The organism is Sporosarcina ureae DSM 2281 (assembly GCF_000425545.1).
In the GTDB taxonomy this organism is placed as follows: domain Bacteria; phylum Bacillota; class Bacilli; order Bacillales_A; family Planococcaceae; genus Sporosarcina; species Sporosarcina ureae.
Window position 1 is genome coordinate 1 of sequence record NZ_AUDQ01000018.1, and the last position, 57671, is coordinate 57671.

56 protein-coding genes (1 of these 56 running past the window's edge) are annotated in these 57671 nt (G+C 40.6%); 22 read left to right on the top strand and 34 right to left on the bottom strand.

The window, feature by feature from the left end; translation table 11 throughout:
• On the top strand, nucleotides 1-295 hold a 295-nt coding region (locus H605_RS0114585), incomplete at its 5' end, for an integrase core domain-containing protein (RefSeq protein ID WP_029053427.1).
• A gap of 338 nt (nucleotides 296-633) precedes the next feature.
• On the opposite strand, the gene wrbA is transcribed toward H605_RS0114585, so the two are convergent.
• The 6 genes from wrbA to efeO all read right to left on the bottom strand — a co-directional run bounded on the left by wrbA (nucleotide 634) and on the right by efeO (nucleotide 9281).
• Nucleotides 634-1245 (bottom strand): NAD(P)H:quinone oxidoreductase, encoded by a 612-nt coding sequence (wrbA, locus tag H605_RS0114590; protein WP_029054901.1) that lies wholly within the window; start codon nucleotides 1243-1245, stop codon nucleotides 634-636.
• A gap of 264 nt (nucleotides 1246-1509) precedes the next feature.
• Nucleotides 1510-3234 (bottom strand): assimilatory sulfite reductase (NADPH) hemoprotein subunit, encoded by a 1725-nt coding sequence (gene cysI, locus H605_RS0114595; protein WP_029054902.1) that lies wholly within the window; start codon nucleotides 3232-3234, stop codon nucleotides 1510-1512.
• A gap of 24 nt (nucleotides 3235-3258) precedes the next feature.
• Nucleotides 3259-5073 carry an assimilatory sulfite reductase (NADPH) flavoprotein subunit gene (locus tag H605_RS0114600; RefSeq protein ID WP_029054903.1) on the bottom strand — a complete coding sequence of 605 codons (1815 nt, stop codon included), beginning with the start codon at nucleotides 5071-5073 and terminating at the stop codon, nucleotides 3259-3261.
• Nucleotides 5074-5427: 354 nt separating this feature from the next.
• Nucleotides 5428-7176, bottom strand: coding sequence for an FTR1 family protein (locus tag H605_RS0114605; RefSeq protein ID WP_029054904.1), 1749 nt, complete (start codon nucleotides 7174-7176; stop codon nucleotides 5428-5430).
• The gene (gene efeB / locus H605_RS0114610) at nucleotides 7151-8428 is read right to left on the bottom strand and encodes an iron uptake transporter deferrochelatase/peroxidase subunit (protein WP_029054905.1); all 1278 of its coding nucleotides are present in this window, start codon (nucleotides 8426-8428) and stop codon (nucleotides 7151-7153) included. Before efeB ends, H605_RS0114605 begins: the two co-directional genes overlap by 26 nt.
• Before the next feature lie 4 nt (nucleotides 8429-8432).
• Nucleotides 8433-9281 (bottom strand): iron uptake system protein EfeO, encoded by an 849-nt coding sequence (efeO, locus tag H605_RS0114615; RefSeq protein ID WP_029054906.1) that lies wholly within the window; start codon nucleotides 9279-9281, stop codon nucleotides 8433-8435.
• A 244-nt stretch (nucleotides 9282-9525) separates the two neighbouring features.
• Here efeO and H605_RS0114620 point away from each other — a divergent pair, with 244 nt between their 5' ends.
• From H605_RS0114620 to H605_RS0114630, 4 genes are all read left to right on the top strand, one after another.
• On the top strand, nucleotides 9526-10608 hold the full coding sequence (locus H605_RS0114620) for a DUF2157 domain-containing protein (protein WP_029054907.1): 1083 nt from the start codon (nucleotides 9526-9528) through the stop codon (nucleotides 10606-10608).
• The gene (locus tag H605_RS0114625; RefSeq protein WP_029054908.1) at nucleotides 10598-11137 is read left to right on the top strand and encodes a GDYXXLXY domain-containing protein; all 540 of its coding nucleotides are present in this window, start codon (nucleotides 10598-10600) and stop codon (nucleotides 11135-11137) included. The genes H605_RS0114620 and H605_RS0114625 overlap by 11 nt, the downstream gene beginning before the upstream one ends.
• Before the next feature lie 512 nt (nucleotides 11138-11649).
• On the top strand, nucleotides 11650-11871 hold the full coding sequence (locus tag H605_RS19260) for a hypothetical protein (RefSeq protein WP_155979547.1): 222 nt from the start codon (nucleotides 11650-11652) through the stop codon (nucleotides 11869-11871).
• 822 nt (nucleotides 11872-12693) lie between these two features.
• Nucleotides 12694-14427, top strand: coding sequence for an AAA family ATPase (locus tag H605_RS0114630; RefSeq protein WP_037562186.1), 1734 nt, complete (start codon nucleotides 12694-12696; stop codon nucleotides 14425-14427).
• A 74-nt stretch (nucleotides 14428-14501) separates the two neighbouring features.
• Here H605_RS0114630 and H605_RS0114635 read toward each other — a convergent pair whose 3' ends face one another.
• A complete protein-coding gene (locus tag H605_RS0114635) occupies nucleotides 14502-15818 on the bottom strand; it encodes a cytochrome P450 (RefSeq protein WP_029054910.1) in 1317 nt (438 codons plus the stop codon).
• A 95-nt stretch (nucleotides 15819-15913) separates the two neighbouring features.
• On the opposite strand from H605_RS0114635, the gene H605_RS18740 reads away from it, so the two are divergent.
• Nucleotides 15914-16069, top strand: a complete 156-nt coding sequence (locus tag H605_RS18740) for a DUF1540 domain-containing protein (RefSeq protein WP_081657962.1) — start codon at nucleotides 15914-15916, stop codon at nucleotides 16067-16069.
• 86 nt (nucleotides 16070-16155) lie between these two features.
• Here the strand turns inward: H605_RS18740 and H605_RS0114645 are convergent, their stop codons facing one another.
• The gene (locus H605_RS0114645) at nucleotides 16156-16563 is read right to left on the bottom strand and encodes a PaaI family thioesterase (RefSeq protein ID WP_029054911.1); all 408 of its coding nucleotides are present in this window, start codon (nucleotides 16561-16563) and stop codon (nucleotides 16156-16158) included.
• Nucleotides 16564-16945: 382 nt separating this feature from the next.
• Between H605_RS0114645 and speD the strand changes: the two genes are divergently transcribed.
• From speD to nspC, 6 genes are read left to right on the top strand one after another with little or no spacing between them, the layout of a single operon-like run.
• A complete protein-coding gene (speD, locus tag H605_RS0114650; RefSeq protein WP_029054912.1) occupies nucleotides 16946-17770 on the top strand; it encodes an adenosylmethionine decarboxylase in 825 nt (274 codons plus the stop codon).
• Nucleotides 17751-19235: an aminotransferase class I/II-fold pyridoxal phosphate-dependent enzyme gene (locus H605_RS0114655; protein ID WP_418346949.1), complete on the top strand. Its 1485-nt coding sequence runs from the start codon at nucleotides 17751-17753 to the stop codon at nucleotides 19233-19235. Before speD ends, H605_RS0114655 begins: the two co-directional genes overlap by 20 nt.
• Nucleotides 19235-20086: a polyamine aminopropyltransferase gene (gene speE, locus H605_RS0114660; RefSeq protein ID WP_029054914.1), complete on the top strand. Its 852-nt coding sequence runs from the start codon at nucleotides 19235-19237 to the stop codon at nucleotides 20084-20086. The genes H605_RS0114655 and speE overlap by 1 nt, the downstream gene beginning before the upstream one ends.
• On the top strand, nucleotides 20076-20960 hold the full coding sequence (speB, locus tag H605_RS0114665; RefSeq protein WP_029054915.1) for an agmatinase: 885 nt from the start codon (nucleotides 20076-20078) through the stop codon (nucleotides 20958-20960). The genes speE and speB overlap by 11 nt, the downstream gene beginning before the upstream one ends.
• Nucleotides 20953-22152, top strand: coding sequence for a saccharopine dehydrogenase family protein (locus tag H605_RS0114670; protein WP_029054916.1), 1200 nt, complete (start codon nucleotides 20953-20955; stop codon nucleotides 22150-22152). Before speB ends, H605_RS0114670 begins: the two co-directional genes overlap by 8 nt.
• 10 nt (nucleotides 22153-22162) lie before the next feature.
• On the top strand, nucleotides 22163-23299 hold the full coding sequence (gene nspC, locus H605_RS0114675; RefSeq protein ID WP_029054917.1) for a carboxynorspermidine decarboxylase: 1137 nt from the start codon (nucleotides 22163-22165) through the stop codon (nucleotides 23297-23299).
• A 44-nt stretch (nucleotides 23300-23343) separates the two neighbouring features.
• Here the strand turns inward: nspC and cax are convergent, their stop codons facing one another.
• The 7 genes from cax to H605_RS0114710 form a co-directional block, all read right to left on the bottom strand.
• Complete coding sequence (gene cax, locus H605_RS0114680; protein WP_029054918.1) at nucleotides 23344-24390, bottom strand: calcium/proton exchanger; 1047 nt, start codon at nucleotides 24388-24390, stop codon at nucleotides 23344-23346.
• Between the two features lie 229 nt (nucleotides 24391-24619).
• Nucleotides 24620-25516 carry a nickel transporter permease gene (nikC, locus tag H605_RS0114685; protein WP_029054919.1) on the bottom strand — a complete coding sequence of 299 codons (897 nt, stop codon included), beginning with the start codon at nucleotides 25514-25516 and terminating at the stop codon, nucleotides 24620-24622.
• 17 nt (nucleotides 25517-25533) lie between these two features.
• Nucleotides 25534-26565, bottom strand: a complete 1032-nt coding sequence (locus H605_RS0114690) for an ABC transporter permease (RefSeq protein ID WP_369823713.1) — start codon at nucleotides 26563-26565, stop codon at nucleotides 25534-25536.
• A 67-nt stretch (nucleotides 26566-26632) separates the two neighbouring features.
• Nucleotides 26633-28261: an ABC transporter substrate-binding protein gene (locus H605_RS0114695; RefSeq protein WP_029054921.1), complete on the bottom strand. Its 1629-nt coding sequence runs from the start codon at nucleotides 28259-28261 to the stop codon at nucleotides 26633-26635.
• Nucleotides 28258-29277 carry an ABC transporter ATP-binding protein gene (locus H605_RS0114700; protein WP_029054922.1) on the bottom strand — a complete coding sequence of 340 codons (1020 nt, stop codon included), beginning with the start codon at nucleotides 29275-29277 and terminating at the stop codon, nucleotides 28258-28260. The genes H605_RS0114695 and H605_RS0114700 overlap by 4 nt, the downstream gene beginning before the upstream one ends.
• Nucleotides 29252-30277 (bottom strand): ABC transporter ATP-binding protein, encoded by a 1026-nt coding sequence (locus H605_RS0114705; RefSeq protein ID WP_029054923.1) that lies wholly within the window; start codon nucleotides 30275-30277, stop codon nucleotides 29252-29254. The genes H605_RS0114700 and H605_RS0114705 overlap by 26 nt, the downstream gene beginning before the upstream one ends.
• A gap of 207 nt (nucleotides 30278-30484) precedes the next feature.
• Complete coding sequence (locus tag H605_RS0114710) at nucleotides 30485-32410, bottom strand: alkaline phosphatase family protein (RefSeq protein ID WP_211225434.1); 1926 nt, start codon at nucleotides 32408-32410, stop codon at nucleotides 30485-30487.
• A 275-nt stretch (nucleotides 32411-32685) separates the two neighbouring features.
• Here H605_RS0114710 and H605_RS0114715 point away from each other — a divergent pair, with 275 nt between their 5' ends.
• Nucleotides 32686-33312: a superoxide dismutase gene (locus H605_RS0114715; protein WP_029054925.1), complete on the top strand. Its 627-nt coding sequence runs from the start codon at nucleotides 32686-32688 to the stop codon at nucleotides 33310-33312.
• Nucleotides 33313-33458: 146 nt separating this feature from the next.
• Here H605_RS0114715 and H605_RS18040 read toward each other — a convergent pair whose 3' ends face one another.
• The 3 genes from H605_RS18040 to H605_RS18045 all read right to left on the bottom strand — a co-directional run bounded on the left by H605_RS18040 (nucleotide 33459) and on the right by H605_RS18045 (nucleotide 36504).
• Nucleotides 33459-34262 carry an alpha/beta hydrolase family protein gene (locus H605_RS18040; protein ID WP_051210616.1) on the bottom strand — a complete coding sequence of 268 codons (804 nt, stop codon included), beginning with the start codon at nucleotides 34260-34262 and terminating at the stop codon, nucleotides 33459-33461.
• A gap of 432 nt (nucleotides 34263-34694) precedes the next feature.
• Nucleotides 34695-36041: a sodium-dependent transporter gene (locus H605_RS0114725; protein WP_029054926.1), complete on the bottom strand. Its 1347-nt coding sequence runs from the start codon at nucleotides 36039-36041 to the stop codon at nucleotides 34695-34697.
• Nucleotides 36042-36219: 178 nt separating this feature from the next.
• The gene (locus tag H605_RS18045) at nucleotides 36220-36504 is read right to left on the bottom strand and encodes a KGG domain-containing protein (RefSeq protein ID WP_037562187.1); all 285 of its coding nucleotides are present in this window, start codon (nucleotides 36502-36504) and stop codon (nucleotides 36220-36222) included.
• A gap of 233 nt (nucleotides 36505-36737) precedes the next feature.
• On the opposite strand from H605_RS18045, the gene H605_RS19150 reads away from it, so the two are divergent.
• On the top strand, nucleotides 36738-36896 hold the full coding sequence (locus tag H605_RS19150; RefSeq protein WP_169535196.1) for a hypothetical protein: 159 nt from the start codon (nucleotides 36738-36740) through the stop codon (nucleotides 36894-36896).
• A gap of 40 nt (nucleotides 36897-36936) precedes the next feature.
• On the opposite strand, the gene H605_RS0114740 is transcribed toward H605_RS19150, so the two are convergent.
• Together H605_RS0114740 and H605_RS0114745 are read right to left on the bottom strand one after the other, a co-directional pair.
• A complete protein-coding gene (locus H605_RS0114740) occupies nucleotides 36937-37671 on the bottom strand; it encodes a hypothetical protein (protein WP_029054927.1) in 735 nt (244 codons plus the stop codon).
• 4 nt (nucleotides 37672-37675) lie between these two features.
• Nucleotides 37676-41524 (bottom strand): AAA domain-containing protein, encoded by a 3849-nt coding sequence (locus H605_RS0114745; RefSeq protein ID WP_029054928.1) that lies wholly within the window; start codon nucleotides 41522-41524, stop codon nucleotides 37676-37678.
• A gap of 643 nt (nucleotides 41525-42167) precedes the next feature.
• Between H605_RS0114745 and H605_RS18050 the strand changes: the two genes are divergently transcribed.
• A complete protein-coding gene (locus H605_RS18050) occupies nucleotides 42168-42356 on the top strand; it encodes a hypothetical protein (RefSeq protein WP_037562188.1) in 189 nt (62 codons plus the stop codon).
• Between the two features lie 29 nt (nucleotides 42357-42385).
• Nucleotides 42386-42622, top strand: coding sequence for a hypothetical protein (locus tag H605_RS0114755; protein ID WP_029054929.1), 237 nt, complete (start codon nucleotides 42386-42388; stop codon nucleotides 42620-42622).
• A 72-nt stretch (nucleotides 42623-42694) separates the two neighbouring features.
• Here H605_RS0114755 and H605_RS0114760 read toward each other — a convergent pair whose 3' ends face one another.
• The 3 genes from H605_RS0114760 to H605_RS0114770 all read right to left on the bottom strand — a co-directional run bounded on the left by H605_RS0114760 (nucleotide 42695) and on the right by H605_RS0114770 (nucleotide 46029).
• The gene (locus tag H605_RS0114760; protein ID WP_029054930.1) at nucleotides 42695-42997 is read right to left on the bottom strand and encodes a YunC family protein; all 303 of its coding nucleotides are present in this window, start codon (nucleotides 42995-42997) and stop codon (nucleotides 42695-42697) included.
• Between the two features lie 66 nt (nucleotides 42998-43063).
• Nucleotides 43064-44875: an adenylate/guanylate cyclase domain-containing protein gene (locus H605_RS0114765; RefSeq protein ID WP_029054931.1), complete on the bottom strand. Its 1812-nt coding sequence runs from the start codon at nucleotides 44873-44875 to the stop codon at nucleotides 43064-43066.
• Nucleotides 44872-46029, bottom strand: coding sequence for an HD domain-containing phosphohydrolase (locus H605_RS0114770; RefSeq protein WP_232321260.1), 1158 nt, complete (start codon nucleotides 46027-46029; stop codon nucleotides 44872-44874). Before H605_RS0114770 ends, H605_RS0114765 begins: the two co-directional genes overlap by 4 nt.
• Nucleotides 46030-46151: 122 nt before the next feature.
• On the opposite strand from H605_RS0114770, the gene H605_RS0114775 reads away from it, so the two are divergent.
• The 4 genes from H605_RS0114775 (at nucleotide 46152) to H605_RS0114790 (ending at nucleotide 50290) form a co-directional block, all read left to right on the top strand.
• The gene (locus tag H605_RS0114775; RefSeq protein WP_029054933.1) at nucleotides 46152-46502 is read left to right on the top strand and encodes a DUF3307 domain-containing protein; all 351 of its coding nucleotides are present in this window, start codon (nucleotides 46152-46154) and stop codon (nucleotides 46500-46502) included.
• A 185-nt stretch (nucleotides 46503-46687) separates the two neighbouring features.
• A complete protein-coding gene (glnA, locus tag H605_RS0114780; RefSeq protein ID WP_029054934.1) occupies nucleotides 46688-48022 on the top strand; it encodes a type I glutamate--ammonia ligase in 1335 nt (444 codons plus the stop codon).
• Between the two features lie 144 nt (nucleotides 48023-48166).
• Nucleotides 48167-49741 (top strand): amidohydrolase, encoded by a 1575-nt coding sequence (locus tag H605_RS0114785; RefSeq protein WP_029054935.1) that lies wholly within the window; start codon nucleotides 48167-48169, stop codon nucleotides 49739-49741.
• A 54-nt stretch (nucleotides 49742-49795) separates the two neighbouring features.
• Nucleotides 49796-50290: a TspO/MBR family protein gene (locus H605_RS0114790; protein WP_029054936.1), complete on the top strand. Its 495-nt coding sequence runs from the start codon at nucleotides 49796-49798 to the stop codon at nucleotides 50288-50290.
• A 40-nt stretch (nucleotides 50291-50330) separates the two neighbouring features.
• Here H605_RS0114790 and H605_RS0114795 read toward each other — a convergent pair whose 3' ends face one another.
• Together H605_RS0114795 and H605_RS18475 are read right to left on the bottom strand one after the other, a co-directional pair.
• Nucleotides 50331-50573 (bottom strand): hypothetical protein, encoded by a 243-nt coding sequence (locus tag H605_RS0114795; RefSeq protein WP_029054937.1) that lies wholly within the window; start codon nucleotides 50571-50573, stop codon nucleotides 50331-50333.
• Between the two features lie 79 nt (nucleotides 50574-50652).
• A complete protein-coding gene (locus tag H605_RS18475) occupies nucleotides 50653-51633 on the bottom strand; it encodes a YsnF/AvaK domain-containing protein (protein ID WP_029054938.1) in 981 nt (326 codons plus the stop codon).
• 149 nt (nucleotides 51634-51782) lie between these two features.
• Between H605_RS18475 and H605_RS0114805 the strand changes: the two genes are divergently transcribed.
• Nucleotides 51783-52190: a YugN family protein gene (locus tag H605_RS0114805; protein ID WP_029054939.1), complete on the top strand. Its 408-nt coding sequence runs from the start codon at nucleotides 51783-51785 to the stop codon at nucleotides 52188-52190.
• A 40-nt stretch (nucleotides 52191-52230) separates the two neighbouring features.
• Here the strand turns inward: H605_RS0114805 and H605_RS0114810 are convergent, their stop codons facing one another.
• The 8 genes from H605_RS0114810 to H605_RS0114835 all read right to left on the bottom strand — a co-directional run bounded on the left by H605_RS0114810 (nucleotide 52231) and on the right by H605_RS0114835 (nucleotide 56878).
• A complete protein-coding gene (locus H605_RS0114810; protein WP_029054940.1) occupies nucleotides 52231-52557 on the bottom strand; it encodes a toprim domain-containing protein in 327 nt (108 codons plus the stop codon).
• 60 nt (nucleotides 52558-52617) lie between these two features.
• Complete coding sequence (locus tag H605_RS0114815) at nucleotides 52618-52986, bottom strand: CHY zinc finger protein (protein ID WP_335695479.1); 369 nt, start codon at nucleotides 52984-52986, stop codon at nucleotides 52618-52620.
• A gap of 471 nt (nucleotides 52987-53457) precedes the next feature.
• Nucleotides 53458-54189 carry a YqcI/YcgG family protein gene (locus tag H605_RS0114820; RefSeq protein WP_029054942.1) on the bottom strand — a complete coding sequence of 244 codons (732 nt, stop codon included), beginning with the start codon at nucleotides 54187-54189 and terminating at the stop codon, nucleotides 53458-53460.
• 159 nt (nucleotides 54190-54348) lie between these two features.
• Entirely contained in the window at nucleotides 54349-55365 is a 1017-nt protein-coding gene (locus H605_RS0114825; RefSeq protein WP_029054943.1) for a TolB-like translocation protein, read from the bottom strand.
• A gap of 44 nt (nucleotides 55366-55409) precedes the next feature.
• A complete protein-coding gene (locus H605_RS19265) occupies nucleotides 55410-55739 on the bottom strand; it encodes a hypothetical protein (RefSeq protein ID WP_083065542.1) in 330 nt (109 codons plus the stop codon).
• Nucleotides 55740-55898: 159 nt separating this feature from the next.
• The gene (locus tag H605_RS19025; RefSeq protein WP_156875520.1) at nucleotides 55899-56153 is read right to left on the bottom strand and encodes a permease prefix domain 1-containing protein; all 255 of its coding nucleotides are present in this window, start codon (nucleotides 56151-56153) and stop codon (nucleotides 55899-55901) included.
• Nucleotides 56154-56224: 71 nt separating this feature from the next.
• On the bottom strand, nucleotides 56225-56407 hold the full coding sequence (locus H605_RS18745; protein ID WP_081657966.1) for a PadR family transcriptional regulator: 183 nt from the start codon (nucleotides 56405-56407) through the stop codon (nucleotides 56225-56227).
• 102 nt (nucleotides 56408-56509) lie between these two features.
• Complete coding sequence (locus tag H605_RS0114835; protein WP_029054944.1) at nucleotides 56510-56878, bottom strand: carboxymuconolactone decarboxylase family protein; 369 nt, start codon at nucleotides 56876-56878, stop codon at nucleotides 56510-56512.
• Nucleotides 56879-56979: 101 nt separating this feature from the next.
• On the opposite strand from H605_RS0114835, the gene H605_RS0114840 reads away from it, so the two are divergent.
• Nucleotides 56980-57477 carry a metallophosphoesterase family protein gene (locus tag H605_RS0114840; protein ID WP_029054945.1) on the top strand — a complete coding sequence of 166 codons (498 nt, stop codon included), beginning with the start codon at nucleotides 56980-56982 and terminating at the stop codon, nucleotides 57475-57477.
• A 12-nt stretch (nucleotides 57478-57489) separates the two neighbouring features.
• On the opposite strand, the gene namA is transcribed toward H605_RS0114840, so the two are convergent.
• Nucleotides 57490-57671 carry the 3' end of an NADPH dehydrogenase NamA gene (namA, locus tag H605_RS0114845; protein WP_029054946.1) on the bottom strand. It continues 838 nt past the right edge of the window, so only the last 182 of its 1020 coding nucleotides appear in the window; its start codon lies off the right edge, out of view; it ends in the stop codon at nucleotides 57490-57492.

The window sequence follows — 57671 nt, forward strand, 5'->3', positions numbered from 1 at the left end:
TATACATTCGGATCAAGGGAGTGTGTATACGTCATACGCGTATCAAGCCTATATCAAGGATAACGACCTGATCGGCAGCATGTCACGTCGAGGAAACTGTTGGGACAATGCGGTGATTGAATCATTTCATTCGAGTCTGAAATCTGAAGAATTTCAATACGTTAAATTTAATTCATTACGCAATAATATTGTAGTTGAACGAGTAATTGCCTATTTAAATTATTATAATGAAGAACGTATCCAAGAAAAATTAGGCTACCTGACACCGATAAAATATGGTGTCAAAGCAGCCTAATCATGGTGTTTTATATGTGTCTCATATCGCTAGGTCAGTCTAAATTAAGGATCTTTTTATATAGTTTTCAATCGATTACTTGTTCATGAAAGATTTAATTTTTTTTTCAGACATAGAAGAATCACATTTAACGTTTACTGCGTCTCCATTTGTGTAGATGAAGCCAGGTACTGTTGGAATATCTTTGTTATTAGTAGTATACCGCAATGCTTTAGCACATAAACAAGTAAATGCTTACAAGGTGATTTCGGACACTATTTTTAAAGTTAAATTCATTGATCAATCAAGAACACAGAAAAACCCTGCCTATTTAGACAGAGTTTTTCAATGACATTTATTTATTGAATTCCTTTTTTAACCCACTCTGCTACTGTGACTGTACGTTTAGCTTGATGTTTAACAGCCGCTTCTACATCTTCAATCATTTCACCAGACGACCCGACTGTAACGCTAGTTCCATATGGATTTCCACCTGCACCAAAGACTACTGGATCCGAATATCCCGGTGGAACGATAATCGCACCCCAGTGCATCATCGAAGTATATAGTGATAGGATGGTTGCTTCTTGACCGCCATGTGGGTTTTGAGCCGAAGACATGGCACTTACAACCTTATTAATCGTCTTACCTTTTGCCCATATACCACCTTGCGTATCGATAAACTGTTTCATCTGAGAAGCCATATTACCAAAACGTGTTGGCGTACTGAAAATAATAGCATCTGCCCATTCAATATCATCTGATGTTGCTACTGGAATATCTTTCGTTGCATCAGCCGTTGCTTTCCATACATCATTATTTTCAACTACTGATTGTGGAGCCAGTTCTTGTACTTTTAAAATTTTCACATCAGCACCTGCTTCTTTCGCACTTGCCTCTGCCCACTTTGCTAATTGATAATTCGTTCCACCCATACTGTAAAAAATTACCGCTAACTTAACTTTTGACATTCACACATCTCCTTTAGTTTGATCAATATTGTTACATTAAATTCATACTAATAGAACCTATTCCTTCTTCCTTTCCCCGTTATTTCTATTACTAATCATCTCCATCCACATAATTTTCATACCTGCCCCTTACTTTACAAATGAGATAGAAATGCAACAATAAACCGATTATCTTTACAAATATCTTAGTGAGTTTTCTAAAAATCCAATACTACAATTCAAAAAGGACAGCTAGATTTTACTCTAGCTGCCCTACTGACCCATTTATACCTTATGGAAATTTGTTCCGTCCGTAGTTTCCGCAACAATTCCAGCGCGGATCACAAAGTCTCCGAAGTGTTCACCATCATCGCGTTCTTTCGCATAACGTTTCAATATCGGTCCTAACTCACTTAATATTTCTTCTTCTCCAATATTTTCACGATAAATCTTGCTTAAGCGTTGCCCTGTAAAGCCGCCACCTAAGTACATATTATACTTGCCTGGTCCCTTACCAATAAAGCCCAGTTCCGCTATCGCTGGACGTGCACATCCATTCGGGCAGCCTGTCATACGCGTTACGATCTCTTCATCGCCAAGTCCAGCTTCGTCAAGTAAGCCTTCGATTTTTGTAATCAGTGAAGGTAAATAACGTTCTGCTTCTGCCATCGCCAAACCGCATGTCGGTAGTGCTACACATGCCATGGAATTTCTACGTAATGCTGACTGTTCAGCTGGAGACTCCAAACCATACTTCGCAATAATTTCTTCTATATTATTCTTATTTGAATCTGCTACGTCACCCAATACTAAGTTTTGATTTGGACTCAAACGGAAATCACCTGTATGAATTTCGGCAATTTCACGAAGTGCGGTCATCAATTTATAGTTTTCTGTATCACGCACACGACCGTTTTCAATGAAGAACGTATAATTCCAACGATCATTTTCAGCTGGTACCCATCCATAGCGATCCCCGTTATGATCAAAGTGATAAGGGCGCGTTTCTTCCAATTCCCAGCCCAGACGGCTATGAAGTTCACTAATCAGCCAATCTAGTCCCCGAGAATCAATCGTATATTTGAAGCGTGCATACTTTCGCACGGAACGATTTCCGTTGTCACGCTGGATCATCATCAAGTGCTTCGCTACATCTACTACTTGATCTGTAGGTACGAATCCAATCAGACGACCTAACTGAGGGTACGTCTGCTCATCACCATGCGCCATTCCCATACCGCCACCTACAGCAACGTTGAAGCCGACTAATTTTTCGTCTTCTACTATCGCAATCAACCCAATGTCTTGAGAAAATACATCAATATCATTCATTGGAGGTACCGCAATTCCAATCTTGAATTTTCTAGGCAAATACGTCGCGCCGTAGATTGGCTCTACCTCTTCCCCTGCCGTATCCACAACCTTTTCCTCATCCAACCAAATTTCATGATAAGCCGTTGTTTGTGGCAGTAAATCCAAGCTTAATTTCTTCGACCACTCGTATATTTCCGCGTGAACGGATGACTGATTCGGATTGGGGCTGCACATGACGTTTCGGTTAACGTCACCACAAGCCGCAATAGAATCCAGTAGCGCGTCATTCATTTCCTGGATATTCTTTTTCATATTCCACTTCAAAATCCCATGCATTTGGAATGCTTGGCGTGTCGTTAACTTTAATGTGCCGTTACCATATTTATGTGCCAGTTCATCCATAACAAGCCATTGTTTTGGCGTAGCGAAACCAGCAGGCGTCCGCACACGGATCATGAACTGATAGGCCGGCTCTAACTTTTGACGCTGACGCTCTACCCGTAAATCTCGATCATCCTGCAAATAACTACCGTGGAATTTCATTAGACGGTTATCATCATCTGGAATTCCTGAACTGATGGAATCATTCATCGTTTCAATGAGATTTCCACGCAAGTAATCACTTTCAATTTTAATTTCTTCTACATCACTCGGTGCTCCATCTTGTATATGAATCGGTTTTGTTGTTGAAGACATGCTTCCACTCCCCTTCTGAATTACTTAATAGACATCTCTCTGATAGCGTTTTTCTTGAACTAACTGTGTAATGAACGCTTCGGCTTCTTCAAGTGATTTGCCGCCTTCTTGTTGAAGGATTTCCAGCAAAGTCGCGTGGACGTCTTTTGCCATGTTCTGTTCATCACCACATACATAAATCACTGCACCTTCTTCAATCCATTGGTACAGTTCTTGACTTGCTTGTTTCATACGGTGCTGTACATATACTTTTTCATCCGTATCACGTGAAAAGGCTACATCGAGGCGTGTTAACGCACCATCCTTCACGTAATTTTGCCATTCAGTCTGATAATAGAAATCTGTCACATAATGCTGATCTCCAAAGAACAACCAAGACTTTCCTTCTGCTCCTGTTTCACTACGTTCTTCTATGAATGAACGGAATGGTGCGATACCCGTTCCAGGCCCTATCATGATGATCGGCGTTCCGGAATTAGCAGGTAAACGGAAATTGTAATTTTTATGGATATAGATTGGTAATGTATCTCCTGGCTCAAGGTTTTCTGCACATTGGATAGAGCAAACGCCTTGTCTGTCGCGACCATGCGCTTCGTAACGAACAACACCAATTGTCAGATGCACTTCTTCTGGATTCGCTTCTAGACTACTTGCAATTGAATATAATCTCGCTGGCAATTTACGAAGAATTCCCACCAGTTGTTGTTCTGAAGCTTCTACTGGTCCGAAGTCCGTTAATGCATCCAGTAAATCTCGTCCATCGACATACGCACGAAGTTCATCCGTATTTTCTTTATTTAGAAGTCGCTTCAACTCTTCTGACTTAGAGTAATTTGATAGTTTTTCAAGTAACGGTCTAGTCAATACGGTAACTTCTAAGTGATTCAGTAAAGCAATGCGTAAAGCACGGCGCTCTCCTTGTGAGTTAATTTCTACTGTTTCTTCTGCATTCCAATCCCCTACTTTAATAATCTCATCGATTAAGTCGGAATTATTCGTTGGGAAAATCCCTACACTATCGCCTGGTTCATATGTCAGCCCAGAGCCTTCTAATGAAATCTCTACGTGACGCGTTTCTTTATTAGAACCACGGCCGTTTAGGTTAATATTTTCAAGTACTTCTGCATTAAATGGATTCGTGCGTGAATACTGAGTAGAAGATGTAGTTTCGACTTCTACACTAGCTGCAGCTGCTTGACCGCCCGTTTGGATTTCCAATGAAACTTCCACCGCAGCTAGCCACTGTGCTGCTGGCTCATCATAATCCAAATCACAATCTACACGTGGTGCTAACTGAACAGCGCCAAGGTCAGATAGTTTCTGATCGAAGTCAGCGCCCGTCTTACAGAAGAATTCATACGAGCTATCGCCAAGTGCCAATACTGAATAATGGAGATGATCTAGTTTTGGGGCACGTTTTCCATGCAAAAACTCAAAAAATGGTAAGGCCGTGTCAGGTGGGTCTCCTTCTCCGTGCGTACTGACGACAAGTAATAGGTTTTCGATTTTCTTCAGGTTATTCGGTTTAAAATCATTCATGGACTGGATGGTCACATCAAAAGATTGTTCTTTTAACTTAGCTGCCGCTTGTTCTGCGATTCCCTGCCCGTTGCCTGTTTGGGAGCCATAAAGTACAGTTATTTCTTTTACTGCCGTCGGAACTTCTATAGCGGGACGCTCTAATACAGCGACGCCACCCGATGGTACTGAAGCTGAGCTGATAGCTGTTAAATAACCACTCAGCCAACTTTGCTGTGTTTCTGTGATGCTCGGTAATAAACGATTGAGCAATTCCACTTGTTCTTCACTAAAAGGACTGTTCGATACTTGTAACGCCATATTCATCACCCTCGCAACCTCTTATTGTATTTTTTATAATCGCTTAATGTTGCAGAAAATCTGACTAGACTGACAACTATTTTTAAGATGATTTCATTGTATTATGATTAATCCTATTAGTCAAGTAGGCATTTAATATAGTAAAGTAAACTTTGTAGAAATAGAGTGGTTGGAATTTTTGTTGGGGTGGGGATTTGCGCTTCGGAGGGGACGCTTTCCCATGGGCGTGACCCTTACCTTTCGTTGCAATTCGCTTGTTAATAAAAAATCATCTAATATTGCTAACACACTTTGATTTCGAACTTAATAATGCAAAAAAAGGATGCCCCGAGGTTCTGGGACATCCTTGTCTCGTTAATTCGAATGTTGTGCTTTGAAACGGTTACCTGCTCTTCGTATCCAGGCAGCTACTAGGATAATGATTAGTAAACCAAGTTGTGCCATGATCGTTTCATTGGTCGGATAAAAACCAATAAAGTCAATAATCGGCAAGCGAGGTTGTACCGTTGTGTTGATCACGTTCGTTAACTGCAATGTATGCAGACTGACGCCAATAATCTTGAATGCTAGCACATAAATCAATATCGTTGCCACTGCAAAGAAGCGGTGGATCGGAACACGATGACTGAGTTTCATGAAGACGACCGCGACGATCGCCAATATGACAACTGCTAGCAATATACCCATCACAAATTTCATAGTGGACATCTTTGGCGCAATCCCTGCATAGAAGACAATCGTTTCCGCACCTTCTCTAAATACAGAAAGGAAGCTGACAGAAGCCATGGCGAGTACGCTTCCTTTTGAAATTGCTTGACCCATTTGTTTAGATATATAACGATTCCAAGATGCGACGTTGGATTTTTGGTGCATCCAAATACCGACACCGATCATCAGTGCAGCCGCCACGAGACCCACATAGCCTTCCATCATTTCACGATCATTGCCTATCGTGACAGATTGTAATACCGTGGACATCATAATCGCAACTACGATACTAAGTGCTAGGCCAGCACCCGCACCAACATATACCCATTTACGCATAGCTTGTTGTTTAGCGTTCGTTAAGAATGATAATAACGCCATAATGATTAACAATGCTTCAAGACCTTCGCGCAATAAAATCAGTGCAGAATCCCAAAAGCTGAAGCTGTCATTTGTTTGCAGTAAGGCAATTTGCTGTTTGAAATTTTGTAACTGACGTTCGGCCTTTTCAAGATCATAGTCGCTATTCGACAATTGACCGATCATCAATGGCAATTCATTTTCAAGCTCTGAATAAAGGGAGGCATTTTTCGTACGCACTTCCCCTTCCACATTCGGCCAAATTTTAATGAACTCGCGCAATGACTTCTTGGCGTCATCCAGCTCTTCATTTTGTAATGAGTCTGAACTTTTATCTAACAGTGCCGTCAATGTTGTCAAAGAATAGTCTTCGGTTGCTGTCTCTTTCAACGTCCCACTGACGAACTGATCTATCTTGACAGTTACATCATCAAATTGCGTCCTCAACATTTCAAGATCAGGTTCTTCTTCTGCCAACGTGATTCTCATGAATGCCATACTCGTTTCAATTGCACCATACGCCGAAATACTTTGCTCACGCACCGGACGTTCATTGCGTGTCCAGGTAGAAATAAATTGCTGATTTGCTTGTTCAATTTCTTCTAACGAACCCGACTCGATAGCTTCGTCTAATTCTGTGAGGGCTGGTTCCATCAATTGACCGAATTTCTCGCGTTCAGCTAGTTCATCCACTGGATTTTCCGACTTTTCTAATTCATGTAAGGCTTTAGATAATGAACTTAATAGCGTACCGCGTGTTTCTGAGTCTGCTTGCAATGCTTGTTTTAATGTTTTATCGATCTCTTTTGTGAACTCCGAACTCTCTAGCTTCTGTTGTTGCCAAATCGTTTTGAATTCTTGTAAAGATGCTACCGCTTCTGCATCATTCGCTTTTTTCGTTTGCATAATCGAATCACTGATGGAAATATAGAGATCACTATAATTGGTTTCCGTGTCAGCGAATGCTGGACGGATTGGCATTAATATGACAATTAATATAACCGCAATCCATTTATATAATCGAGAAGAGTGAGTCACCGATAAAGCCTCCCTTTTGAACTCCAGGGAAGCAGGCGAATAACGCACTGCCACGATGAGTAATATATTCATTTAATTTATCTTCACGACCAAAACTGTTTTGGATTGCGATAAATTGTTTGGGATCTTTTTGGAACGAGATGAACAATAAACCCGCATCAAATGTACCAGTTGAATCCATAACGCCCGAACTATAGGAAAATGAACGACGGTAAATTTTCTGTTTGGATTTCTTAGCCAAACGCACATGGGAAGCTTCGGAGATCACATACTCACCGTTTGAATCCTTTTCCTCCAAATCTACTTCGTCCATCTCTTTTTCCTTACCTATTGGCGCTCCCGTATCGCGATGACGGCCAAATGTGGCTTCTTGTTCCTGCAGAGCTGTTCTATCCCATGTTTCCAAATGCATCTGAACTCGACGAACAGCCATGTACGTACCATTGGTCATCCAACCTTTTGATTGACCTGCATCGATCCAAGCAACTTCATTCATCTCGGCTTCTTTTGATCCATTAGGATTGACTGAACCATCTTTAAACGCAAATAAATTTCTTGGCGTCTCTTTTTTCTTACCTTTCATTGGAAAGGAATTAAAGCCTGCCTGTGTCCATTTTAATGATACTTTTCCTGAAGCTGCACGCACTAAGTTTCGAACCGCGTGGAACGCAACTTGTGGATCATCCGCACATGCTTGAATACAAATATCTCCACCTGTATACGCTGGATCTAGCTGATCTTTTGGAAAGTGTGGCAAATCTTTCAGTTCAGCAGGTTTTTTTGATGCTAAACTTAAAGACTCTCTTTCAAATAGTGACGGACCTACACCAAATGTCAGCGTTAAGTTCGAAGCGTCCAACCCGACTGACTCTCCTGTATCTTGTGCTGGGATGAGCATATTGGAAGTCTGACCATCAATCTGTTCGCCATTCATCATGCGTACAGCAATGGGAGTCCACATTTTAAATAAATCCATCAATTCTTGTTGTGAATTCACCAAGACATTCAACGAAGCAAAATATACGTAACTTTGACATTCAGTTGCGATTCCAGATTGGTGCTTTCCATAGAAATTGAACTTATTTTTTGAGCGTGGATTATCTTCTTCCTCTACCATTCCGAATACTTTGAGAACACCGCCAAGGCCCGATGCGCCGATTGCCACACCAGCTGCACCTGCTCCTGTATACTTCAGCATTTGACGACGCGAAATTTTCTTATCATAGAATTTTTCTTCAGTTCGGTCAGTCATAGGATCACTCCGTTACGATGCCCATCATACTTAATGGTTCACCTAGTTGATTTACCGCTTCTGATAGCGATTTTGTATCTTCTTTTGTTAATTCCTCATAGGATATATAGCCGCCATTGCCATCTTCATATTCCGCAAGCAGACTATTAATTGTTTCGAATTTAGTTTCGAGTTCATCGACTAGTTGCTGATCTTTTGCTACCATCTGATCTTTCAAAATTTCATAGATTTTTTCCGCGCCTTCAATATTTGCTTTGAAGTCATATAGATCAGTGTGAGAATAAATTTCTTCTTCACCAGTAATTTTAGAAGTAGAGACTTCATTCAATAAATCGACTGCCCCTGTGATCATCAAATCGGGTGACACTTCAACGGTTTCTACACGTGCACGTAGTTCTTTTGCATCCTTAAGCAATTGATCTGCAATCTCTGCGTACCCTTCAGTTGTATTTTCCACCCATAGACCGTATTCAATTTTATGATAGCCAGACCATTCTTCTTCTCCTTGACCCTCTTCTTGAATATCTGCAAGACGTGCATCGATTCGGGGATCTAAATCTCCAAAGCTTTCTGCAATCGGTTCAGAGCGTTCAAAATACATTCTAGCGATGGGATAAATTTTCTTTGCTTCTTCTATATCTCCCGCTTTAACAGCAGTGACGAATTTTTCTGTGTCCAGCACGAATTCATCCATTTGTTCAAGCGCAAACTCTTTATATGCATCTGTTTCAGCAGTTAAGTCTACTTCTTCAGTCGCTGCTGGTGCTTTTTCAGTAGATTCTTCAGTTGTTCCACAGCCTGATAGTAAAATTCCTGTTGTTAAAGCGAAGGCAGTTACGAGTGTTTGTTTCATATTTCTTCCTACTTCCTACTGTTTAGTTTTATGTTATCAATGATAATCGTTCTCAAGAGGATGTCAATAGGAAATTAAAGGTTATATATGTATTTTTCTAGGATTTATTGTGTTTTTGATAAATATGCGAGATACTTAATTCTACTAGATAATTTCTGTAGGACTCTTTTCATTCTTCATATTCTGTAACATATAATAACTTGATTCGTCTACTTAGTAACTAGTATGAAGGGAGGGAATCAGTGTGAAGAGAAGTGTCAGTAAACAACAATTCACTTTCTTGCAACAAGAGTTTTCTTTTTTACAACAGCAAGGCAAAATGAAAGAAGCAGATGCTAACGAAATGCTCTCGCTATATGAAGCTAAAGGTAGCACTAATTTCGTGAGAATCTTGCTAGCTTTCGGAGCTATATTAGTCGGGGTCGGGATACTGAGTTTTATCGCAGGCAACTGGGCAGGGCTGACGCCATTCTTTAAGTTTGGATTAATTGTTGCCGGCATGATCTTGGCATACTTTGCAGGATATAAGCTTGAAAGAGATTACGAACGAACATCTCGCAGTATGTACTATATCGGGGCTGCTATTTTTGGTGCGGGGATATTCCTAATTGGCCAAAGCTTTCATTTACAACATACTGTATATACGGACTTCCTATTATGGGGGATCGGCATCTTGCCACTAGCCTACTATCTAAAAGATCAATTGCTTGCTGTATTCGCTAGTGCATTTTTCACAATCTATAGCTTTAGTGCTTTCACAGCTTATGCAGTAGGAAGCTTCGATCCCTTTTGGTTGTTCCTATTGATTCCTCTACTATTCTGGATGAATGAAATGCGATTCGGAAGAAAGAGTTCGTTGTTCGTCATGAATGTTTTGCTTAGTGTGGCTTTTATCGTCAATATGTTAGAGTTCTTCCATGTGGATGAATGGATTTCTGTATTGATTGTCTTTGTATTAGGTGTGCTTCTTGCACTCGCACCTCTCAAACATTATCGTACAGAGTCTTCTTGGGCGGGTTCCGTACTATTTGGAATCACGGGTATTATGCTGACTTTCCCGTTCATATGGGAGGATTTACGATTCGGAGATTCTGCACCTTACATCTTCACTGCTGTATTCGTTATCTTATTGCTTTATCTTCTAAAGAAAAACAGCTTACCAGCTATTTTGATCACATGTGCGTTAATCTACCGCTATTACACGGATATCTCATATAATTTCATGCCAAAATCATTATTTTTCATCATAGGCGGTTTACTGTTAATCGGTTTTGGATTCTGGTTTGAAAAATCACGACGAGAGACGGTGAAACGTCATGAAGAATAAACGGAATCTATTTCTTTTAGCCTTAATCGTCCCAATCATACTTCTATTAGCGATGACTTGGAAGCCTTTATACACAGTGAATACTGGTGAAACTATCACACTGGAAACAGTGCCCGTTGACCCACGCGATATTCTTTATGGTGATTATGTCAGTCTTCAGTTTGCAATTGAAGAATTCTCCAAAGAAGATCTTGACCCTGCGCTCATTAAAGAATTCTCCAAACATGATACTGGAAAGCTGACGGTATATGCTGTATTGCAGCTAGAAGAAGGAGATCTATATGGTTTGAAGACCGTTACACATAAGAAACCAAGCGATGGGTTATTTTTAAAAGGAGATATGTACTACTACGGCGAACATAATATCGATGAAAATCAGATGTATTTCGCAAACTTCCTTCCTGATCGTTTCTATGTAGCTGAAAACACAGGTATGCAGTTGGAAGATCTATCCCGTAAAGGTCAGTTGCTCGCTGACATAAAAGTTCGTGGTGGTTTTGCTGTGTTAGAAAATGTACGGCCTAAATAGGTCACTTTATTAAAATTGTGGAAGCTGTTGCTGGAAGTCGTGGGAAACACGTTTTCTAGTAATGGTTTCTTTTTTTGAGTTTGTATTGTTTTGAAGATAGTAAGAAGCCGCCTTTGGGTAAGGTGCATGGTATGGAGTAAGCGGCATTGGTAGTGGTTCGGCAAGATCATTTAATTGTTTGTTTTGTACAGAGCTACTCGTTGGATTGCGGGTAGGCAGTTCATATAGTTGTTTTTAAAGGAATATGTGCTTAAGTGACTACGGATTATGTTTCTGTAAAGCGTACGTAATAAGCGGCGTTGGGTTGTGGTTCTTGCACGTGCATTTCCTGTTTGATCTGGAGGTTGTGGTTTAGCTGGCAATCTAAGTGGCAAGTTCATTGTCCCCACTTCGGCGCTGGCGGATGGCTTTCGCGATGAGCCACAGCAGGCGCCTTCGTTGCATTAGGTGTAGGGCAGTTCGTCTAGTTATTTTAATCGTCGAAGTGCTTTTGTATTCCGTTTTTATTTAGCATGCCTAATAAGCGGCGTACGGTTGTGGTTCTTGCATATGCTTTTCTTTTTCCTGTTCAATTAGGGGGTTGTGGTTTAGCTGGCGATCTAAGTGGCAAGTTCATTGTCCCCACTACGGCGCTGGTGGATGGCTCTCGCGATGAGCCACAGACAGGAAGTGCACCTGTCTCTGTCTCCTCGCTACGCCTACCACAGCAGGCGCCTTCGTTGCGTCGAGTGTAGGGCAGTTCGTAGACTTCTTTCGCAAGCAATACATACTAGATATCATGATGTAGCTGATATTTTTTCATATTAGAACCACAACCAAAATAAACACCACTCAGTAGCACAGGCACAACTGCGGGGTAGGCCGTGGCCATGAGACAACTGGCAGCACCACCGCCAGCTGGCTCCTGGCTGGAGGCAATCCCCCACGTGCCTGCGCGGGTCAAAAAGACGAACACTCACTAACTTCAGTGCCTAACAGCCGGTCGAGCAACGCCCCAACAAAGAGTGACAAAGCCCCGCAGCCGCCTAGTCTTTCCGTCAACCGCGTTTCTAGGTTGGGTACTGTACGCAATTTATCATTTTGCTATCCTACTTAAAACCACAACCAAAATAACTACCACTCAGTAGCGCAGGCACAACTGCGGGGTAGGCCGTGGCCATGAGACAACTGGCAGCACCACCGCCAGCTGGCTCCTGGCTGTAGGCAATCCCCCACGTGCCTGCGCGGGTCCAGAAAACGAACACTCAGTAACTTCGGTCCCCAACAAACAGTCGAGCAACCCCCCAACCAAAAGTGAACAAGACCTGCAGCAGCATAGTCTTTCCACCAACCATGTTTGCAGGTTGGGTAAGGTACGCTATTACTTATTTTATCAGTCCGCTTAGTGCCACTCTACCACCAGTGAACGGACTAGAAATGCAACGTCCATAGCTTCTTCTTTAGGTATTTCCACACACCTTCTTGAATTTGTAACTATTTATTCAATTTATACACTGTTCAAAACTACTGTTTCTACGTATAATTTAGGTAATTCACTAAAGGAGCTGGAGCTGGCCTTGAAGCCTATTTCAAAATTAGCATCAAAGATTTTAGTCGTAGCCCTCTTTGTCACGGCGATTGTTGCAGGTGTCACTTGGAACTATTTACAATCCACTGGAGGAAAAGAAGTATCCTTTGCTCAGATGGAAAAACTGATTGCTGAACAATCAGGTGCTAGTGTCTTACTAAATGAAACGGCCAAAGGAAAGTTATCGATCACTATAGATCACACAACATACAGCACGATGGTGCGTCCACAAAGTACATTAGTGGATGACTTGGTACAGAAATATAATGTGTCTTATCAATATAAAGCAGAAAGTTCGGCGGGTAGTTGGATTTTTGGTGGGCTTATATTTGCGGCTCTTTTGACACTTTTCATTCTTCACAAAAAAGGTAAGCTTAATATTGGTGCGTCAGCTATGAAACACCAGGCATCAAAAGCGACTCCGCTTCCTGACATTACAATGGCTGATATCGGCGGAATCCCTCAAGAAATGAAAGAAGAAATCCTACAGACGTTAGAAGTATTCAAAAATCCTGAAGCAGCGAAAGATATGGGCATTGCATTGCCTCAAGGTATTTTACTGTATGGACCTCCGGGGACTGGTAAAACATTATTAGCTCAAGCAATCGCAAAAGAAATAGGAGCTACTTTTTATTCCTCAAGTGGTGCAGCCTTTACAGAATTATTTGTAGGTGTTGGTGCTTCACGCGTTCGTACACTTTTCGAAAATGCCCGTAAGCAACGTCCTGCCGTCATCTTTATAGATGAAGTAGACGCATTGGCTGGAAAACGAAAAGAACACGGCGGAGAAGAATCTGAAAAGACGTTAACTGAATTGCTCGTTCAACTTGATGGTGGAAATGATAACGACGGTATATTATTCATTGCCGCAACGAATCGAAAAGATATGCTGGATGATGCATTCTTGCGTCCAGGACGTATTGACTTTACTTTTCATGTTCAATTGCCAGACACAAAAGGACGTCGCGAAATTATCGATATCCATACAAATGGCAGAACGCTGGCACCTAATGTTGTAGCGTCTCTTGATACACTTGCAGACAGCACTTCAGGTTTTTCCGGTGCAGAAATTAGCAGTTTGTTCGAAACAGCTAGCCGCCGCGCCATTCGCGAAGGTCGGAAACTAATCGAGAAGCATGATTTGGATTTTGCAATTGACCGCACAATCCTTGGAAATACAGCGCGTACGTTAAGCGATCAAGAAACGAAGCGTCGCGTAGCCATTCACGAATCCGGGCACGCCATCATCGCTGCTCTAACAAAGCCAGGTTCTGTGAGAAAAGCGACGATCATTCCAAGAGGTCAAGCACTCGGTTATGTAGCCCCTATTCAAAAGGAATTGCATTTATCTACAGCCAGCGAATTGCTTGATCAAGTCAGTATGATCTTAGCGGGTGGCATTGCAGAGCGCCTCTATTTAGGTGAGCACAGTATTGGTGTTGGAGGCGACGTGGAACAGGCCAAAGATATTCTTGAGCGTATGGTGAACACTGGATTGTTCCAAGAAGGATTTTCTTTGATCTTCAATAAAGCTGATAGAGAAGAAAAAATGCAAATGCTATTTAATCAAGCCGCGAAAAAGACGGAAACGCTCATTAAGGAGCACGCGTATCAATTTGAAGAATTGGTCAATGCACTATATAAAGAAGAAACGCTTGAAGGTGACGAAGTGCAGCGCATTGTCGAGTTACCGACTCCTAAAGATGCGGTAGTGTTTATCTGATAACTAGCAAAACAGCGATCATCTTATTGATGGTCGCTGTTTCTTTTTATGACACGGACGATTGTTTGCGTCAGTCATCCGCGCTTTTCTACCTTCATCGGCCAACCATCTTTTATCCGTAATGAAATCAACGGTTCTGGAACGGGCGCTTGCAATCGAACATTATGAAATAAAAACTTCTTATATAGCACCGTCAAAATGAGTGTCGCTTCAAGCATCGCAAATCTTGAACCGATGCAACTGCGGGAGCCGCCACCGAACGGAATGTAACTAAATGGCGCATACTTATTACCTGCTGCAAACCGATCCGGGTCAAATGCACTTGGATTCGGGAACACCTCTTCATTTCGATGAACCGCATACGGACAGATCATAAACGTGCTTCCCTCTTTAAAAGATCTTCCGAACATCTCAACAGGTTCGTCAAGTTCCCGATATATCAGCCAGGCAGGAGGATAAAGCCGCAAGCCTTCATCAATAATTTGCTGTGTATACGGTAATTCCCGCATCCAATTAAATGGATTACCTCTCAATTCTGCAGTTTCCAATTCATCTATTAGACGTCTCTCTACTTCAGGATGCCTTGCAATTTCAGCAAATAACCAGCCCAATAAGTTTGCTGTCGTTTCATGACCCGCAAGCAACATGGTCATCATCTGATCACGTACTTCTCTGTCCCGCAATCTGTTTCCGTTCTCATCTGTCACCGCCATCATCATGCCAAGCAACGAATCTTCAAACCATTCAGGATGGTCTTTCGCAGCCATTAACACTTCTTCAATCATTGCTTCGAGTGTCTGTATTGCTTCTTTATGTTTCAAGTTGGCTTTAGTCGGAACTGAAGCAGGAATCATCACGGGACTGAATAAAATTTTGACGCTTTGCTCAATCGTTGTCGTGACAGCATCCGCAAGCTCTTTCTCCTCTTCCGAGACGTTTGTTGAGAACATCGTTCGCGTAATGATCGACAGTGTCAAACGCATCATAACAGTATGCATATCCACTTCCTGTTCATGCTCAAGACGCTCACCTAGCTTCTCCGTTTCATCAATGATGGCATGGGCGTAGCGCTCTAGTGCATCTTTATAGAACGCCGGTTGGATATATTTCCTCTGCGTCGCATGCCGCTCACCTTCCGTCGTCAGTAAACCTTTTCCCACAGTTCTCTGCAACACAGTCGTGGTCCGGCCTTTAATAAATGACTGGTCTTGACGAATCAAGATTTCTCGAATAGCTTCCGGACTGTTGACCACAAACGTCGGGGAAATGCCCGTCTTCAATGAAATCACATCGCCAATCGGCTGTACTCGCGTAAAAAAAGCTATAGGGTCACGCATGAATTCCAAGTAATTCTGTAAACGTGGAGTCGCAATATCTTGTACAGTAACCATGAAATCTCCTCCAAGGTTGTCATAATGCACCATTTCCCTTTCTCCTGTATGTATGCAGTGTTTCTGGATATGCTAGTCAAAAGGAGGTGGGTCAATTGGCAAAAGACGTATTATGTGAAGTAACGAACTGTCATTTTTGGGAAGCAGGTAATCAGTGTGGAGCAGACGAAATCAAAGTGATTTCACGAAAAGGAAGAAAAGCAAAAGACTCAGCCGAAACAGATTGTGGTACGTTCATTCCAAAAGGATAATCCACCTAGCAGCAGCCAGGCTTTTATGCTTGGCTGCTTTTTAATTATAGCTAGACACTTATGTATTGCTTCCCAGTTCATAACAATTATTTCAACTTGAACGTAGCAGTACAATGAGCAACCAATTCATCCTTCTCGTTGAATAACGTTCCTTCAACCAAAGCTGTAGAGCGTGTTCTATTGATGACGGCAGCTTTTGAATAGACAGATTCTTGAACGACCGGCTTTAGAAATTGCGTTGCCATTTGTATCGTCATAACATCATTTGCACCCATTGAACGACAAAGCATTCCCATCGTCGTATCGAGAACGGACATATACATACCACCGTGAATGGTTCCGCGTACATTATCATAGTCTTGACGATAAGGTAAATATAATTCCACATTACCCGCTTCTAATTTTTGTGTTTGCAGACCTGCAAATTTCCAAAAAGGACTTGTCTCGAAATCTTGTCGAACTTGTGCCAAGTATTCCACTGTCGTATCGTTCATTTCATTACCTCCCGAAAATGTAGTGATTGTTTTATATACCATATCGTAAAGGTAGTCTGACGACAATTCAAAGCAATTTATCTTACACGATAATATTTCTATTTCTAATTATTTTAATAAAAAGTATATATTTTTGAATCTATTTCCTTTATAATGAAGTCAATTTCATAAGTTTTTTAATTTAGGAAGAGTACCTGTGAGCATTATGCCAATCCAATCACCTGTTATGTAATGGAATAGAGATCCTCTCTATTCTTATATCAACAAGCGAAACAGAGTAAAGGTCCCTCTCCAATCTGTCATGTTGGTACTATTTCATGTGGATTGGAGAGGGACTTTTTTATGTGAACATGACTTTAAACATTTTATATAGAAAGGATGGATGTTACGGTTGGAAAATAAGCTGAAGCTCTACGGCTTTAACAACCTCACCAAAACTCTTAGCTTCAACATTTATGATGTGAGCTATGCAAAAAGTAGAAGAGAGCAAAGTGAGTATATCGCCTATATAGATGAGCAATACAATTCGGAACGTTTAACGAAAATTCTCTATGATGTCACCGAAATGATTGGTGCCCATGTATTGAATGTCAGTAAACAAGACTACGACCCGCAAGGTGCTAGTGTAACGTTGATGATTTCAGAGGAGAAATTCCCTGCATCACAAATTGATCCTTCCTGCAATCAAGGTGCGATTCCCATCTTACCCGATAAAGACTCCGTCGTTAGTCATTTGGACAAAAGCCACGTGACCGTCCATACGTATCCCGAGTATCATCCCGATAACTCCATTGCGACGTTTCGTGTAGATATAGATGTGTCGACGTGTGGGGAGATTTCTCCATTAAATGCGCTCGACTATCTCATTGGAAGCTTTGATTCGGATATCATTACCGCAGATTATCGCGTACGTGGATTTACACGATCAGTCGACGGTAAAAAACTCTTTATGGATCATGCGATTACATCAATCCAAGACTTCATTGACGAGAAAACATTGCAAATGTATGACGCAATCGATATAAATGTTTATCAAGCGAATATATTCCATACGAAATTACTCATTAAAGAGATTGATTTGCAAGATTACCTATTTAACAAAGACGTTTCAGAAATACCGCCGAAAGAACGTCTTCTAATCTCTCATAATCTCCGCAAAGAGATGATTGAAATTTACAGCGGTTCCAATGTCTATGAAAATGAGTGAGGAGAGACTATTGAAATTATCACAACATCGCGCTCCAATTATGGAAGCTTTGCAGCAATATCAAGAAGCACGTGTCGTTCCTTTTGATGTTCCCGGACACAAACATGGCCGTGGCAATAAAGAGCTTGCGGACTTCCTCGGGGAGACTTGCTTGCATCATGACGTGAATTCCATGAAACCTCTCGATAATTTATGTCACCCTGTCTCTGTCATACATGAAGCAGAAGAGTTGGCAGCAGAAGCGTTTGGCGCAAAGCACGCCTTCTTGCTAGTAAATGGGACGACCTCTGCCGTACAAGCTATGGTCATGACCGCTTGTAAAGCTGGAGAGAAGATCATCATGCCACGAAATGTTCATCGCAGCGCCATCAACGCTTTAATCTTAAGTGGAGCTGTTCCTATTTACGTGAATCCTGGAGTGCAAGTAGATCTTGGCATTCCACTCGGCATGGCGTTGGATGAAGTAAGGAGAGCAATCGTGGATCACCCTGATGCTAAAGCGATTCTTATTAATAATCCAACCTATTATGGTATCTGCTCCAATCTTCAAGCCATTACTGAACTAGCACATGCACATGGTATGCTCGTGTTAGTGGATGAAGCACATGGTACACATTTTTATTTTAATGATAAATTGCCTGCTTCCGCGATGTCCGTCGGCGCGGATATGGCCTCTATCAGTATGCATAAATCAGGCGGATCTTTAACGCAAAGCTCATTTTTATTAATTAATAATGATGTAAGTGAAGGCTATACGCGACAGATTATTAACCTGACGCAGACTACGAGTGGGTCTTATCTATTGATGTCGTCATTGGATATTTCACGTAAAAACCTCGCACTATACGGTCAGGAAATCTTCGATAAAGTGATTAAAATGGCGCAGTATACTCGTGATGAAGTCAACCAGATAGGTGGCTATTATGCTTATTCCAAAGAATTGATCAACGGTGATACAGTCTATGATTTCGATGAGTCCAAACTGTCGATTCACACGCGCCAAATGGGACTCGCAGGGATTGAAGTGTATGATATTTTACGTGATGAATACGATATCCAAATCGAATTCGGAGACGTAGCAAATATCCTCGCCTATATTTCAGTCGGAGATCGCACGCTGGATCTTGAACGACTGGTTGCGGCACTAGCGGAAATCAATCGTCGTTATAAAAAGGATCCTAGTTCTTTATTCGACCATGAATATATTAATCCAGAAATTGTTCAGTCACCCCAACAGGCATTTTACGCTGATAAGGAGATAGTATTGCTAGCTGAATCTGCAGGACGAGTCGCAAGCGAATTCGTCATGTGTTACCCACCCGGCATCCCCATTGTGGCACCTGGGGAACGAATCACAAATGAAATAATTGAATATATCAACTATTGCAAAGACAAAGGGTGTTTCCTAACAGGTACCGAAGATTCGAATGTAAATTATATTAACGTAGTAAAGGAGGATGTTTGATGAACTTATGGTTTACTGAAGATCATTCACCATATGCCCGCTTTTCCTTTCGCGTTGAAGAACATTTATATACTGCGACGAGTGAATTCCAGAAGATTGATGTCTTTCAGACAACAGAGTTCGGTAGAATTTTGACATTGGATGGCTATGTCATGGTGACGGAGAAAGACGAATTCATTTATCACGATATGATTGTTCACGTACCAATGGCCACCAATCCGTCCATCCAGAAAGTGTTGGTTATAGGTGCAGGTGATGGTGGCACCGTACGGGAATTGACGCGCTATCCCTCAATCAAAAAAATAGACATGGTGGAGATTGATGAGCAGGTTGTGAAAGTATGCCAGGAGTTTTTACCGCAAACGGCAGCGCAACTGACGGATCCGCGCGTTACGCTATATTTTGAAGACGGTCTAAAATTTGTCCGCCAGCAAGAAAATGCCTATGACTTGATTATTGTCGATTCCACCGACCCATTCGGTCCGGGTGAAGGTCTCTTTACGAAAGAGTTTTATGGCAATTGCTATAAAGCTTTGAACGAACAAGGCATTCTTGTGAATCAGCATGAAAGTCCTTTCTACGCCGAAGACGCACGCGGTATGCAGCGAGCACATAAAAGTATTATGGGGTTCTTCCCCGTTTCTAAAGTCTATCAAGCACATATTCCAACCTATCCATCAGGGCACTGGCTGTTCGGATTGGCTTCTAAGAAATATGACCCAATAGAAGATTTGGATTCTGATGCCTGGAATGCACTTGGTTTACAAACAAAATATTATAATACAAAACTGCATGTCGGCTCGTTCGCCTTGCCAAATTATGTTAAGGAGTTACTGATTCATGCTAAATAAAAATATAGAAACATTTTTAGGTTTCGATGCAGACTACAAGGATTCTTCATTCGTAATTTTCGGTGCTCCTTTTGATTCTACAACCTCTTTTCGTCCTGGCACGCGATTCGCCAGTAAAGTGATGCGTAGTGAGTCATTTGGTCTCGAGACATACAGTCCTTATCAAGAAGCTGATTTAACGGATTACGCATTATTCGACGGCGGTGATTTGGAACTGAGTTTTGGTAATACGGAACGTGCTCTCGAGCAAATTGAAGAGTTCACTTCACTTGTTTTGAAGGATGAGAAAATCCCTTGCATGATTGGCGGTGAACATTTAGTGACTCTCGGGGCTGTACGTGCTGCTGCGGAAAAGTACCCGGATCTGCATGTTATTCAATTCGATGCACATACAGATTTGCGTGAAGATTATTTGGATCAGCGTCTATCCCATGCCACGGTTATACGCAGAATCTGGGACTTGCTCGGCGATAAGAAAATCTTTCAATACGGCATTCGTTCAGGTGATCGTCCTGAATTCGAATGGGCGGCTCAGCAGCATGTCTTCATGAATAAATTTAATTTTGATGGTCTTGAAAATACAGTTGAAAAACTACAAGGTAAACCCGTCTATTTGACAATCGATCTGGATGTACTGGATCCTTCCGTATTCCCTGGAACCGGTACACCGGAAGCGGGTGGCGTAAGCTTTGTTGAATTGCTAAATGCGATTTTGACAGTCAGCGATTTGAATATCGTTGCCTGTGATATTAATGAGTTGTCCCCTGTCTATGATCAAAGTGGTGTATCAACCGCAGTTGCTTGTAAAGTGTTGCGTGAATTAACAATTGCAATAAATAAAAATAACGAAATGGGTGGTGTCTTTAATGGGTAAAGCATTAATTATTGGAGCTGGCGGTGTAGCAAGTGTGGTTGTGCATAAGTGTTGTGAGGTACCAGATGTATTTGAAGAAATCTGTATCGCAAGTAGGACGAAATCAAAATGTGATGCATTGAAAGACAAGCTAGATGGTGGACGAACGAAAATCCAAACTGCACAAGTAGATGCAGACAACGTGCCTGAACTCGTCGCGTTAATCAATGAATTCAAACCGGATATCGTCATTAATGTCGCATTGCCTTATCAGGATTTGACGATTATGGATGCATGCCTTGAAACAAATGTGGACTATCTGGATACGGCAAACTACGAGCCACTTGATACAGCAAAATTTGAATATAAATGGCAGTGGGCTTATAAAGAGAAGTTTGAGCAAGCAGGTATTACTGCCTTGCTCGGCAGCGGTTTCGACCCTGGCGTAACCGGTGTGTTCTCCGCTTACGCATTGAAGCATTACTTCGATGAAATCCATACGATTGATATCGTGGATGCCAACGCAGGCGACCATGGCTATCCCTTTGCAACTAACTTTAACCCGGAAATCAACATCCGTGAAATCACTGCAAACGGACGCTACTACGAAAATGGAGAGTTCATCGAAACAGAACCTCTTGAAGTGAAACGTGTCTATGATTTACCTGAAATCGGACCAAAAGATGTCTACTTGCTATACCATGAGGAACTTGAATCATTAGCAAAAAATATTACTGGTGTAAATAAAATTCGTTTCTGGATGACGTTCTCCGAAAAGTATTTGATGCATTTACGTGTACTTGAAAATGTGGGTATGACGTCCATCGAACCGATTGAATTCGAAGGTCAACAAATCGTTCCACTACAATTTTTAAAAGCTGTACTACCGGACCCCGCTTCTCTCGGACCGCGTACGAAAGGAAAAACGAATATCGGTTGTATCTATCAAGGTACGAAGGACGGCGAGCCAAAAACGTATTACGTATACAATATTTGTGATCACCAAGAGTGCTATCGTGAAGTAGGATCACAAGCTATTTCCTATACAACAGGTGTACCAGCTATGATCGGTGCGATGATGATGTTAACAGGCAAGTGGAAAAAGCCGGGGGTCTTCAATATTGAAGAATTCGATCCAGATCCATTCATGGATGCGTTGAATAAGTATGGTTTACCTTGGCACGAAGACTTCAACCCAACTTTGATAGACTGAGGTGAATAGTATGAACTTTGATGTACAAGCAGTTCCATCGCCTAGTTATGTCGTTGATGAAAAATTGCTAATTGCTAACTTAGAAAAACTGAAATACGTTATAGATCAAACAGGATGCAAGATCTTACTTGCCCAAAAAGGATTTTCGTTGTTTGAAGTCTATCCGTTGATCGGACAGTATTTGCATGGTGTTACTTCAAGTGGTTTATTTGAAGCGCGCCTTGGCTTTGAAGAGATGGGGAAAGAAGTACACACGTATGCACCTGCTTTTCACGAAGACGAGTTTGAGGAGATCCTTCGCTACTCTGATCATTTGGTATTCAATTCATTTGCGCAGTGGAGACAGTTTAAGAGCCGAGTTCAGGAGCAGGAAAAATCCATCGAGTGCGGAATCCGGATAAACCCTGAGTACTCGGAGATTGAAGTCGACATGTATAACCCTTGTTTCGCCTATTCACGATTCGGTGTTACGTTGGAAAATTTCGAAGCTGATGAACTAGAGGGTATTCATGGATTACATTTCCATACGATGTGTGAGCAAAACTCTGATACGTTGTGGAGGACGATCCAAATCATCGATGAAGAGTTCGGGCCCTATTTACAGAAGATGAAATGGATCAACTTTGGCGGCGGTCATCATATTACACGTCCTGATTATGATCTCAAAACCTTGATCCGATCCATTCGATTCATGCAGCATAAATATCAACTTGATGTGTACCTGGAGCCAGGCGAGGCAGTCGCACTCAATACAGGATTCCTCGTTGCCACAGTGCTCGATATAATGCATAACGGCATGCCAATTGCCATTCTCGATACCTCAGCTTCCTGCCATATGCCGGACGTTCTGGAGATGCCTTATCGTCCTGAGATTGTCGGAGCAGGTATACCTGGTGAAAAAGCCCATACTTATCGGTTAGGCGGGCCAACTTGTCTTGCGGGTGATGTTATTGGTGATTATTCATTCGACCAGCCATTAAAACCTGGCGACCGCCTAGTTTTTTGCGATATGGCGCATTATTCGATGGTGAAGAATAATACTTTTAACGGAGTCAATCTGCCGTCTATCGTCCTCCATACTGCGAATAATGAAATCAACGTCGTAAAACAATTTGATTATAAAGATTTTAAGCAACGACTATCATGATAAAAAACCGATTCGCTAATTTGAGCGAATCGGTTTTTTAAAACTTATAATAAGAAGAATCCAATACCCATAATTAAATAGGCTGAGAACAGCACAAGCCCTTCAAACCAGTTTGACTCCCCGTCATTACATATATTGACGACTAGTAATGTGGCGGTAATCATCGCGATCAACTCTGGCCAAGTGAATACAAGTGGCATTGCGGTAGGCATCATTAACGAAATAAGTACAAGCACCGGTGCTACAAACATCGCTATTTGTAATGTGGATCCAATCGCAATCTCCACCGATACATCCATTTTGTTCTTCATCGCCATCGTAATTGCAGATGAATGCTCCGCCGCGTTACCAACGATTGCGACGATGATGACACCAATAAACAGTTCTGACCAACCAAACTTCTCACCTAATGTACCAAACGTATGCACTAACTTCTCAGATACAAAAGCGACCGCTACTGTTGAAATCATTAGTACTAATATGGATTTCTTTTTACTCCACTCCGGGACTTCATCCGTCTCATGAACTTCAGAACCGAATACGCCTCGGTGTGTGAACAATTTAAATACTAGACCTGCTAAGTAAATTAGGATGAGTATGATCGAAATACCGACACTCAGATTCAGTCCAGTTCTAGTATCCATCGTCATCGAGAAGACTTCCGGAATCACAAATGCCACGACAATCGCAAAAATTAATAATGCGGAATTAAATCGCGCGTCGAAAATATTGAAATTCTGTCTTTTATGCTTCAGGCCACCTGCGAAAAACGATAAACCCAGTACCAATAATAAGTTACCTAAAACAGAACCTGTTAACGAAGCCAGTACGATTGCAATTAATCCGGCTTTTAACGTAAATATAGAAATAATAAGTTCTACCGCATTACCGAATGTTGCATTTAGTAAACCACCAATTCGTGGTCCACTGACAATCGCTAAACTTTCTGTGGCTCTTCCGATGAATCCGGCAAGCGCAATAATACTGTAACAACATATCGCAAACATCCATAAATCTGACCAGTTCAACAATGACGCTATAAATACTAAAGGCACGCCTGTAAACGCCATGATAGCAAATACTTTCTTCAGTGTCTCCACCTCTTTTCATAATCAATTTGTTATAATCCTTCCCTAATTCCAGTGCAAATAAACTAGTTAACAATTGGTTGATCATCAGAATGTAGACGAATGAATGAATCAATCTGCCTGTAAGTAAATTATCACCTATTACTAATCAAAAAAAGATAGAGAGGAGTCTGTAAATAAGACTCTTCTCTATCAACAATAATACTAGGATTATTTATACAAAATGAATAGCTTAACTCTTCATTTTCGGATCTAATGCATCACGTAATCCGTCACCCATTAAGTTAAAGCCTAATACAGTCAGCATAATGGCAAGTCCAGGAAAAATCATTGTCCACGGAGCATTTTGCAAGTAATCCTTGGAATCAGCTAACATCTTTCCCCACTCAGGGTATGGAGCTTCTGCCCCTAATCCTAAAAATCCGAGTGCTGCTGCTTCGAGAATAGCTGTAGCAATCGCCAATGTGCCTTGTACGATGACAGGGGCCATTGAGTTAGGTAAAATATGCGAAAACAGAATCCGGAAGTCTTTCATACCAATTGCCTTTGCCGCTGTAATATATTCATCCTCTTTTATACTCAACACTTTAGATCGGATCAATCGTCCAAAGTTCGGTACGTTAATGATTGCAATAGCAATCAACGCGTTACGTAAACTTGGTCCCAATACAGATACAATTGCAATTGCCAATAAAATAGATGGAAAAGCAAGCATAATATCGAATATCCTTGAGATAATGGTATCGATCCACCGACCATAATAACCCGCAATGATACCAAGGAAACTTCCCACTACAATTGAACCAACTACCGAGAAGAATCCAACAGATAACGAAATACGCGCACCATGAATAATGCGTGAGAAAATATCACGGCCGAAGTCATCCGTTCCAAACCAATACTCCGAAGAAGGAGGTTGCAGTCGATCTGTCATTAATTGTTCGTTGATGCCTTCTTTTGTGACAAGAGGACCGAATAGCGCAAGCAGGATAAAGAATATCACAATGACTGCGCCTACGACCGCCACTTTACTTTTACGAAAACCTACCCAAGCTTCCCGCCAAGGTCCTGTTGTCTTTTCTAATTCTGCTTCTACTACTCCGTCTACTTTAGGCGTAAATTCTGACATGAACTGTTCCTCCTTCCTCAATCATACTTAATCCTCGGATCGATCAATCCATATAGTAAATCGACGATCAGATTAATCATGACGAAGATAAATGCCACGATGAGAATGCCTGATTGAATAACAGGATAGTCTCTAAAGTTAATTGCATCATAGATGTAGCGTCCAATTCCAGGCCAAGCAAAGATTGTTTCCGTTAGAATCGCTCCACCAAGTAGTAAGCCAATCTGCAGACCAATAATTGTCAACACAGGAATAATCGCATTTTTCAACGCGTGCTTATATACTACCCAGAACATTTTCTGACCCTTTGCTCGTGCTGTACGAATATAGTCCGAACGCATCACTTCCAGCATACTCGAACGCGTCATTCGGGCGATAATGGCCATCGGAATGGTGGCAAGCGCTAGTCCAGGTAAGATCAAATGTTTAATTACTACCCATAATTGATCAAACCTCCCCTGGATGAGCGTATCAATTATGTATAAGTTGGTGATGGCGGATACAGGATCACGGACATTTTCACGTCCCGTTGTTGGTAACCATTGCAATTCAATTGCGAATGCCCACTGCCCCATTAATCCTAACCAGAAAATAGGCATGGAGACACCGACCAGCGCCAATACCATTGCTGAATAATCAAACCATGAGTTTTGGAACCAGGCAGAAATAATACCCGCATTAATTCCTACAACGACCGCGATAATCATCGCAAATAATGCCAATTCCAATGTAGCTGCTAAATAAGGCCAAATTTCGTCCGCCACAGGAAGTCGCGTACGCATGGATTCACCTAAATCCCCTTTTAAAATACCACCAAGATAACTGAAGTATTGTGTATACCATGGTTGATCAAGACCTAGCTTGATCGTCAAGGCTTCCACCGCTTCTTTTGTTGCTTGTTGTCCTAAAATTACTTGCGCTGGATTACCAGGAATTGCACGAATCAACATGAAAACTAAAAATGTCATACCAAGCAGGACAGGAATTAGCTGTAAAAGCCTCTTAATCGTATAGTTGAACAACTCTTTCACCCCTCCGGCTCTTATCATTAATTAATCAAAGAAAGGGAGAATGCTCGCTTCTCCCTCTTCTTCCATCATGTAATTAACCTATTACTTATTTGAATTCTACATTCGACAACAAATCAGAACCAGTAGGATGTGGAACGAAACCAGTTAGTTCTTTCGCTCCGCCTAACAATGGAATGGAATGTGCAAGTGGTACCCAAGGTGCTTCTTCGTGAAGAATTTCCTGAGCTTGCTTATACAACTCAATACGCTTGTCTTCGTCTACTTCCGTTTGTGCTTCCAGGAATAGCTTATGTGTTTCGTCGTTCTTAAAGTACGTGTAGTTATTGCTTCCGATATTGTCTTCATCTAACAATACGTATAGGAAGTTGTCTGCGTCACCGTTATCGCCAGTCCAACCTAGCATGAATGCATCTGCTTCTCCCTTGCTTGCTTTATCGAGGTAAGTTGCCCACTCATAAGAAACGATTTTCGCTTTAATACCCACATCAGCCAAGTTACTTTGAATCGCTTCCGCTACTTTCGTACCGTCTGGCATATATGGACGTGGAACCGGCATTGCCCAAAGTTCCATTTCAAATCCGTCTTCGAGACCTGCTTCTTTCAATAGTTCTTTCGCTTTTTCAGGATCGTATGCATACGCTTCTACCTCATCGTTATAACCTGAAATCGATGAAGGCATAGCATTTTTCGCCACTTCCGCGCGCCCTTCAAAGAATGAATCGATGATTGACTGTTTATCGATAGCATAATTCATTGCTTGACGTACTTCTTTTTTATCAAACGGCTCACGAGTGACCGTTAAACCAAGGTATCCGACGTTCATAGAAGGACGTTCGAACAATTGCAATGCATCGTTATCTTCAATCTTTGCTCCATCAGCTGGATTGATTCCATCCGCCAAATCAATTTCTCCAGAAAGTAAAGCGTTCAAACGAGCAGAGTTATCAGGAATTGCTTGGAAAATGACGCGATCCAATTTTGGTAACCCCTCTTGCCAGTATTCTTCGTTCTTTTCAATTGTAATTGTTTCATTAGGCTTCCACTCTACAAACTTGAATGGACCTGTTCCTACTGGGTTACGCTCATATTCATCATCGCCCTTTTCAAAAGCTTCAGGACTAGAAATAGCGAACATACTCATCGCAAGATTTTTCAAGAATGGCGCTTGTGGACGCTTCAATGTGATAATCACTGTGGATTCTCCATCTGCTTTAACAGATTCAATTACGTGATCTTCATCGTCTTTAAATCCACCGAACATAGAGTTATAGTATGGGAAAGTATCTGCATCTCCATTAGCCCAACGCTCGAAGTTCTTTACAACAGCTTCTGCATTAAAATCAGTGCCATCATGGAATTTCACACCTTCTTCCAATTGGAATGTATACGTCAATCCGTCTTCACTTGTGTCATACTCTTTAGCAAGTCCAGGTTGAACCGTCGTATCCTGCTCCCCAAAATTTAATAATGTTTCGAATAAATTCGCCGTTACTTTAAATGTTTCCCCTTCTGTTACACGGGATGGGTCAAGAGATGTTGAATCTCCACCTCGTCCGAATACTAATGTCTTGTTTTCACTGCCGCCTTTATCCGCAGCGTCTTTGTCCTTGTCACCATTGCCTTCTTTATCATCGCCGCCTGAACAAGCTGCCAGAGCAGTCGATAAGACAAGAAGCATGATCAACGCAAACGACCACAGTTTCCCTTTTCTCATACAGATCCCTCCAATTGTTTTTTTCTTTCTATATCATCGTTGCCTTCCACAGTATAAAGATGGCAAGCAACAGAATGACCAGTTTTCTCCTCTGCTAATACAGGGGTTATTTTCGTGCAGACATCCATTTTGAAAGGACAGCGAGTGTGGAATGCACAACCGCTTGGCGGATTCGCCGGACTTGGCATATCCCCTTCAATAATGATTTGTTCCTTTTTATAATTGGGATCTGGTACAGGTACCGCAGACAATAACGCCTGTGTGTAAGGATGCAATGGATTTGCGTAAAGCTCTTCACTTTCTGTAATCTCCACAATTTTCCCCAAGTACATTACTGCTACGCGATCACTGATATGGCGAACAACACCGAGATCATGTGCAATGAAGATATACGTCAAGTGGAATTCTTTTTGTAAATCCTGCATTAAGTTCAATACTTGCGCCTGAATAGATACGTCAAGCGCAGACACTGGCTCATCTGCAATAATCAACTTGGGGTTCGTCATCAATGCACGGGCTATACCAATTCGCTGACGCTGCCCCCCACTGAATTGGTGAGGATAACGTTTTGCGTGATATTCACTCAAACCGACAATCTTTAGAAACTCTACGACTTTTTTGCGACGATCCTTTGCACTGCCACCACCATGAACAATCAATGGCTCTTCTAAAATCTTGCCGATTGTATGACGAGGATTCAATGAAGCATAGGGATCTTGGAAGACCATTTGGATATCTCGACGAACTGATCGGATTTCAGTAGCAGAGAGCTTCGTCAAATCTTTCCCCTGGAATTCCACGACGCCCTCTGTAGGTTCTAGCAATTGCATAATTGTCCGTCCTGTCGTCGATTTCCCGCAACCACTTTCTCCTACGATTCCAAGCGTCTCTCCTTCATTTACATGAAAGGTAATATCATCGATCGCTTTGATATGACCGACTGTTTTACCAATCAGCCCTTTGCGAATCGGAAAGTATTTTTTCAACCCTTCAACTTCTAGTAGTGGTTTGTTCATTTGCACTCGTCACTCCTTGTTGTTCGTCATATAAGAAGCATCTAGTTTGATGGTTTTCGGAGTTTCGGTACAATTCTGGTGTTTCTACCCTGCATCTCGAGAAAGCGCTTTCACATCTCGCGGCGAATCTACAGCCCTGTTCAATAGAGCCGGGTTTTGGTACATTACCTGGAATCGAATAGAGACGATCTTTTTTATTCCGCATATCAGGAACGGACTGAATCAATCCTCGTGTGTAAGGATGACAAGGATTTTCAAATATTACTTTGGTTGGTGCTTCTTCAATAACTTGGCCTGAATACATAACCACAACGCGTTCACAAGTTTCAGCCACTACTCCTAAATCATGTGTAATGAGTAAAATCGCTGTATTCATACGCTCATTCAACTCACGCATCAACTTGAGGATTTGTGCTTGAATAGTTACATCAAGTGCCGTTGTAGGTTCATCTGCAATGAGTACTTTCGGATCGCATACAAGCGCCATTGCAATCATGACACGCTGTCGCATACCACCGGATAACTGGTGAGGATATTCTTTCATAATTTCTTCAGAGCGAGGTAGTCCGACTAATTTCAACATTTCAGTTGCTCGTTCCTTAATTTGCTTTTTTGACCACTTTTTCTGATGAAGAGAAATGGCTTCAGACATCTGATTGCCTATTGTAAAGAGCGGGTTCAATGAAGTCATAGGCTCCTGAAAAATCATCGCGACATCATTCCCACGAATCTCTCTCATTTCCTTCTCCGTTTTCTTCAGGAGATCTTGACCTTCAAACAGGATTTCACCGCCAGTGATTTTTCCAGGCGGACTTGGCACTAACTGCATGATAGACAAAGAGGTTACACTCTTTCCGCAGCCTGACTCTCCAACAATCCCCAAGACTTCGCCTTCTCTCACATAAAAGTCCACATGATCTACTGCTGGAATTTCTCCTGAATCCGTGAAAAAGGTCGTTTGCAAATCTTTTACTTCAAGTAATTTCTTTCTTTCGTTCATTTGCTCACCTTTTTCTTTTTCTGAAATAACTAATTAATCATTATTATACTTTTATTCTGACTAAACGCAAGACGCTTTTTTAATAAAGTAATATATTAAGAGAATTTTGTTGAAAACAAAAGAAGTGCAATAGGTAATGTCTTACCTACGCACTTCTTAATTAACTATAATTGTTTGAATATTATATTTATTATTCAAACTGTATAATTACCTTCCTGACCAAATGATTTTTCCTTCTACAAAGTCTGGAACTCCTAAGCCTAATAACTCATATACACTCGGGGCAATATCTGTCATCGTTATTCTTTCGCTCATTTCGCCCGGTGGAATCATAGGGCCCGATGCGTATAAAATCGGCCGTAATGTTGAACGCTCAGGATTTCCACCATGACTCCCCAATTCCTGCGTTGGTTCAACAGCAATTTTTGCATCTTTCCCCATTATAAACCCTGGAGCAGCGGATAAAAACACGTCCCCGCTATTATTATTATTTAAAGCAGCATATCCCTCTTGATCCTCTGTCCAAACAGTCTCGTATGGATACACTTCAGACTGCTTCTCGCTAGATAAGACAGACAAGCTTGGATACATATATACTTTATTAAATTTCTCATTTTTACTAGTAAGCCAACGTAAAATAGGATGTGCTACTTTTTTGGGATTTTGGGAAAGTGCAGTAAAAACGGTCTTATCTTTAAAGATTGATACGATTTCCTTCTTCACTTGTTCATATTCTTCTTCTTTCACAATTCCTTTTTTCTCTCTGCCCTTCAAATTTACATAAACATGGGCAATCGTTCCACTCGCTTCTGCATAAGCTTTCGTTTTAGATGCATCTATATTTCCTTCTTGATCTTTTACAAGTAGTCCTGCCTTTTCCAATTCTTTATTCGGAGAAAGCCTTGTATGAATTGGTTCCAATCCATGATCCGAAACAATTAATACGTGATCATCGGGATTCTGATTGTTTTTAATTCGACCGATTGCACGATCTGCTTGGCCAAATGCCCAGCTCACATATTCTTCTTTTTCCAATACATTTGCTAATTGATATCCAGGTTGAGCAGGTTCTCTTAATAAAAATTCATGTAGTTCATTGTCTACTACAGAATAATAGTAAAATAATAGGTCAGGCCGATAGTTCTCTTTAATATAAAAACTAACATCCGTCACCCAGTTTGAGAATCGTTCGCCCACTTGCTCATATTCTTCTCTTGTAATATCTCCATTTTTAAACGCCTCTATTTCATCAGCTGCTGGGTAAAATCCAAATTCAGATTGAATTTCTTCTGCGAATTTTCCGGGTCCTCTATATAGCCCGCCCATAACAGTACCTTGAAACAACTGAAGTTCTTCGTTGTTCTCAGGACTTCTCTTTAATTTCACATAAAACCCTGCACTATCAAAATTATGTAAGTTCAGCGCGACAGCAATCCAATTATTTGGCGATACTTCTTCTCCCATATCTTTTCTATCCATAGATATATAATATTTCGGTTCTTTTCCATCTGTTCGCAAAATGTATAATTGTTTAGCTGGTGATTTTTTTATATCCAATGAAATAACTGCCTCTTCTACTTTTACTGATCCTGCATTTATTTGTTCAACGCGTTCATCATCTACTACTGAAAACTTCAAGTTATGAAGTTTCGAATCTGCCAAGGTCCCACCCGAATAGACAGCGTAAGTAGCAGCAGATGCGTTTTCAGGATTGGAGTCCGGAAAGGAGACGGTCGCTGTGATCTTCCCTTGATTTCTTGCCTCTTTCCATATAGGCGTAGCACCTAACGTCTGTGCAAAGCCACTCTGATCATCTTTCACTTTCTCTCCTAATGAATGAAAATGATTACTGACAATACCTGTCTTTGAAGGTCCAGCACCCGTAGACATTGCTGCATGTGATGGTGCAGTCAATGATGGTGTAATTGTAACAAAATCTGTGGCGTAGGCTGCCTGTTGCTGAAACTTCTCTAAATTTGGCATGATTCCTTTGCCTATGTAACGTTGTGCATCCTCATACCCCAAGCCGTCAAATGACACGACGCTAATTGTGCCTGTTGTTTCAGTAGCTTTACTAGATGAATGGTTAGTAGTGATGGTCATACTACATAAAATACTAATCATTATGAACATACTTATAGGCTTGAACATATTGACATCCCTCGCTTTATAGAACTATTCCCTTCATGAAAACAAGGTAAACTTGCTAACTATAAATTCGTGATAAGTTTCTTACTCACTATGACTTTCAGGCAGAATATTACTAATTCTTTAGTTTTATTTATTATTTATTTTTCATAAAACCCTTGCGTTTTTTTCATTTCTTTATTAATGTTGCCTTAAGGAAACATTATTTCCTTAAGGAAACTTTCTTTAAAGTTTCTCATAGTTTCTTTGGAGGTGAAAATTTGAAGCCATTTGTTCTTCCTGATTTGCCTTATGCAGTAGACGGTCTTGAACCGTATATCGATGCACGGACATTGGAAATCCACCATGGCAAACATCATCAGACGTACGTCAATAACTTGAATGCGGCATTGGATAACCATGAAGAGTTACAATCTCAATCTCTTGAAACCATATTGACTGATCTCAGTCAGGTACCTGAGGAGATTCGCACTGCCGTCCAAAACAACGGCGGTGGACATTACTGTCACAGCTTATTCTGGGAATCCATGACGCCAAAAAGTAAAGGGGAACCATCCGCAGACATTAAAAGAGAAATCGAAAAGTATTTTAATACATTCGATAATTTCCAAGATGTCTTGTCAAAAGCGGCAGTCAGTCGCTTTGGTAGTGGGTACGGTTGGTTAGTACTTTCTGACGGCGAATTAGAAGTCATGAGCACGCCAAACCAGGATACACCATTGAAAGACGGAAAAATTCCATTACTAGTCATTGATGTATGGGAACACGCTTACTATTTGTCATACCAGAACCGCCGCCCCGAATTTGTACAAAATTGGTGGCACACTGTGGACTGGGACATGGTGAATGAGCGTTTCATTCAAGCTGCTAAAACAGCAGCAACTTAATTTTTCTTTTTTCCTTATCTCCAGTTTTACCCTACATTCCAAAATTAGGGCTGCCGATCCGCGGAAACGGGTCAGGCAGCCCGCCTTTTTATTTTCACTAAAAAATCCCCCGCCACGTGTATACTGTGCGGAAGATTTTCACGAATTTATGTTTGAGACACTAACTTTTCTACTGGACTACCTTCAAGCCAAGCCAAACTTTTGTGGAACAACTCATCTTCAAATGAATAACTAGAAAATGTATGATCTGATTTGACGATGTACTGTTCAAGCACTTGCTTAGTATCTATTCGTTTATTGAATGAATTTGCGTATCGGACTGCATGTTCTTTCGGGATTTGTTCGTCTGCCTCTGCATGAATAATATGAGCGGGCCCTGTAAATGAGCGAACCGCTTCAATAGGCTGATGCTTTTTCAAATCTTTCAAGAACGTTTGGCTAATCATAAACCCATGGTAGTCATGACTGCCCCTTCTAGCAATTTCATGAACCGCTTTCGGCCCAAGAATCCCAGTAATATCTTCGTATGGCGTACCTACCGGCGACCAGAGAATTAATTGTTTAATACGGGTATCGCTTGCCGCCGTAAGTGATGCAATAGCTCCACCCATACTATGCCCAACCATCGTAATGCGTCGTTGATCTATTCCTCGAATGGAGAATAAATAAGCTACGACATCCTGCACTTCCTTCAATTGATTCGTTACTGTTACACCAGCATAATCTCCATCACTTTCACCACAACCGCTAAAATCAAAGCGGAATACCCCATATCCACGCTCAGTAAAATAACGTGCAGCTTTAACAAACAGACGGTGTTCTCCTACTTTACTGCCTACGAACCCATGAATAAATATTAGTAATGGTATTGCTTCTTTTCTATATTCAGGCAGATGAAGCGCACCAGATAAATTATGTTCCCCAGAACGAATTGTAATCATTTTTTGCATTTCTTCCCCACTCCAGTCAAAATATATTATTCCAACATGTTTAATAGGTATTATACAATTTAGAAAGATCTAAGTCAAATCAATCCATTGGTAACCTTTATTCTTACATAGAAAAAAAGACTCCCATATAAAAGAGTCTTAAAAAGATGAAAGCTACTTATTTAGTTATTATGGTTTCCGTTCCCACATGAAGAGTATTTATCGTTTTAGACTGCATTGAAGGTAAAAAGCGAAATAGTAACTCCAATTACAGTTGGTTAAGTTTTGATTTTTAAAAATACTACATAGGATTTTGTCCTTCACTCACTAAATCTAGAAACGTTACTAATTGATCTTCGTTACAGGCGGCGACTCCGGGAATCAGCTCACCGCGGGCTCTCCTGTCCGCCTGGAACGCAGATCAACAGTGCTATTCCCCTCTGTATACCTGCCTTACTTCACTATCCCGAGCGTATTCAAGAACACCACAATAATAGTCAGTGGCACTACCCATTTCATTAAAAAGTGCCAGAGCGAATAAAAGCCTATGGATTGCGTATTATACTGTGTAAATTCATCACGCACCAACACTTCGTCCATCTTGCGGACAATGAACAACGCAATTAGCAAACATCCTGCTGGAAGCAAAATATTACTGACTAGATAATCTGTCGCATCAAAAACACTCTTATTGAATATCAGCAATCCTGACAATGTACTAGAAGACAATGCAGAAGGAATTGCGGCAATGAATACAACTGCACCAATCAACCAAGTCACAGACTTTCGCGTCCGCTTGCCGCTCGCTGTCATCGCTGCCACAATGATCTCATACAAACTAAACGAAGACGTCAATGTCGCAAACAAGAACAATATCAAGAATAACGCCAGGAATACTTGCCCGAGCGGGAGTTGTGAAAAGACTGCTGGTAACACCATAAATAGTAATTCAGGTCCCGCAGCCGGTTCTTGCCCGAACGCGAAGACCGCTGGGAAAATAGCTAAACCTGCTAGTAATGAAACAAATAAATTCATCCCCACTACGGAACTTGCAGATGAAGTCAAACTAACGTCTTTCTTTAGGTATGAACTGTACGTTACCATACAAGAAAATCCGACAGCCAATGAAAAGAAAGACTGTCCAAGTGCATACAACACCGATTCTCTTGTAATACTTGAGAAATCAGGCTTCAAGAAGAACGACACACCTTCCATTGCACCAGGCAACGTCAATGATCGAACGACTAAAATAATAAAAAACACAAATAATAAAGGCATCATATATTTATTCGCTTTTTCAATACCGTTCTGCACACCAGAAGATACGACTAATATGTTAATAATCGTAAATAGAAACAGACCGATTAACGTCGTTATTGGCGAACCGACAATTGAACCAAATTGTTCCGAATAGGAAGCACCTTCACTAATGATTTTGCCACCAATAGACAATCCGCTATATACGAATACCCAACCACCCACTACACTATAGAAGGATAGTAATAGAAAACAGCCTGCTACACCGAGCTTGCCAATCCATGGCCATGCACTAGCCGGCGCCAACTTCTTGTAAGCACTGATTGCTTCTCTACCGGAACCACGTCCAATAATAAATTCAGAAACCAACATTGGCAATCCGATCAAAATTGTAAATACGACGAATAGTAGGAAAAACGCGCCACCGCCACTCATTCCTGTAACATACGGGAATTTCCAGATTGCTCCAAGGCCTATTGCTGCACCTGCTGAAGACATAATAAACCCAAGCTTCGAAGACCATTGTTCTTTACGTTGTTCCATTTTCTCACCCATTTCCTTTTACTTCTGCTTATTACAGTTATACTGTACTGCACCATTAGAAACAATAGCATATTTGTATACTTTATAGTTAAGCACGACAAAAAAGACGTACCAGAGTAAAAATACTCCATTCGGTTACGTCTTTTTCTTCTCGACAATATATGCTAAAGTTTGCTGTCTAGTTCGTACTCTTATTCTGTTGCGCTCTAGCTTCTCCGCCCTTACGTCCGATATTCTCATAAAATTGTTTATCGTGCTTCTCGGAAGTAGCTTTTCCGCCTTTACGTCCAATTTCTTTATAAAATTCACTACTATGCTTTTGAGCTGTGGCTTCCCCACCTTTGCGACCAATCTGTTCATAGAACTCTTTATCGTGCTTTTTAGCGGTTGCTTGACCGCCTTTACGCCCCGCTTCTTCCAGAGACATTTTCTTCTCTTGTTCTGTAGTATGTTGGTTAGCCATATACATTCCTCCTCCTCGTGTTCGATTTACCAAGCTTAATGAATATATTCCCAATCCACTACATGCTAAACACAAGGCGAGTTAAATAACCTTAACTCGATTGAAAGACTTACGAAATAGAATTCACTTCCCATTTACCTGTATTAGCCAAATGCTTTATCTATATTCATGTATAACTTCTCATTTTTGAACCAACTTACTTATGAAGGTACTTACAGAAGGGAGAATGACCAATGGGAAGAGATGAACATAGTAAAGGAAGTAATTCAGCTGGCTCATTACCACAAACGCCAAAGAATCAAACGATTGCCGCACGCGATATGCATGAAGAGATCGCGAAAGAATTTGCTGAATTGCGTAAAGCTCCCAAACAAAAAAAGCGTAAGTCATAAGTGAAAAAAGACCAGGGAAAATTCCCTTGGTCTTTTTCAATCATTTTCGAGTAGGCGCTTGTTCATCTATGAGTTTCTCTAGACGCTCGTCCCATTCTTCTGTTAATGTATTCCACACTCTAGTGAAATAGTTGTTTTCCGCACGATTGTAAACATAGAACTCCACACAAGGAATAAGTTGATTATCAAGCGTTCGGGGGGTCTCTATTTTATCCATAACCTTTTGTAGTGGACCTTCTGCAGCTTCTGCTCCAGTAGCAAGTAGTGTTGCCCGCAATTGTTCATCATCTAATCGTTGCGCGCTTCTGGTGAATTTCCTTGCTAATCTAAACTCTTTAACTTTTGCTGTGAAGATTTTTTCAGGTTGTTCACATAAAATCGAATCGTGGCAAGCACTGTAATAAAACTTTTTTTCTGCTTTTTCAGGTGGATGTTCGTAAACACCCGATTGTAATTGCCTTACTCCAATGCTAGTCAATTCAAAACTTTCTTTACGTAACTCGATCATTTGTGCCGCTTCCATCTTATTAAACAAATCCTCTATAAACAGTGGTTCAACAGCTAGAAATTCTGCAATTATTTTTGATTCAGATACATCTAGCTTTTGAACTGTAAGTAAAATCATTTTCATTAGTATATCCATTGTCGTGCGCTTAATAGTTGTGAAGGGTATATTAATGAGTTCGACCGGCAATCCCCAGCTGTCTGATTGTTGTATTTGGATATCCGGCTGTTGTTCGAGTTCTCGTTGCAACCTTTTCCGAAGCGAATCCATCTACTCAACCTCCTTGGATTTGCTCTATTTTGCGCAATCCACCTTGATGTTCTACTACTTCCCGCAATTGTTTATACATATCTCTCGTAGAGGCATTCTTTGTCTTGATTGTGAACATTTCAGAACTTCCAACGATAATAAGCAGTTCTCTTGCACGTGATAACGCTACATTCAGTCGTCGATAGTCTTTCGCGAATCCAATGTCACCATTTTTCTCACCATGATTCCTAACGAAGCTCAAAATGATAATATCCATTTCCATACCTTGAAACTTATCTACCGAACCTGTTCGGCAATGCAATTGTTGCGGGCGAATTTCCTGCTGAATTAATCGATCGATCCGTTTTACCTGTTCGCCGTAAAAACTGATTACGCCGACACTTTTCTTTTCGTCTGGCATCATTAGGCCATCTTTTTTAGCTTTTTCGGTCGCTTGTTCAATATCTTGCAAAGTATCTTGAATGATGGTTAGTTCCGCTTCATTGAAACGACTTGTCCCACCTTTGACTTGATTTTCGAAAAATGATGGGGTATTGGGTGTATCTAGCCATAGTAAATGGTCTTTTCTAGTGATTTTTCTGCTTTCGAGCAGATGGTCCCGTAATTCGTCTGAATTAGGAAGCCCACATTGTAATTGATAGTCCCCATTTTTATAGAACGGTGCGATCGTTTCCATGATTTTTTCATGCATACGGTACTGAATACTGAGCATCGTTTTGTTTTGCTTGGGCAACGTACGAAATAACCGTTCAAATAATGATTCATTGAGCAGTTTTTTCATTTCACGTTGCACTTCAGGATCTTTTTGTTGATCTACCAGTTCGTCCATCGTTTCTTGTCCTACGAGTGGCGGTAACTGATGATGGTCGCCCACTAGAATAATCTTTTTACCTTTTAGCATGGGCAATAGTAATTCTGGCGGTGTTGCTTTTGATACTTCATCGATTATGACGACATCGAAGACAGGATATTCCTCCATAAACTTTTTGGAAGCTGATGCGACACATGTCGTGCCAATTACATTCGCATGATCGATATAAAGCTTACGGATTTCATCCAGGTCATAATCGTTGGCATCACGCAGTAATTCTTCCCATTGCGCTTGCAGTTCTTGCAGGATTGGAAGCTGTTGCTGTTCTTTTACTACTTCTGCCAGTTGGGGTTCAGCTTGAGCAAGCACTATTTCTACTTTTTCTAATTGCTCCTTTATATCCGGTTTCAATTGAACGGCAAGCTCTTCTATTTCCTGCTGTCGTTGATGTTGTTCTTCCTGTAATTGCAATGTTTTTTGCTCTACTGCTAGAACTTCTACTTTTTCTTGTTCAAGCAGCTGTCTTGCTTGAGAACACTTTAGTTCTGAAGTAGTGATGGACGCTGTTAATTGCGTTACGTTTTTTATTTGTTGTCGGCACTCCATGATCTTAGTTTCTAGCTGCTTAATTTCCTGTGTGAGCTGATTTTCCTCCCACTGCTTTTCAGGCGGCTCGTTCGTTTGTAGCCATGCTTTAATTTGGTTCTCCAATTCTATTTGCTTAGATTGCAGATGTTGCTTCTGCTCTTCTTTTCGTTGTAAAGTGGCTTGTGTTTCTTGAAGTTCCTGTTGTAGGAATCTCAGGATTTCATGTTTCACTTCTGCAAATACTTCCTTTACAGAGTGGACTTTCTGTTGCTGAAGATCCATTCCTTTTGCACGAACGATCTCTTCTTTACCATAAAACAATGATATACCTTGTGCAATCTTTTGTAGAACTTCCGTTTTGGCGGATGAAATCTCTTTGTTTTGCAGCACTTTTTTTGTTGTAGGGTTAATAAGAAACTTTCCCAAACGATCAATCATTTCATGCATCTCTTGAATGGTTGTGAAGTTTTCGGTTGAGCGCTTCGTAATAGTTTCTACCGGGTAACGATGCGTCTGCAAAAGAGAATGTGTTTTATTGATAGCCGTCTGAAAACGGTCATGAAGCTCTTTCCACTCTTGAAATTCATAGGAATACTCTCCACTTTCAATCGACTTGATGATTCGTTGTAAGTCGTTATTCCGCAAGGTGATATGAATGGGTAATTCAATCTGATTTTTAGCAAGCGTCATTTGGATATCTTTCATTTTTGTCTGAGACATCACATCACGATGTGTGGATTGTAGCATTTGTTCATGATCAGGAAGTGTTTTATATTCTTCCATGATCTCTTGTTGCGCTTCGGTATTGCTCTGCAGCTCTGCAAGCCAATTGATATATACTTGTGTCTCTCTTAAAAGTTGCTGTTCTTTTAACAGTTCTTCTATTCGGACTGACAATTCTTCTTTATTCGGCTCTGAATTCAACTGTTTACGTAGTTCTGCAATTTCTTTTACGCGCTGTTCAAGGTCTATTTCAGTTTGCTCAATTCCCTGTTGCTTTTGAGAAAGCCGGCGAACAGATTGGTCAAGCAGGGATTTCCGAGAAAAGTATTCAGACTTTAGTTTTTTCAATTTTTCTCGCACTACATTTTGTATTTGCAGTTGCCCAGTTAATGCAATTTTCAATTGTGCGTTCTGTTGAATTTGCTCGGATAATTGATCTGCACGTTTTTGTAATTCGATATCTTTTGTTCGATAAACAGCACGTGTCGCTTGCACGGTTTCTATTGTTTCATTTTTCCAGTGCAACGCCACGTTTTCTTCCATGAAGCGCTTGCCCTCTTCTTCAATACTTTCTGATCGTCCATAGCGTAAAATCCGTGTCGCTGGATCTGTCAGTAATCGACCGAGTGCGTTATCCACTGCTAGGTTTGATTGGGATGCCACAAGTGTCCGCAAGCCAGCTTTGACGTTCTGATAGCAAATTTCAGAAATAACCGTTGTTTTCCCTGTCCCAGGCGGACCTTGTACTACAAACAAATCATGTGCTTTCATCGCTCCTGAGACTGCTTCTTGCTGGAATTCATTCAAATTATTATGGAACTCTAGTTGCGGCTGTTTATTAGTAATTTGCACAACAGGTCGTTCTTCAAATAAAACCTTTTCCAAATTCGCATTGGCAGCTAGACCATCTTGTAAGTCTTTGAAACCTTTACGTAACCGACGAATCTGACTTAATTCAGCAAAGTTCGTCAACACAAGACTTTTATTACGTGTTGGTAACCATTGTTCGGATCGTGCTTTCTTTTGAAACCGTTGATTTAGTTCTACGACGATAATCTTTTGACCTTTCTGAGCATCGACGATTTGACCAATTTCAGTAGAAAGTTCATTCATTTTCACACTAAATCCACGGAGTTGCTTCCAGTTTTTCGTTTGTAAATCTTTACATTGTAGACGTACCTTTGTAAAATCACTGGTGAAACTGGCTTGACTAAATGTACAGGAGATATCCGCTACATCCGCATTTTTCTCCGCAATTTGTAGATAGCCTTCCCAACTTTCAATTCTCTTTTTGACATATTCTGAACGCTCTTCCGCGATCGGCAATTGACGTAACTTCGTATAGAATTCGATTGGCAGTGCTACTCCCGCACGATGTAACCTAAACTTTATTGCTGTATGCAGCCGCCGATTTGTCTGGACAGGTTCTCTTGCGCCTCTAACATGAAAGCCCGTTGCTAGTAGACCGTCCGGTTTCAATACGCATTCCATAACTGCCACACGTTGCTGAACTTCTTTAGCAAATTTTTTATTTGTGTGTGGATCAAAAAACAACGCATAGGATTGGTTCCCCATACGATTCTCCGGTTTCTTTTCAATATGTATATCAAAAGCAGACTCTGAAGAAACGAAAGCCTCTTCACTTAAAAACCACTGTTCTAAACCTTTTCGTGCATTTTTTGTAATTTCAAGACTGCAAAGTATCATTTCTTTACTTTTCAGCACATTCATATTCGTACATTCTTTTCAATATAGGGCTTTACTTCAGCAAGATCATGCATCATGCTTCTCCCTGTTATTCCCTTGTTCAAAGCTCTCACCTCAGTCCTCTATTATAGATCATAAGTGCATATACCGCGAGTAAGAAAAATCTTAGAAAAACTTTTAAAATTAATTTTAAAAAAGATGTTTAGGAATGATTTGCATGGGTATACTATTACTACAAGGCAAACTGAAGGAGCTAGTCAGAGAAGTAAGCTGCTAGATCTGGAAGAGATGCACAGCCTTGGCGGAAAATTTTTCTTTACTGGCAAGTGGTACACTCGGTTTGGGAATCTGCTTTTAAGATTCCAACAGAAAGACAGGTTTACCAGGTAATGCGAAAGAAGTTTTTTGTGTAAGTGCACGTGAAATACCTGCTTCAAAGAAGTTAAGCAGAGTAAGATGCAAGACGCATACGACGAGGGTACAATATCGTCAGTATGAAGTAATCGCAACATAAAATTTTCCGCATAGTAAGAGAAGAACAGTCAGTGATTGGAAGTTTTCGATCGCTGACTGTTTTTTGTTTCGTTTCTCTACAAAATGAATTGTTTAGTAAGAATGAGATCTGGGAAAACACTATATAAGAGACGATAATGAGGAGGAGCACTTTATGAAAAAAAGAATGGCTTTGACTGCGATTGGTTTAGGTGCGGCCTATTTAATGCGTAACAAAGATGCACGGGACAAATTGTCTCGCCAATTCGATGAGTTCAATGACACACCTATGCGAGGAGATCGTAAAGATCACAACCAGAAACCCGAACCGAATAAAGGATTACTAGGTAGATTTTTAGGTTAAAACATTCAATTACAAAGGAGCAGATCTGTATGAGGGAAGAGAAGAACGTATTTACAGAAGAAGACCGCAAAAAGGCAAAGGGTGGTTATATGGACAACCCTGAAAATTTAAAGACTGATAAAGAAAGTATTTATGATATGCATGAAGATATGCAGACTGTAGATGCTATTCCATTAGAAGATGTTCGTATGGAAGAGGAAGAAGAGAGAAATCATCGCGAGACAAAAGATCGTTCATCAAGCGAGGAAAAATACGATAATAAATAACCGTATTTTGTACCTGCAAAATTTTACTTGTATATAACAAAAACGACGCCCTACTTACACGGGCGTCGTTTTTTAAGTCATTCTCAATAATGCTTCCGAACCGATCATACCTGCAGAAATACCGTATTGTTCAGCTTCAAGTGTCACGGATTCTAAAGGCGCTGCGAGCAATTGCTCAATCGTTTTTACACCAACAGCACGACCCGCGACAATTTTGCGGTCTGCTAGCACACTATTTAATAATCCTACATCGAGTGCACCACACATAATATACCCTTTGTCATTCGAAACTGTAAGCAAAGTCGTTTTCGGTAGCTTTACCGTGACTGCTTGAAATGACTTTCCATCTATAGATATACTTTGGTGTTCAATCAAGACACCCACCCCTTTCTTTATCAGCTTATGATAAAGAAATAAAAATGTGCAAAATAAAAAAACATCTTACGCACCGAATGCGTGAAATGTTTTCTCGTCGATGATAAATCGTTGAAGCTGTACTTCTTCTTCAAATCCATTTAATTGTGCTATAAAGGATTCACCTTTCAGACGGGCTATTTCCGGTCGTTTACTTATCAGCCGGTCATACACATCACAATGAATGATTAAATCGCCACCCATGCTCTGTTGCTGGATACGAGCTGCTTTATTAACTGTACTACCGAAATAATCTAATAGATCATTGGCATTTACCGCAATAACAGAGCCAGTATGGAAACCTATTTTAATTAGCACAGGTTTTGATATTTTTTTATTTAACTGACCTATCCCTCGCTGTATAGCTAGTGCTGCTTCAAACGCATCAAATTCACTAGTAAAGGCGCCCATTACCGAGTCGCCTATCGTTTTGATAATAGTTCCTCTATGTTCTCTTACACAGCGCACCAAATATTCAAAATGCTTCTGAACATCGGAGTAGGCTTTCGCGTCCCCAATCTCTTCATATAGCCGCGTGGAATCTTTTAAGTCAGTGAATAAAATAGACATATGGCCAACTCCAATTTGAAGCCCCGGTGCCAATACTTCCGTTTTGAGTAAATCGCGGAACAACTGAAGAGATGTAACTTCCCTCGCAGTCAGTGCATCATCATCCCAGTCTTTTTTCTCGAAGACTACAACAATTTCTTTAGTAGTTTCATTAATAATAGTGAAACGTTTTGCGTCAGGAATTTCTCTTTGTAGAAAGCCTTCAGCAGAATATGTAATTTCAGCTTTTTCGACTACTTCATTTGTCATATCGATTTCATGATTATACTTCAGGACTCGACACCTAAGTACCTCATTGAATTTAGGCCAATCGATTACTTTATTTTCTTGAGGTGAAACTCTGAATTGCGCCAGTACATGGGGTGTTTCGACAGGACCATTTATACAATAGATAGTCTGATCAACTTTTCGAATGGCAGCATTCACGTGAAATTTCATCTCTACATAACGGTCAAAATCCAATTCAAAATCTATTCCACATAATTCACAATGTACTTTGTCAATCAGTTGCTTTAATGCTGCAGCCTTTCCCTTAGGTACACGACAATTTGGACACATCATGTTCCAGTCATAATCAAGCAGACCTACTGCATTGGCGAATAAAAATAATTCAACGGAAGCGAATCTGTCGAACTGATGTATTCTTGCCCAGCGGTATGGCTGCATTTCAGATACTTCATCATCAGAACCTGTGCGAATGGTAGATTCTAAGGCATCAATCATGTCAGTGTTAGGATATGATTCTTTCAATAGAGAAATAGCATGGGCTAAGCTTGTATTTTCCAGTTCTATTTTTGTCTTTGCAAGAGGTTTTGTTGTACCTGGTGTTTTTTCATATTCCAGTGCGTATGTGATCATTTTGCGAAGTTGGGGATAGACGGTAGCTTGTAATGCAATTCTTCCAAGCAAGTTTTTGCAAATAAAGTCACCTTCTAAATATATTTTCGTTTCAGTCTCAGATATATATACCATACGAATAGTCCAGAAAACGGACTGGAAAGGTCCTTCTACATATTGACGCTCAAGTGAATAATGAGAATATCGCACCCATTCACATACATGTTCTTTCCATTTCAACGATATCATTTTCAATACCTTGGCATCTGCCCATCGAATGATTGTTTTATCTTCTTCTGAAAACTGCGCAAAATTGAAAGGAAATATGCCTGCGAATTTATTTAATTCATTTGTATTGGCTAATAATTCCCATGCGACATTTAGTGGTAAGTTCACAAGTTGTTCTTCACGAAAGGTTATTACCTTCTTCATATCGTTTCTTCACTTCCATCTACAAACTCATCGCGGATTAAGATGAATTGATCTAAATTCTCCAAGAATATATCTACGAGTCGTCCATCAAATTGTTTATTACGTTCTTCTTTCATATAAGCCGTAATTTTTTCTAGTGGCCAAGCCTTTTTGTACACTCGATCGCTTCCCAATGCATCAAACACGTCTGCGACTGCTGTAATACGGCCGTATATATGAATGTCTTCCGCTTGTTTACCTGCTGGATAGCCTTGTCCATCCCATCGTTCATGATGCTCATTGGCAATGATGGCTGCGATTTGTAGTAACTCACGTTTTGACTTCTTGAAAACATTATGACCGATTGTCGTATGTTGTTTCATTAATTCAAATTCTTTTTCAGTCAGTTTCCCAGGCTTCAATAAGATACTGTCTGGAATTGCGACTTTTCCAATATCATGCATCGGCGAAGCATATTTCAATTTCAGCGCCTCAGCTTCTGGTATTCCAGAAAGACATGCCAATAAATATGAATATTTCGCTACCCGCTTTACATGGAAGCCCGTTTCCTGAGAACGACTTTCCCCAATTTCACCCATTCGGACAATAATCTCTTTTTGTGTTTCAACTAGTTCATTACGTAAAATGAATGCTTCAAGTGATTTCCCAGTAAAGTTAGCGGCAATCTTTAAAACTTCTAAATCATCAACTGAAAAGATTTGTGATTCCGTCTGTTTATTGATAGCTTGAAAGGCGCCAATAATTTCTCCTTCTGCATTATGAAACGGAATACAGATAACAGAAGTAGTAGAATAACCCGTTTCTATATCGACTGTACGATTAAATCGCTGATCCGAGTACGCATCTTCAATTAGTAGTGCTTCCCCCGTCTTTACACAATGACCGACAAACCCACTATCATCCGGTATCTTAATCGTTTTAACTCCATGACCACCTACTGTCCAGAGTATCTTTTCGTTTGCTTCATGCAACCAAACCGAACAGCGATCCGCCGCGACAAGCTCTTTACCTAAATCTGCAAGATTCATAACCATCTTTTTTATATTGGTTTCAACTGATATTTTTGCCATATATTCAAATATAACCGCTAATAAGCGATCCGAATTTGTGCCCGATGTTTTATTGTTAATAATTAAATTTGATGAAGTCGGCACATTCAATGCCCCCTTTAGAAAAAATAGGTTCTCTATCTATTTCCTTTGTGTGTTAATATTAGCATGATAAAAGCATAAAATATAGTTACTTCGTTATACGTTTCATATTTAGGGGGAAACAAATGAATCTTTTTTCTTACTTACTGCTCGGTCATTTAGTCGGAGATTTTTTATTACAAAATACCTGGATGGCTATGAATAAAGCGAACAAGTGGATGCCTTTAATGACACATTGCTTGGTTTATACCCTCTCAATTTTTGTGGCAATTCTCATTAGCGGATTTCAGGTTTCATGGCTTGCCATTGTTCTCATTTATGTTAGTCATGTTTTTTTAGATAAGCGGCTTTTCGTCTTCTGGTGGGTCCGAACCATAATGGGCGTCAAAAATCCTGAAGGTAATTGGCTGATGATTGTAACCGATCAAATATTCCATTTATTAGTTTTAGGTTCCATCATACATTTTTTATACTAGTTAAATAGCACTGTTTTTCTGACGCTTCATTTGACGAATTTATAATTCTTTCTGAAACAAGAACTTAAGTCTTATAATTCTTTCAAAAAATAGAAAAAGTTCTTGTAATCTGCTTTCCTGGGCTATATTATAGAAAAATGTTGCGAAGATGATTCGTACCAAACAATCATAAGGAGTGTGGTCTGATGGAAAACGTTACAAGAGAAGATATTTATCAATTCGTGGAAGAAAATAATGTCAATTTTATCCGTCTTCAGTTTACCGATATTTTTGGCATGATTAAGAATGTAGAGATTCCGATCAGCCAGCTCGAAAAGGCGCTGGACAACAAAATGATGTTTGACGGATCTTCTATCGAAGGCTTTGTACGGATTGAAGAATCAGATATGTATTTAGTACCTGACTTGGATACATGGATGGTATTTCCATGGCCTTCAGGTACAGGAAGAGTAGCACGCTTAATCTGCGACGTCTACTTGGCGAATGGCGAACCTTTCTCTGGAGACCCCCGGGGAAATTTAAAACGAATCGTTAAAGAAATGAAAGAGCTTGGATTCACTGATTTTAACTTAGGACCTGAACCGGAATTCTTTCTTTTTAAACTAGATGCCAATAAACAACCGACAATGGAGCTGAATGACCATGGTGACTATTTTGATTTGGCTCCAATAGATCTTGGCGAAAATTGTCGTCGAGATATTGTCTTGGAACTTGAAGAATTGGGATTTGAAGTGGAAGCTTCCCATCACGAAGCAGCGCCTGGACAACATGAAATTGATTTTAAATATGCTGATGTATTAACGGCTTGCGATCATATTCAAACCTTTAAACTAGTCGTTAAGACGATAGCACGCAAACACGGCTTACATGCCACATTCATGCCTAAGCCATTATACGGAGTGAGCGGTTCGGGCATGCATTGCAATGTTTCTCTATTTAAAGATGGCGAGAACGTCTTTTTTGACAAAGATGGCGAACGTCAGTTAAGTGAAACTGCTTATCACTTCATGGCTGGTGTGCTGGAACATGTTCGTGGTTTCACCGCTATCACGAACCCTACTGTCAATTCTTATAAACGTTTGGTGCCTGGCTACGAAGCACCTTGTTATGTCGCTTGGTCCTCACAGAACCGTAGTCCATTGATCCGCATACCTGCATCACGTGGAATGAGTACACGTGTTGAGGTACGTTCTGTCGATTCTTCTGCCAATCCTTATTTAGCAATGGCCGTTATACTAAAAGCTGGTCTTGATGGTATTAAGCGCAAGCTGACTCCTCCAGCCCCAGTTGATCGCAATATTTATGAGATGAAGGCAGATGAGCTTGCGGAAAATAACATTGGATTATTACCGACAGATCTTGACCATGCGCTCATCGCCTTATCAGAAGACTCGATTATACAAGACGCACTGGGTTCACATATTTATGCAAACTTTAGTGAAGCAAAACATCAAGAATGGGAAAGCTACCGGATTACGGTGCATCCATGGGAACTTGAACGATATATGAAGATGTATTAATAGGACTTCACAATAATAGGATGTACAATAAAAAAAACGGCTGTAAATACAGCCGTTTTTTTTGATAGAGAAAATTATATAGAATCCATTCTATTGTCTAATTGTCTCACTCGATTTATTATAGGAAAATCAGGAGGTTTCGCTATGATTAAGATTTGGTTTAACGCACTCTTTTATACAATGCAAAATGAAGGACATACAATAGATGCTCTACTGACAAAAGACGGAAAAATAGTAGCGATTGGGTCATATGATGAGCTAAAAGCTCAAGCCGACGAACAAATAGACTTGCAGGGTGCTTTTGTTTATCCTGGGTTTATCGATAACCATATGCACATAATTGGACAAGGTGAAAAGTTACTACGCCTTGATTTATCAAACACTACTTCTTCAGAGAACATGATGGATTTACTCCTGAATGCGTATAGTGATTTGCCAGAGGATGAGTGGTTTATTGGAGAAGGTTGGGATGAGAATAATTTTCCTGACAAGAAAATCTTCACACGCTATGAGTTGGATGCTGTAACGGATTCACCTATGCTATTAAAGCGCACTTGCTGGCATGCAGCGATTGTGAATTCAAAGGCGCTCGAACTCGCTGGTATCACAAAAGATACACCTGATCCCGATGATGGTGTCATTGAGCGCGATCATACTGGAGAGCCAACGGGGTTATTGAAGGAAGGTGCTATGCAGCGAGTGCTAGAACTTTTACCAAATCCAACAGTGGCCTACGTAACGAAAGCATTGGAGACTTCAGTTGACCACCTATTATCTGTCGGTTTGACAGGTGTTGTGACGGATGACTTAGGTTACTACGGACACTACCAGACGCCATTGAAAGCCTTCAATAACGTGCTAGGCGGTGATCGTAAATTCCGTGCTCACTTACTGCGTCATTTTAGCGTGTTTTCCGAATTGATGGAAGATCATGCTCTCTATAATACACCGTGGGTAGAACCTGGTGAGATGAAGTTCTTCATTGATGGTGCTTTTGGCGGTAGTACTGCGCTGTTAAGTGAGCCTTATTCTGATGAACCCGATAATGTAGGAACTACTGTATTGACTGATGAAGAGCTCGAGAATCACGTTAAAACAGCAAGGCACTATGGAGAAGCTGTTGCCATACATGTAATCGGGGATCTGGCAGTAGAAAAAGCACTCGATGTCATTGAAAAACATCCTGCTCTTACAGGTAAGAAAGACCGGTTAATACATGTCATCTTATTACGGGAAGATTTAGTCGAGCGAATGCAAAAGCTTCCGATTGTTTTAGATATACAGCCTGCTTTCGTACCCTCCGATTTCCCTTGGGTCGGAGAAAGACTCGGTAAGGACCGGCTTGACTGGGCATATGCATGGAAGAAGCTTCTAACTAAAGGATTTATATGTGGCGGAGGATCAGATGCGCCTATTGAAGACCCGAATCCATTGCTAGGAATACACGCCGCAATTACAAGAAGATTGAGTATTGAACAGCATGAGGGGTATTTGCCAGATGAAAAACTGAGTCGCTACGAGGCAGTACAATTATTTACTTCGGGCGCAGCCGCTACTATAGATAAAGCTGATTCACGAGGAAGGCTCTCCGTTGGATTTGATGCAGACTTCACTATCTTGAAAGAAGATATTTTCACTATAGAAGTAGATAGAATTACTGAAGTACAAGTAGAGAAAACTATAGTCGCTGGTGAAGTGATGTATAGAGCGAATACATGATCACCGTTTAGTAACTAGCCAATGGGGAAAACTTTCTAAAAAGGTAGTTTTACTTTGAAGTTGCTAAAAGTACAAGGTGAACTGGATTGGAAGAAACTAACGCGTAACGTGTTAATTCCCGTAGTGGGTGGATCGATTATCGGATATCTTGCTAATCGCAATACACAAGAACAGTATGCCGAGTTGGAGAAACCTTCATTTTCTCCTCCTGGAGCTGCATTCCCTATTGCTTGGACGGCTTTATACACAATGATGGGTGTAGCGAATTACCGCGTAGAAATGAAGCAGGATACCAAAAAGAGCCATGCTGCTATCCCCCTATATGACGTTCAAATAGGTCTTAATTTTCTTTGGTCCTTCCTATTCTTCAAGTGGAATTTACGAGGTACTGCACTGATCGAGATGACGATTATGCTAGGTGCAATTGCTATGACTGCTTATGAATTTAATAAAAATGATCGTACCGCAGGCGCATTAATGGTCCCGTATATCGGATGGGTCCTGTTCGCACTGATCTTGAATTATTCTACGTGGAAATTAAATAAGTGAAACCAAAAAATGTCCCTGCCACTACTGGCTGGGACATTTCTCATTGTTGCTTATATTGATTTTGTTTGTAATTCATACGCTCCGCAGTCTTATAGGCATCGTACATACCCCAAATCCATACAATGGGATACGTAATGAAACCAATACCTACAAACATGAGTAACCCGTTAATTCCCTGCAAAATAATAAGCAAGATCCCTTTAAGGATTTGTCCATTATAGATTTGACCGACGCCAGTCCAGAAAAAACTTAGCACGGCGGCAATACCTGGATGCTTAAACATGTCATCTCCCCTTCCTGGCTGTTACGTCTATCTTACATTATGCAGAAAGGGAATGACAAGATGTTTGCTACATGTCTTTTCAGAAGCGGTCCTTATCCAAGGAGTCGCCCTTGACATCTACGTTACCTTCTTTTCCGAAGTGTACTTCCTCGCGTTTCACAGTATCGTGAATCGTTTCATTTTCTACAACTTCACGCTTCTTAAGAATAACTTCTTCCGTGACAACTGGTTTCTTAGTCACTTCTACTTGTTCTTCAGTAATGGGAATACGAATTGTTTCGTCATCTTCTTTGAATGCTGCTGCGGTATGATCATAGCGGCCGTCAACATTCGCTTCATCATTTACAACAGGTCTACGTTCAATGATGACTTCATCATGTGAAACATTGACATCTACTGATCTAGGTTCTTCCACTACTTCTTTCTCTACATGAATTTCTCCACGTTGTGTTGCATGCTTATTTACTTGAAGTTTTTCTTCATGCAGACGTAAACGTTCTTCATCCGTGGCGGCATCAGTGAAACTTTGTTCATTTGTACGGAGTGCACGATCTACTTCGTTATCCTGATGGTTTACTGTTTGATCAGGTAGTGTCTGGCTCATTCTGAATGCAGGGTCTCCTCCATTCAATTCTTGGTCTGTTACGCTTAGTCCGTTAGCTCCAAGATTGACATCTGTGCTTTTTCCATCTCTGCCGTAGAAATCTGTATTATCCATGTAGTGGCGGTTCGCTTCACCGGAATCCACATAAAGCAACATGCCACCCTCTTCAATGTCGTGATAATACTTCATTGTATCTTCTGTTCCAAAATCTAGATTTTCGACCATGCGGTGTACATGATCTTCCCCTGACACGAATCCCATGAAGCGATCCCACCAAGAATCGTCGGCGGATTTAATTTCTGCATCTGAACGACTTCTAACCATAGTTAGTTGATCATCGTTTTTTACCACTACATAAATATCATCTTCAGGCCATCCTTCTTTTTTTAGCTCATCCAGACGATTCACCAACTCGGTTTCATTAAAGTACATTCCAATATATCTATTCTTACCCATATAAATCTCCTCCTAGTATGATAGTTAATTATACTAACGTCGTGTTGATACTTTTACCCGGGATAGTTAAATTAGAAACCTTTTCATTATTTTTTATTTAATGCATAAATAATTCCTAATTAGGAATGCTAATAAAAAGGAGTGATTTCATGCTGGAATTAGATACACCAATTGAAGGCAAACTGGCGTGCTTTGGAACTTTACGGGATAAAGTGGATCAGCACGGGTATCATTTTGGCGGAGGCTGGGATTATCATAAAGGCAGTTTCGATTCCGTCCTTCATAGAGAAGCTGGAGAAACCATTTACTTACGTGTTCCGTTTGAAGTCCACGACGGTGAACTTGATGATTTCAACACCTCAATAAAATTCAAAAAACCTTACGTGATTAAACATGTGGTTAACACAGGACTAGATCCCGACTCAAGTTCTTTAATAAGTGGTTCTTTCAATCAATTCCAAGAACCATTGGATCGAGATGCAGAAATTCGTGATAAAAGTCGTTGGGAAATTGCTGGTGAACTGGCAATTGAAGAAATACTGCAATACTTGGAATGAAAAAAAGGATCTTCTAGCTTTGGCAGAAGATCCTTTTTTGTTATTCTGTTATACTTTGTACTTTTTCATCCATTTCAATTGAACTCAATACTTTTTTGGGAAACTTTTCGAAAACTGGTTCAAGTTCACTCATTAATTCTTCTAGTTCAGCTCCATTATAGAAAAGTGATTCGAAGTATTTAGCATTTCCAGCCGACTCCACTATTATCCGTAGACGTTGCAAAGGCTCCCTGCCTGCAAGATCTTCATCCGTCATAATTACTTCTTCTCCTGTATAATCCGCTTGTTGGATCCAAGATGTTCCCGAATCATGCGCCTCTTCAGCAAACGCCAATAGTTCTTCTGTATTCATCGTCTGTTGCTTCATGCAAACCCCTCACTTTACCTGTTTTATATAGTGTTCCCTGTTGGTCATGGTTAAAACCATTCAGCTACTTACTTCATTTTCGAAGTATAGTTCCTTATGTAGACCGCAACCCGGATTAAAATTCGCCAGACAAGAAGGACATTGATAGTCGCTTTGAAAGTATTCGGTAATAGTGAGTTCGCGTCCGCAACTTCCGCACAGTATGGCTTTTTCGTTATATTGACTAGCTGGCCAGACAGCGTGATGACCGCAGCCTGTTTCTTCATGACATAGGTGACATGGGTAGTATATCTTGCAACAATAAAACTTGATTGCAATTCGATCATTTTCTGTCGAGTAATGAACACAGCGCGTTTCATCATCCACCAGCAAGCCCTGAACTTCTTTACTGTATTTTTTCATTTCACCCACTCCTCTTATGTATATCATAAAAGCAGAATAGTAAGTATGCAATGTAAGTAAAAGATCTGTAGTTTAATGTAATGGATAAGCTTGAAGAAGTTTTTTATAGGCAATTTACAGTACAAAGATGCGCTAAAGTTAATTTTGTTATTGTTATTTTGAAGTGGAACCAGAACTTCAATAAATTAAAACCTAACACGAATTCACACACTATCGATAATGAGCGATCTAAGAAGTACCTCTACCTTATAAGTAGGATTGAAGTGGAAGCTGGGTCAACTCCTGGAGAATAAGAGTGACCTTGAGATCCTGGACAGAGCGTTAGCGAAGGAAGCAGCTCAAGATTGCTCCCCCGGAAAGCATCCCTAGCTAGAGCTTCAATCCCCTCGTACACACTACCTCCCCCTAGCATTCCACATGCTTGTTGATCTTGAATTAAACCATATAAAAGGACATCCCTAACAATCGTAAGTTCACGACTGTAGAGACATCCTCTATTTACATATCCTTATGAGTAAATGGACACTTTCCAGTTATAGGCACGCAGTCGTCACCGATGAAAAACTGTTTCCATTCGTTATGCGTTGGATCACCGAAGTGGCTTATATCCGGATGCTTCGGTAAGGCATCCCATACCTCTACACGTTCACGAACTTTTTCGCGTGAGTTGATGCCACCCTTTTCAGTGCCTGTCAAACCTTTGAAAATTTTTCGTGGCTGGAAACCAATGACCATGGCATTTCCTAGATCACGAGTCTTCCGCTGTTTATACGCAGGCGCATTACCAAAAGCAAAAATCGGCTCGCCATGGAAGTGGAAATCCCATAGATAGTGATCTGGGTCCAGTGGAGCTTCAGCCGGCCATTCTTCAGTATCTTCTATATGCAAGTACTGCAAAATATCCCAAAACTGCTGACGATATTCTTCTATTGTTCCTTCTTTTTCAAAGGGTTCTACAAACACAAATAACCCGTGCCGTTTATGCTTTGGATTTTTAAATAGTGTTAAGAAAGATTCCAATGCTTGAGGTAAATTCGACCAGTCCTCTTGAGAAACATAGGCATAGCGCAACTCACCTTTATTTTCACCAGCCATTCCAAAATAACACGGGAATGTTTTGTCAGTCACAATATTATGAAACGTCTGGTATTCTCTAAGTAGCCATTCCGGTAAATCATCACGTTTTGTAAAGTCTTCCTTTGTCAATAAAGCGTTTGATGTTTGAATCAACGTTTTATATCCCCCCTCTGAATTACTATGCTGTATATCCGCTACCCTGTCTTCAGCATAATGAAACATATGAAACAATGGTTATTATCCCTCATGTATATCGCTTTCTTAGTAACCTATATAGCACGGAAGTAATATGGGATCTTCATGAATGATTTATTAACCATTGAGATCTAGTTCTTCTATTCCGCTTCCATCTTGATTCATTCGATATAGATGGTAATCAGGCTCGCGCGAACCAAATTTACGATCTACCATAAAGTAAATTTTATCGTCAGGACCGAGTGCAGGTCTTGATGTAGACTCTTTTAATGTCGTAAGTTGTTCCGTTTGATATGTTTTCCAATTAAATGTGAACAACTCATATTCGTAAATTCCGTTAGGTCCAGTTCCTGCTACTGCCTGATAAATAATACATTGTTGTTCAGGTAACAAGATGAAGTCATACACATCCTCGGCTTGAACAGGGCTGCTGACGACTGACATTTTATCAGGTGTTTCTAGTGGTATTTCAAATATCCTCTCTTTACTTTCGAAGATCTCTTCTGCCGTTTCGTTGTATGTGTCATCATTCGTCTGTACATAAACAGAATTCTTTTCAGCAGAAACTTGTAGTGAGCCCATACTATATTTCTTAATATCTGTATGTTTTGTATGAACACCTTGCATTAAATCAAAGCTATACACATCGAAATCATGGGGCCGTTTCGAAGCAATCGGTGAATAATTTGTATAGGTGCTTGCCTCAAGATAAAACAACTTCTCAGGATATTTTGGATCAAACGCAATCTCAGTGATTAGATTGTCAGATGTGTGTATTACCTCCTCTACAAGCGAACCCAAATCAATTATATGGATATCTGACCGTATATGATTTTCAAGATTTTTATCCCGTACTACATAAGCAAGATACGTACCATCTTCCGAGAATATTATATCTGCAATTTCTTTCTCGACAGATAATTGAACGATTTTCTGTTGACTATCTAGATTGATTGTTGCTTGTCCTTTGTCATAAGAAATATAGGCAATTTCATTTTTGGTTGATATCGCATAGATATCAGACATTCCTTCTTGTTTTTTATTCTCATCTTTATTAAACAATACACCTAGCACAATACACACCGCGGTTAGCAGTGCGATGGAACTTAGGATGAATCCTAGCGACTTTTTCATAGGTCAACCTCCTTATATTCATAAAATCCAAATCATGATCGCCGCTATAATCCATAGAAACTGAAAACCTGTAACACTATACGCCCAGTTTCCAATAAATGAAGTTCTATCGTATAGATGATCCACAAGACTAACGGAATCGTAATAAATAGTAAGGTTACTTTTATTTCTACGGCAAATATTAAAAATGCCCATAGCCAAAATAAAGATAAAGCCAATACTATGAGACCGATTGTAATATTGATAAAATGAATTCTCTTCGCATCTTTTTCAAGGAATTGTCTAGAGGAAGGAAAATCATAAATGGTTGTACGGTATACCAGAACAATCGAAAACAATACTATTGCGTAAGAAAATATGGTTAATGGAACCAAGTAAGCTGATTCTAAATCCGTCGCTAGTCAACTACCGTAAATTACTAACAAGGTATGACCGATCAGTAACCCATTTACCGTTAGACGGCGGTGTAACGCTGTGATAGGATGCAGCTTTAGGGTCAAGATTGCTGAACTGATAAGTATTGCCATGCAAAGTCAAATGATTTCAGCATTACCTCTAGTGAACAACTGAAGCAAGTAGGTGCTGTAAATGATAAGTAAAGATGCACCTGAAAGACTGAGCATCATTTCTCGTCGATATGGATACAGCGCGTGCTGAAGTTGCTTACCTACTTCTTTCTCATTACCGAAATTCGCCATCGCCAACTCCATCGCCTCCCCATATGAGAACCCTTGTTTTCGTAAATCCTCATAAGCACAATACAAATGACTAAGTAATTCCTCAGTCAAATCCTACCGTTCTTCAGCATTGCCGTCTGTTTGTTTTACCACCTTACTAACGAAACGCTCAAACATCGTTTTCATATCAAACCATCCGAAATTTTATGGATAAGCGCATTCATCCACTCCCAATTTTCCTGTTTTGCATCTAATGCCACGCTACCTTCATCAGTTAGACGATAGTATTTTTTACGGCCACTTTCACCTTCTTGCCAATATGATTCAACCCAAGCTTTTTTCTCTAAGCGTTTTAAGCTGCATATAACGTTCCTTCACTCACTTCTTCAATACAAATTATAACAATGTACATCTTAATACAATGCACAAAAAAACACCTCATCGATTCTACTCGACAAGGCGCTCACTTATTGCAAAGGTTTTGGATTTTCCTGTAATTCGTCAATCGTCTGCATAACCAATGTGACGGCTTGACTCAAAGCACTTCCACCGCCAAGTGCCGCTGCTACACCGACCGCTTCTAACACTTCTGGAACTGTACAACCTGCATCTATGCAAGCTTTTGTATGGAAAATAATACAATACTCACTATGGGCGTAGACACTCACTGCAAGTGCGATCAGCTGCTTATATTTTTGACTAATTTCTCCTTCTTCAAAACTAATTTCCGTAAATGCATGGAACGATTTCATTAACTTCGGCAATTGTTCGCTCATTGCACCCATACCGGTTTTATAATCTGCCAGTACCGCATCTGTAAATGTATAGTCTTCCATATAGATCGCCTCCCGTTATAGCAACAGTATGTCCGATTCTTTGTTTGCTATGCAGTGATAAAGGAAATGATATATGCAATAACAAATCTAGGAGGTTCGTCATGAAAATTGTCATAACAGGAGATACACACATTCCTAGTAGAGGAAGCGTTTTGCCTTCACGGTTAACAAACGAATGTATTACGGCTGATTTAGTTTTACATACGGGTGATTGGCAATCATTTGAGGTAGTACAGATGCTTTCTGAATTTGCAGAAGTAAAAGGAGTCTCTGGAAATGTAGATGGAGAAGATATAAAAGAACAGTTTCCATTGCAGCAGGTGGTTCAAGCAGGACACGTAAAGATCGGCTTGGTACATGGACATGGAGAGAAAAAAACGACGGAAAAGCGTGCAATTGAAGCATTTGAAGGAGAGCCACTAGATGTCATCATCTTCGGACACTCCCACATTCCAGTGCTTCGTTACATGAATAAAACCTTGTTGCTGACCCCTGGATCCCCGACAGACAAGCGGAAACTACCTCATTATTCATTCGCTATCTTACATATCGAGGATGAGATTCGTGCAGAATTAATTTTCTTTGATGATAAAACGTAACCTACAAAAGGATTAGAACATCCAGCCACGTTTATATTGAACAGGAGATTCAATTTCAACGTTAAGCTCTTTAGCTGCTGTATACGCCCAATAAGGATCGCGTAATAATTCGCGAGCGAGTAATACGATATCGGCACGATCGTTTTGAAGAATCTCTTCCGCTTGCAGCGCTGACGTAATCAACCCTACCGCAC

Coding starts and splice junctions, on each gene's coding strand:
- wrbA (WP_029054901.1), bottom strand. CDS start 1,245: ATGTCAAAAGTTAAGTTAGCGGTAATTTTTTACAGTATGGGTGGAACG.
- cysI (WP_029054902.1), bottom strand. CDS start 3,234: ATGTCTTCAACAACAAAACCGATTCATATACAAGATGGAGCACCGAGT.
- H605_RS0114600 (WP_029054903.1), bottom strand. CDS start 5,073: ATGGCGTTACAAGTATCGAACAGTCCTTTTAGTGAAGAACAAGTGGAA.
- efeB (WP_029054905.1), bottom strand. CDS start 8,428: ATGACTGACCGAACTGAAGAAAAATTCTATGATAAGAAAATTTCGCGT.
- efeO (WP_029054906.1), bottom strand. CDS start 9,281: ATGAAACAAACACTCGTAACTGCCTTCGCTTTAACAACAGGAATTTTA.
- H605_RS0114625 (WP_029054908.1), top strand. CDS start 10,598: ATGAAGAATAAACGGAATCTATTTCTTTTAGCCTTAATCGTCCCAATC.
- H605_RS19260 (WP_155979547.1), top strand. CDS start 11,650: ATGCCTAATAAGCGGCGTACGGTTGTGGTTCTTGCATATGCTTTTCTT.
- H605_RS0114635 (WP_029054910.1), bottom strand. CDS start 15,818: ATGGTTACTGTACAAGATATTGCGACTCCACGTTTACAGAATTACTTG.
- H605_RS0114645 (WP_029054911.1), bottom strand. CDS start 16,563: ATGAACGATACGACAGTGGAATACTTGGCACAAGTTCGACAAGATTTC.
- speD (WP_029054912.1), top strand. CDS start 16,946: ATGTTACGGTTGGAAAATAAGCTGAAGCTCTACGGCTTTAACAACCTC.
- H605_RS0114655 (WP_418346949.1), top strand. CDS start 17,751: ATGTCTATGAAAATGAGTGAGGAGAGACTATTGAAATTATCACAACAT.
- speE (WP_029054914.1), top strand. CDS start 19,235: ATGAACTTATGGTTTACTGAAGATCATTCACCATATGCCCGCTTTTCC.
- speB (WP_029054915.1), top strand. CDS start 20,076: ATGCTAAATAAAAATATAGAAACATTTTTAGGTTTCGATGCAGACTAC.
- H605_RS0114670 (WP_029054916.1), top strand. CDS start 20,953: ATGGGTAAAGCATTAATTATTGGAGCTGGCGGTGTAGCAAGTGTGGTT.
- nspC (WP_029054917.1), top strand. CDS start 22,163: ATGAACTTTGATGTACAAGCAGTTCCATCGCCTAGTTATGTCGTTGAT.
- nikC (WP_029054919.1), bottom strand. CDS start 25,516: ATGTCAGAATTTACGCCTAAAGTAGACGGAGTAGTAGAAGCAGAATTA.
- H605_RS0114690 (WP_369823713.1), bottom strand. CDS start 26,565: ATGATAAGAGCCGGAGGGGTGAAAGAGTTGTTCAACTATACGATTAAG.
- H605_RS0114695 (WP_029054921.1), bottom strand. CDS start 28,261: ATGAGAAAAGGGAAACTGTGGTCGTTTGCGTTGATCATGCTTCTTGTC.
- H605_RS0114700 (WP_029054922.1), bottom strand. CDS start 29,277: ATGAACAAACCACTACTAGAAGTTGAAGGGTTGAAAAAATACTTTCCG.
- H605_RS0114705 (WP_029054923.1), bottom strand. CDS start 30,277: ATGAACGAAAGAAAGAAATTACTTGAAGTAAAAGATTTGCAAACGACC.
- H605_RS0114710 (WP_211225434.1), bottom strand. CDS start 32,410: ATGTTCATAATGATTAGTATTTTATGTAGTATGACCATCACTACTAAC.
- H605_RS18040 (WP_051210616.1), bottom strand. CDS start 34,262: ATGCAAAAAATGATTACAATTCGTTCTGGGGAACATAATTTATCTGGT.
- H605_RS0114725 (WP_029054926.1), bottom strand. CDS start 36,041: ATGGAACAACGTAAAGAACAATGGTCTTCGAAGCTTGGGTTTATTATG.
- H605_RS18045 (WP_037562187.1), bottom strand. CDS start 36,504: ATGGCTAACCAACATACTACAGAACAAGAGAAGAAAATGTCTCTGGAA.
- H605_RS19150 (WP_169535196.1), top strand. CDS start 36,738: ATGGGAAGAGATGAACATAGTAAAGGAAGTAATTCAGCTGGCTCATTA.
- H605_RS0114740 (WP_029054927.1), bottom strand. CDS start 37,671: ATGGATTCGCTTCGGAAAAGGTTGCAACGAGAACTCGAACAACAGCCG.
- H605_RS0114745 (WP_029054928.1), bottom strand. CDS start 41,524: ATGAATGTGCTGAAAAGTAAAGAAATGATACTTTGCAGTCTTGAAATT.
- H605_RS18050 (WP_037562188.1), top strand. CDS start 42,168: ATGAAAAAAAGAATGGCTTTGACTGCGATTGGTTTAGGTGCGGCCTAT.
- H605_RS0114755 (WP_029054929.1), top strand. CDS start 42,386: ATGAGGGAAGAGAAGAACGTATTTACAGAAGAAGACCGCAAAAAGGCA.
- H605_RS0114765 (WP_029054931.1), bottom strand. CDS start 44,875: ATGAAGAAGGTAATAACCTTTCGTGAAGAACAACTTGTGAACTTACCA.
- H605_RS0114775 (WP_029054933.1), top strand. CDS start 46,152: ATGAATCTTTTTTCTTACTTACTGCTCGGTCATTTAGTCGGAGATTTT.
- glnA (WP_029054934.1), top strand. CDS start 46,688: ATGGAAAACGTTACAAGAGAAGATATTTATCAATTCGTGGAAGAAAAT.
- H605_RS0114785 (WP_029054935.1), top strand. CDS start 48,167: ATGATTAAGATTTGGTTTAACGCACTCTTTTATACAATGCAAAATGAA.
- H605_RS0114795 (WP_029054937.1), bottom strand. CDS start 50,573: ATGTTTAAGCATCCAGGTATTGCCGCCGTGCTAAGTTTTTTCTGGACT.
- H605_RS18475 (WP_029054938.1), bottom strand. CDS start 51,633: ATGGGTAAGAATAGATATATTGGAATGTACTTTAATGAAACCGAGTTG.
- H605_RS0114805 (WP_029054939.1), top strand. CDS start 51,783: ATGCTGGAATTAGATACACCAATTGAAGGCAAACTGGCGTGCTTTGGA.
- H605_RS0114810 (WP_029054940.1), bottom strand. CDS start 52,557: ATGAAGCAACAGACGATGAATACAGAAGAACTATTGGCGTTTGCTGAA.
- H605_RS0114815 (WP_335695479.1), bottom strand. CDS start 52,986: ATGATATACATAAGAGGAGTGGGTGAAATGAAAAAATACAGTAAAGAA.
- H605_RS0114825 (WP_029054943.1), bottom strand. CDS start 55,365: ATGAAAAAGTCGCTAGGATTCATCCTAAGTTCCATCGCACTGCTAACC.
- H605_RS0114835 (WP_029054944.1), bottom strand. CDS start 56,878: ATGGAAGACTATACATTTACAGATGCGGTACTGGCAGATTATAAAACC.
- H605_RS0114840 (WP_029054945.1), top strand. CDS start 56,980: ATGAAAATTGTCATAACAGGAGATACACACATTCCTAGTAGAGGAAGC.